We start from the raw sequence: 57,671 nt of genomic DNA on the forward strand, positions 1-57,671 counted from the left end.
TTCGCTTTGAGCAGTGATTTTTCACTTAGCCTCTTGGCATACTCATCCCTCGTTATCGCGTAGGCCCATAGTAGCTCAGATTGACTTGCTCGTTCCATTCTTCATCGTCCTCCACATTCCGATTGGGATTTCTACACCGACTTGATTTCATTTCCTCCACAGCAAAGTATGTGGCGTGGTCAATAATGCCAAACGTGTACTTATAGTTGTTTAACAGCTTATTCAGCACATCACGGCTCCACACAGTCCTCCCGGATGGAGAAGGAATCCCTTGCTTGCGCAAGTGCTCTTGAAATTTTCTCCAAACTGTTTCCTGACAGGCAAAGGGCAAATATCTCACGCACAATTTCGGCCTCCGGCTGAACTGTTTCTACTCTCTTGTTCTTGTCGCGTCAAAAGCCATAGCACACCTTGCCAAAGATTTTTGATTCCAACGGGGATAGCTTCACGGTTATCTTCCTTTCCTACATTATAATGGGTCGCTCAAGCATTTTCAAGTAGAACCTACAAATTAGTGGAATTGATTTCGCTTTTTCTTCTGTTGAACATGATTAGTGGATTATTCGGTGTTTCTTGTATATAAGAACAAAAAAGTGTTGATTGCGATGTTATTCTACGCTTTTTGTTTCATCAACAGAATTTTGGAGTATAAAAAAGGAGACAAAAGCCTCTAAAATGCTTTTGTCTCCTTTTGTGAACCCACGACCAAAAAGATATTTTTACAAAATTGATGGGTGTATCTGAACTCTCAAACTGCACACAATCCGCTTAACAAAAGTAATGTGTCAAGATATATTGTAGCTGCTCTCTATCGCGTGCCTCTACCTGAATCTCATTCAATGTTTCCGTAATTGATAAACGGATTCTTTCTTTTACTATTGTATCTTTTGCAATTTCTTCTAGAACATGTCGACGCAGATTTAACAGCCAGGCTGATTGAAACTTATGAAAGTTAAACTCTCGATAGAGGTAATAAAAATCAAAGGAGTCCACATACCCCAGAAATTCAGAAATTTTTTCTGGAAGAACCTTTATGAAACACCAATATCCAACTTGGTTCAGTTCATCAAAAGGATCTCTTTGGGGATACATCACAAAGCCTAAATCTTCTACCTCTTTCAGATTCTTTATCTAAAGTTGCTGCCAGATACTCTTTTAACAACTGAATAGTATTTGAACTTATCTTTGCTTGTTTTCCTAATATAATATATAACGCCCATCAGCTGAACACGCCTTAACGCGGAGAAAAGTTAATCAGAAAAAAACTTCCCGCAATAGACGCTGCCAAAACATCAGCATCTTGAAAACCATCCCCAAAAATGTTATAATTCATTCCAGCAGAAATAATAGGGGGACCGTCCTATATGAAAAAGAAACTCGCCTTTTGGGCGCTGTGCGCCTGGGCTCTGGCCATGCTGGCCGCCTGCACTGGCCAGCAGACACCTTCTTCCAGCAGTCAACCAGCAAAGGAGACCATAGAGCTGACCGTATGGGGAGCGGAAGAGGACGAGGAACTGCTTCAGGGTATCCTGGATTCTTTTCAAAGCCATTATGCCGGAGAAGCGGACTTCCTCATCACCTATCAGCCCCAAAGCGAATCCCACTGTAAGGACGCGCTTCTAGGAGATCTGGAAAACGGCGCCGACGTGTTCACCTTCGCGGACGACCAGGTGGCCGCCCTGGCCGCCGCCGGGGGCCTGGATCCTCTCGCAGATGAGAGCGTGGTCCGCAGCTCTTCTCTGCCGGCCGCTGTAGAAGCAGCCAGTGTGGGAGACACCCTCTATGCCTATCCGTTAACAGCGGACAATGGGTATTTTCTCTATTATAACAAGGCCTATTTTTCCGAGGAGGACGTCCAGCAGCTGGACAGGATACTGGAGGTTGCCGCTCAGGCCGGACGGCTGATGGCCATGGACTGGTCCTCTGCCTGGTATGTTTACGCCTTCTTTGGAAATACCGGGCTAGAGGTTGGACTGAATGCGGACGGCCTGACCAACTATTGTACCTGGAACAGCGCCGAAGGGCCTATTCAAGGAGTGGATGTGGCTGAGGCTATGCTGTCCATTGCGGCCAGCCCAGGCTTTGCCAGCTGCACGGACGAAGAATTTTTGCTGGGCGTTCAGGACGGTTCCATCATCGCCGGAGTCAGCGGTGTCTGGAATGATGTGGCTATCCAAGAGGCCTGGGGAGAAAACACCGGCGCGGCCAAACTGCCTACATACACCTGCGCGGGACAGCAGCTGCAAATGGCCTCTTTCTCCGGCTGCAAGCTCATCGGCGTGAATGCCTATTCCCAACACCCGGAATGGGCGGCGCGCCTGGCGGAATGGATCACAAGCGAGCCCAACCAACGGCTGCGCTTTCAGATGAGAGGCCAAGGGCCCGCCAATGCCAATGCCGCCAGCTCTTCCGAGGTTCAGTCCTCGCCCGCCATCGCGGCTCTGCTGGCCCAGTCGAATTTTTCCCAGCTCCAGCGGGTAGGCGGCAAATTCTGGGACCCTGTCGCTGAATTTGCCGGTAATATGGCCCAGGGAAACCCTGCGGACGACCCCCTTCAGGCCCAGCTAGACCGGTTGGTGGAAGGCGTCACAGCACGGTAAAGTAGGAAAACGATACTATTTCCAATTCAGAAGGAGCTGGCATATGAAAGGCAATCTGACATTACAGCAGCGCTTGATTCTGCCCATCGTTTTGCTGGGGATGGTGACGCTGCTGTCAAATATTCTTGCGGTTTTCAGCATTAACAACGTCCACGGCAACGCCGGAACCATTGTAGACGAGTATATGGCCTGCGAAGAGGATCTGGAGGACATCCGGCGTTCCCTGATGGACATCCACCGGCTGGCCCTGTCCCATATCGTGGCGGCGGACCACCTCACCATGATCCAGTTGGTTCAGGAAATCAAGGAAGAGGAGGCTGTCCTGGACGAAAAACTGAATTCCTACGAGGCCTCTGTTCCTGACAGCGATAAGGAAACCTACCGTTCCCTGCTAAGCAATTACGCCGCCTTTAAACAGGCTCTGGTCCATTTGGTCTGCGCCAGCGCGGACAGCAAAACCCAGGAAGCCTATGCCATGGCGAACGACGACGTGGCTCTTTGGAGCGGGGCGGCGGAGGAGAATATTGACGCCCTTTCCTCCTCTGTCGGCGCCCTGGCGGATAAGGCCCGAGACCGCCTTTCCGTGGTTTATCTCATCTCCCTGGTCACCAGCACGATCACTCTGGCCATTGGCATCCTGCTGGTAGCCGCCGCGTTCCGGATTGTCCGAAAGCACGTTATCGCCCCCATCCGGGACGCGATGGGGATGCTGCAGAACAGCTCTGAACGCATCACCGAAGTGGTGGGCGAGGTCCGCCGCCGGGTGGGAACCTCCAGCGGCAATGTCCGCAGCCTTTCCGCCCTCACCGAGCGCCTCTCCGCCGCCTTGGAGGGCACTGCGGGAAGCTCCGCCGCCATTACCGTCAGCGCCTCCGATATGCGGGGCGACGCCAAAAACATGGCGGAGGAATGCGCTGCCATCACGGCCTATTCGGCAGAAATGCGGGGCCGCGCCGAGGAGATGGAACGGTCCGCCCGCAATGAGATGGAAACGGTTCGGGCAAAAACGGCGGAGATCATGTCAACGCTGGATCAGGCCATTGAGAAGAGCCGCAGCGTCAGCCAGATCGGCATTCTGACAAAGGACATCCTCTCCATCTCCTCTTCCACCGATCTGATCGCCGTCAACGCCTCCATCGAAGCCTCCCGGGCCGGAGAGGCCGGAAAGGGCTTTGCCATTGTCGCCCGGGAAGTCCGTCAGCTGGCCGACTCCTGCGCGGAAACCGCAAACCATATCCAAGAGGTCAGTATGGTGGTGACGAGCGCTGTGGACTACCTTTCCAGCAGCGCCCAGGAGCTGGCCGGTTATCTTGGAAAAACGCTTCTCTCCCAGCTGGAGCTGTCTGTCCATGCCGGGCAGCAGTACCGGGTGGATTCAGACTATATCAAGCAGGCTATGGAGGCCTTCCATGACCGGACAGTCCGGCTGAGAACCGCCATGGATGAAATTGCCAGCTCCATTTCCGAGATTTCGGGCGCTATTGACGACGCGGTTTCAGGCGTCAACGGCGCCGCCGGTAGCACCCGCGGCCTGGTAGACGACATGGCCGGCATTACAGACCGTATGGACGCAAATCAGGCCATTGTAGGCGAGCTGAAACGGCAGATGGATGTATTCGCTAATCTATGACTCCCGTCTGTCCGGCGTATCATCCAGGCGGGATTTGGGTTGATTTTTCCGCCTGGCAGTAGTATAATGAAAATACAAAATTTCCATTTTTTAGGAGGATATCCCAATGAAAGTCATGGTTGAAACTTCCGCTCACCACGTTCATGTGTCCCAGGCGGATCTGGCCACCCTGTTCGGCCCCGAAGCCGTCCTTACCAACAAAAAGGACCTGTCCCAGCCCGGCCAGTTTGCCTGTGCTGAGAAGGTGGAGGTCATTGGCCCCAAGGGCTCCATGTCCATGTCCATTCTGGGTCCCACCCGTCCCGAAACCCAGGTGGAAGTCTCCCTCACCGATGCCAGAAAGCTGGGCGTCACTGCCCCCATCCGGGAGTCCGGAGACTTAGAGGGGACCCCTGGCTGCACCCTGAAGGGGCCCGCCGGAGAGGTTGTCATTGAGAAGGGCGTGATTGCCGCGAAACGCCATATTCACTTTAACCCCGACGAGGCTAAGGAGGCCGGCGTAGAGGATAAGCAGATCGTATCTGTAAAAGTCGACTATAATGGCCGTGCCCTGGTTTTTGGAGACGTGGTCTGCCGGGTGAGCCCCAAATACGCTTTGGCCATGCATGTAGACACTGACGAATCCAACGCCGCCGCCCTGCCGGGCACTGTCGACGGCGAGATCATCCTGTAAGCTATGGCGGATATCCGCGTATTTACCTATAATCTGCGGGTGGACGTGCCCGGGGACGGAAAAAATTCCTTTACCAGCCGCCGCGCATATATTCGGGATCGTTTTCCCGGCTTCCAGGCGGATATTGTGGGATTTCAGGAAACTATCCCCCATATGCGCCAGTGGCTGGCAGAGAATTTTCCGGAATACGAGGTCTGCGGGCTTGGGCGGGAGTCTGACCTGCAGGGAGAAAGCAATCCCATCCTGTTCCGCCGGGCCGCCTTTGATCTGGCAGAGCTGGATTGTTTCTGGCTCTCGGACACGCCCAGCTTGCCAGGTAGCCGGTTTGCCACAGATCAAAGCGGTTGTCCCCGAATCTGCACCTGCGCTACAGTCCGTCATCGGGACACCGGCCGGCTGCTGCGGTTTTACAACACCCACCTGGATCACGAGGGCCCCACCGCCCAGGCTCAGGGCCTGACCCTTATTCTCTCCCGCATGGCTGCGGACTATGCCAAGCGTCCCCTCCCGGTGGTCCTTACCGGGGACTTTAACGCTTTTCCGGACAGTTTGGTATATCAAAGCGCCAATGGCTTCAGCGGCTGCGGTGGGATTCTGGCGGACGCGACCCAAGCCCTGGGCGGGACTTACCACAATTTCGGCCGGCTGGACGAGCCTCAGAAAATCGATTACATTTTCACCACATTACCCTATAAAGACGCTTTCCTGGTAAAAGACAGCCAGGACGGGATCTATCTATCAGATCATTATCCGGCCGGCGCGGTGGTTGCTCTATAGCAAAGGGCGATAGGTCCAAGGTGTTTTCCGCCTCGAAGTACTCTAAGAAGCCTCTGGCGCCGCTTTTTTTCTCTATTCGGAACTTGTAAAGAATCAAAATAATTTTTAGAAAAAAGTAGTATAGCCTTTTGAGACTATACTGCTTTTTTTCTATCTATGTATAAAAATCCTCTCTCTTCCCCCGTACGGCCCGGCTATTCTTTCGGATCCGCTGTACAACGGCCGCTTTCGCAAAAAAAATTTGTTTTCCGGCTGATACGCAGCGATACTGACATTTTTGGGAAAGTATCTTCCTGGTTCGGCAATTCATTTCCTCTTATGCTATATGTGTATAGGAAGGGGGTGATTGCATGGAAATCGAGAGCGTCAAATTGCTCAGCGCGCAAAAACTTCGTTCCCTTATCTGCTCCAGCGGGAAAAGTCAGGAGCAAATTGCGGCAGACTGTAAATGCTCTGACCGTCAGATCCGCAACTGGACTAAAAGGGATACTGATGTGCATGTGTCTCATCTCTTCGCTCTTGCGGACGAATTTGAAGTCGCTGTGGATGACCTGCTTATATCTCTGCCACTTCCAGACAAGCGAGAATAGTCCCCCTGTTCCCCATCCACAGCAAAACCATGCTGCCGCCGGTCGGGTCCACGACTCTGCCGGCGGCAGCGCTTGGCATTTCTGAACGATGAAAACTTTTCCCGTTCAGCTTGTGTGCGTTTGGAAGAAGTGATATACTATAAGAAGCCATACCAATTCTTTCGGTATAAATATCAGGAGCTGAAAGGGGCTGCATTATGTATCAATCCTGGGAAGAGCTGGAATCCGCCTGCCGAAACTGCCAAAAATGCGGGCTCTGCCAAGACCGTCATCATGTGGTATTTGGTGTAGGAAATCGGAAAGCCAAAGTGATGTTCGTGGGCGAGGGCCCCGGAGAAAACGAGGACCTACAAGGAGAGCCTTTTGTGGGCCGGGGCGGGCAGCTGCTGGATAAGTTTTTGGCTGCCGTGGACTTAGACAGGAAAACCAATGTCTATATTGCCAATATCGTAAAATGCCGTCCTCCTCAAAACCGCGATCCTTCACCTGACGAACAGGAGGCTTGCATTCCCTGGCTGCGCAATCAATTTGCCCTGATCCGGCCTAGAATTGTAGTATGCTTAGGACGGGTAGCCGCTATACGGATCATGAAACCGGATATCAAGATCACCAAGGAGCACGGGATTTTCTTGGAGAAAACCGGCACCCTGATGATGGCAACCCTCCACCCCGCCGCTCTGTTGCGCAATCCCGGCCAAAAGCCCGCTGCCTTTGAGGACTTCCTCCAGCTACGGGAGAAGATTGACGAGCTGGGCTGTGATATCGCCCAAGAGAAATAGTCCACCTTCCACCACCCCAGGGAGGCATGGCATATCCATCCTATGCCGTTCCGTGTCACTCCTAGTTTCCCTGGGACAATTCCTCCTCAGAAGTCCCCGCTTTTTTCCGCCCATAGAGGAACTGGTCCACCACCACCAGGATAGCCCCGGCAATCACCACCAGGTAATAGGTGAAAAAGCGCCAGACCATTACCGCCGCATAGAGGTCGTTGTTCACAAAATAGGGGCGCAAAAAATTGGAGAAGCCGATTTCCTGGGCTCCCGAAGCCCCAGGCATTGGCATGAAGGATACCGAAACCTGCAGCAGACTCTGCATGGCAAAGATTTCGAAAAATCCGGCCTGATGATATCCAAAAGATCGGAACACAAAATAGAGCACGCTCATTTGAAGCACAAACTGGGGCACAGAGAGAAGTATCCCCCAAAGGACGCTTTTTTTCTTCTCCTTGAAATCATCGGTGTAGCTGTCGAAATCCGCCTCAAACTTATCAACCGTTTCCCTCACATGGAACCGCTGGGAGAGCTTGGGAAACCGTCCGGCCAGCCACTTGGCAAAACGGCACACCGCCCCCAGCACCGGCCGGAAAAACATGGACCCGAAAAACAGAATGGAGGCTCCGTTGATGATCAGCCCTACCGCGATAAACGGCAGGATCCCCGGGTTTTCCCGGGCGATCTTTTCACGCATAAAAAGAATGGAAATCAGAGAGCAGAACACAAAGGCGCACTGAAAGCAGAAAAATTTCATAATCAGCACCGCCGTGGAGAGCCCAACAGGGATCTTGTCCCGGCGGAGATAAGCTGCCTGCATGGGCTGGCCTCCGGTAGAGCTAGGGGTAATGTAGGAATAGTAGATGCCAATGAGGCCGATCTTCATGCTGGACCAGAGGCTCATGGCAATATTCTGACTATTCATCAGCAGGCGGATAATCCCCCCTTCAAAAAAGAAGTAAGCCACTGTAATCGCCACGGCTGCGGTCAGAAATCCAGGCGTCAAGTGCGTAATCGTGTAAAACACGTTGCCAAACTCCCGGTTGAACAGGCCAAACAGCAACACTGCAACGATAGTGGCCCCAATGTACAGCATTCCCCAGGGAATCTTTCGCTTCTTCCCCTCTGCTCTCTCCATACAACACGCCATCCTTTCTCCGGCAGAAATTCCAAAGACCGACTAATTATAGGGCATAAGGGGATTAATTTTCCCATGCTCTCCCCGATCCAATTTGTCTATGTACTTAATTGCTTTTCCAGCGCCGATCACCACGCAGTTCTCCGGGCAGTCGAAGGTCTGCACCGGAATCTTCGTCTTTTTATAGAGCAAGGTGGAGAGGCCATATAAGTTCGCCGACCCCCCTGTCAAGTAAATGCCGTCAGTGAAGATGTCCGCCAGAAGCTCCGGCGGGGTCTGCTCCAGGGTGGACTGCACGGTACGCACAATGGCAATCGCCGGCTCGATTAGCGCCTCGATCATGTCATCGGAAGTAATGACCGTGGTACGGGGCAGGCCGCTGCCCGCGTCCAAGCCTTTGAGGGTAAAGGAGATCAGCTTCCGGCGGGGATAGGCGCAGCCCACGGCGATCTTTGCCGCCTCCGCCATACGGTCGCCGATGATCAGATTAAACCGTCGCCGCACATACTTGACGATGGCCTCGTTGAAATCCATCCCAGCCACATGGGTGGAGTTGGCAATCGCGATACCGTTGAGAGAGATCACAGCCATATCCGTGGCCCCCTCCCCCACATCCACAATCATACACCCGTGCGGCGCGGAAATATCCACGCCTGCTCCAATAGCGGCCGCCACAGGCTCTTCAATTAAGCAGACCTTTCGTACCCCCGCCGCGCCGATGGCGTCCACCACCGCCCTCTTCTCCACCTCTGTCACCCCACATGGAATACTCACCACAACCCGCGGGGCAAAAACCCGGCTGCGTCCCACCACGCGAAGGTAATAGGCAATCAGGTGCTCTGCCAAAGACAGGTCCGAGATTACGCCGTTACTTAAGGGCCTTGCCACAGTAACCCGGTCAGAGGTGCGGCCCAACATGCCATAAGCCTCTGTGCCGATGGCAATGATCTCGTCGGTCATATTATCCACAGCCACAATGGCGGGCTCGTTGAGCACAATGCCCTTGCCGTCCTGGTAGACTTTGAACCTGGCGGTGCCCAAGTCAATGGCGATATCATTTCCCATGTCACAACCTCTTTTTCCGGGGATTCCAGCTATATCTATGGATAAATCTCATATTCTCTACAGTATAGCATATCCAAAGCTGTTTTTCAACTGGTAAACTTATAGAAGCGGCGTCTGCTTCCGATTCCTCTTCAAAACAAAAAGGCCCTCAGGCATTTCCCTGAGGACCTTCTATTATTCGATGAAGTTAGACCTTTCCGTGATTTTTTATAAAATCATTTTAAGAGCCCATGGGCGTAATTTCCTTTCTAGTACATCCATACCGTCCTGCAAATCTCGCATCCAAACATCTGAATACGCTTTACCAAGCTACGCAAATTGCGATATCAGGACAGATCCGTACTCGCTGAGAAAGATCCAATACGGTTTACAGAAACGCTAATTTCTTAAAACCCGCCCTTCTATGTTGATTTTCCTTCATCTATATTCAGCTGCGGACCTCGGGCCCGCCTGACTGTTGTTCTTCGATGATCGTGTCCATTGGACCCACCCGCCTTTCCGTCTCAGATTCAGCAACTCTGCATCGTCTGCCGCTTGGCTCCCGCCAGAAGTCCTTTTTCTTCGGATCAAGCTCCTCTTCCCTCCGGATCGCTTTGACTCAAGATTCTTTTCTCTCCGGATTTCTCTGGCTCAGGACCCTCTTCTGTCTGGATTGCTTCGACGCCTGTTTCAACGTCTGCGGCTCTGCCTCTCCCCACCGTTTTCGCTTGGAACGCCTCCGCGATCCTCCTACTTCCGGCCTCTGCAGTGTTTGCTTTGGACTGCTTTTCTTTTAGAATCCACTGTTTCGTTTCATCTGCCTACATTATAGCGGGTCCGTTCCCGTTTGTCAATAGCTTTTTTCAAATTTTTTAAAAAAATTTCGCAAATTTTTACAACGCTCCCCCGCCCCGCTGAAAAATCCTCTGTCAGGCCCATTTTGCCGGATTTTTGGGGCAGAGTAAGAATTGCGGAAAAATTTCAATGATTTTCATCTTGACTTTGCCGCCGGTTTTCGGTACAATAATCCTAACAGAAAGGAGCCGAGGACTATGGATACCGGATTTGAGGCCGATCTGATCACTCTGATTGACGACGACGGCCAGGAGCACGAATTTGAGATCATCGACGAGCTGGAAAACGACGAGGGGCATTTCATGGCCCTGGTGCCCACCCAGCAGGATCCGGAGGATATGGCCTCCGACGCGGAGACCTACTATATCTTCGAGGTTGTCGAAGAGGATGGCGAGGAACAGCTTCAAGAGGTGGAGGACGACGCCCTGCTGGATAAGCTGGCTGATATCTTTGAAACCCGTTTCAACGAGGCCTATTACGACACGCCGGACGACTGATTCACCATGCTGTCTGCCCGATTCGCGGACTGCGCACATATAACCCTACACTCAAATCATAGGGAGCCCCCCTCCGCCTGCGGATTGCAGACCTCCCGGCCCAGCTAGACTGTGGTTGGACGAAGGGAGCGTGAACCACGCGGGAGGGCACCCACCTGTTTCTCTTTGTAGGCAGGTTATTGAGATGCGCATTACGGTCGGGCGGGCTATCTTGCAGATTCGCCGCAGGGGATTTCCTCTGCGGCTTTTGTTTTTGGAAAACGCGTCCGGGCCCGGAGCGGACTTCGGGCACGGCGCTCGCGGTCCATGGCAGAGCCGTGGGCATCCGCGCGTTCAGATGATCACGCACTCAGCTGACCTCCACGCACTCAGCTAACCAGGGAAAAAGTTTTGCTCGAGCTTTTTCAAAAGCTCGCGGTGGTTTGGAGGCAGAGCCTCCAAGGTCTTGCCCTTGGCCTTAAAACGCCTGAGAAAACAACGCGGGAAGATAGGGAAACAGTCCGGTGGACTGTTTCCCGCAAGAAACCCACGTATGGGGGCGCTGGTCTCCACCGGAGACCAGCGCCGACCGAGCCGGCAGGCGAGACCCCCTATTTCGCTTTGCATTTGCAAAGCGAACGAAAGGCCTGCCCACTTCACCAAGCTGACTTTCTCCGCATCCGCCCCCCGCTCGCATTTTGCGGCTCGCCGCAAAATGGCCGTAGGCAAACGGGCTTTGCCCGTTTGTCCGGCGGTTCGTCCGAAGGACGAACCCGAGCGGGGCGGGGCCAGCTCCGCGGGCAGAGAGCCCGCCCAACGCACCGTGCCCGGTGCGCGCCAATTCACCACCAAAAAGCTGCCAAGTTTTAACCAGCTGGACCGGTCACTGTTGTTGCCATAAAATTTTTCGGATTTCGTGCTCTAAAGCCTTGGAAAGATTTTCTTGACAAACCTCACCTGACGAGGTACAATGGGTTTGGTTCTATATTCTGCACGCGAGGAGGTACTGTTGTGTTTTCTTCTTTCGATTCCATCAAACCCGCTTTGAAAAAGCTGGTTTCCGCCCTCTCGGAGGAGTATCCCTACGCCTCTCTGCTGGCTGTGGAGGACGACTGGCGGCGCTGGGGCGTCACCCAGGGCGGCGTGGTCCTAAACGCCTCCGGCTTCGGCGGCGGCACCGGCTTTGTGGTCCGGGTCTTTGATTCCACCGGCTGCGCCGAATACTCCTTCAACCAGTTCTCCGAGGAGCAAATCCCCGAGATCCGCGCCCTGCTGGCCCGCCGGCTGGCAGAGCAGAATCAGGCCCTGGGGGGATTTCAACCCCTGCCCACCCCCATCCCTGCCGATGATCCCGCTCAGCTGAAGAAAGGGGCGCGGTTCCAGGTTGACCCCCGGGCGATGGGCGACGAGGCCATTCTCTCCAAGCTGAAAGCCATCCGGGAAAAGGCCCTAAAAACCGATGAACGCATTCTGGACGCCAGCCTGGGCATGGCTTACCGCTGCTGCCGCAAGCTGTTCCTCAGCAAGAACCGGGACCTGGACCAGACCCTCATGTGGACCACCTGCGGCCTCTCCATGCTGGCCGCCCGGGGCCAGGAGCTGAAAAACAGCTACAAGGGCTTCTCCAACCTGGGTGGCGTGGAGGTTCTGGATCAGGTGGAAAGCGCCGTGGAGCAGGTCTCCCGGGAGACCATCGAGATGCTGGACTCAGAGCCTATCCCGCCCGGAGAGTACGACTGCGTCTGCGACCCGGACACCACCGGCATGATCGTCCACGAGGCTTTTGGCCATGGCGTGGAGATGGATATGTTTGTGAAGGACCGGGCCCTGGGCAAAAATTACATCAATGAATATGTTGCCAGCAAGCTGGTCACCATGCACGACGGCAGCACCGTGGACGAGGCGGCCACCATGTATTTTGACGATGAAGGCACCCTCACTGGAGACACGATGGTGATCGACAAGGGCGTGCTGAAAACCGGTATGTGCGACGCCCTCAGCGCGGCCCGGCTAGGGGTGAAGCCCACGGGCAACGGCCGCCGGGAGAGCTACGAGCGCAAGGCCTATACCCGCATGACCAACACCTATTTCGAGGCGGGGTCCCATACCCCCCAGGAAATGATTGCCTCCATCGACTACGGCTTTTTGCTGGAGCGGCCCAGCTCTGGCATGGAGGACCCGAAAAACTGGGGCATCCAGTGCATGGTCAGCGTAGCCCGGGAGATCAAGGACGGCAAACTCACCGGGAAAATCTTCTCCCCCATCGTTCTCACAGGCTATGTGCCCGACCTGCTGAAATCCGTCACCATGATGGGCTCCGATCTGGAGCTGGCCGGCGGTGGCTTCTGCGGCAAGGGCTATAAGGAGTGGGTCAAGGTCTCCGACGGCGGCCCCTATATGAAAGCCAGAATCCGACTGGGTTAAGGAGGTAACAAGATGATTGAGAGAATCAAGCAAGCGCTGAAGGACTGCGGCGTGTCCCTGTGGATTCTGGAGGACTTCACCGAGGAGACCGCCGAGCTCTTTTTCGTGAAGAAGCAGCTGGACACCCGGCGCTTCAAGGACGTGCGCAAGTTCAAAATCACGGTGTTCCGGGACGTGGAGGGCCAGGAGGACAAGCCCGCCCGTGGCTCCACCCAGATCACCCTGCTGGAGTCCATGAGCGACGGGCAGCTGCGCCAGGAGCTGGAATCCGCCTACTACGCCGCCCAGTTCGCCGCCAACCCCTATTTCGACCTGCCAGACCCCGTAGAGGCCCCCATCATGGAAAAGACCGGGGAGCTCGCGGAGGCCCTCCTGGCGGAGAGCGCCGGAAAGGCCGCCCGGGCCATCTTCACCCCGGACGTGCACGAGGACGCCTTCGTCAACTCCGCCGAAATCTTCGTCTCCCGCAGCCGCCGCCACATCCTCTCCTCCCAGGGCACGGACGCCGCCTACACCGACGCCCGGCTCAACGGGGAGTTCGTGGTCCAGTGCAGGGAGCCGGAGGACGTGGAGATCCACAATATCTACTCCTACGACGCCCTGAACACGGACGCCCTCTCCAAGAAGGTGGAGGAGGCCCTCACCTTTGTCCGGGACCGGGCCCGGGCCCAGCGGATCCTGAAGAGCGGCCAGTACGACGTGGTGCTCAGCGGCGAGAGCGTGCGCACGGTGCTCTCCTACTACGAGGACCGCGCCGCCGCCCACATGATCTACCCCGGCTACTCCACCTGGAAGCTGGGGGAGCACGTGCAGGGGGAGGAGATCTCCGGCGCGAAACTGGACATCGACCTGTGCGCCACCCAGCCCTACAGCGAGGAGGGCATCCCCATGGAGGACCTGCCCCTTGTGCGGGGCGGGGAGCTGAAGTCCATCTACGGCGCGAACCGCTTCTGCCGCTACCTGGGGGTCAATCCCACCGGCGTGTATCGGAAGCTCCGCTGCCTGAACACCGGCGTGCCCTTTGAGGAGCTGAAGGCCGGGCCCTGCCTGTGGGCGGTCACCTTCTCCGACTTCCAGATGGACTCCATGAGCGGGCATTTCGGCGGGGAAATCCGTTTGGCCTATCTAATCGAAAATGGCAAGGTTACTCCGGTGACCGGAGGCTCTATCAATGGCAGTCTGTTTGAGTGCCAGGGCGAAATGGCCTTCTCCAGCGATCGTTATGAATCCGCTGGCTACTCCGGACCCTATGGCCTAAGGCTCAAAAACATTAACGTGGCGGGAGCCGGCGGGGAATATAATTAACGCAGTTCACACGAGGTAGAATCACCTCTTGTGAACCAGGCGGGGAGGTCACAACTTCCTGAGCCGCCCAGCTTGAAAATCGTATTTACCGAGTTTCAAGTGCGTTTACTATAGGCCCTCTTCCCGGGAGCCAGAGACGCTTATAGGCCGAAGGAAGATTGCGCCTCTCTGGAACGAGCTTTGAAAAAGAATAGAGAAAAGCCGGGCCAGTTTACTATAAAACTGGTCCGGCCTTTTTAGGTATCCCGGGAAACCCCCTCTTTGCTCCGGGCCTCGTTCAAATCAGGCAGGGGGGCTAAGAAGCTGTACCAAGAGAACATTTGTCAAGGGGGATTTCACCCAAAAGATGAAATCCCCCTCATAAATGGAAATTTACTAAAAAACAATCCGTTATCTTGCTTTCAAGCGTTCCAAAACCCAGAAAGTGATCGGCTTAAAAATAACATAAAGGCCATAGCCAAGCACTCCGCCGATCACATTCGTAATCAGATCCGTGATGTCCGAGGAGCGATCGAAGAACGGCTGTAAGAGCTCGATACCCAAGCTCATCAAGAAGCAGAAAAACACTGTCGCGCCAAATTTGGCTTTTTTGTCCCGAGTCAGAGGAAATAGAAAGCCGAAGGGGAGTGTCATGATAACGTTCAAGACTACTTGCCTGAAAAAATCCCCTCTCCCCAAAAAAACGTCAATAAACGGCGCCAGATTCATGGGCTTATAGGGATGATCCAGTATAGATGGGATGGATGCGATCACCGGCATCATGGTAAACAAGAGCACGAACGAGAGATAGGCGTACATGAGCGTGTTGACAAGCAGGATATCTTTGCCCTGGAGCCTCCACTTCCTAAAAAAGACGAAAGCATACAGGAACACCAACACTGTAAAATCTATGCTATATTTTATCAAGTATTTCATTGCGGCACTTCTTTCCACTTATAGCCCTATCCGAATTTTCATTTGTCGAATTGGCATGAGCAAAGTATACCATTGCAGACAGCTTTCAACCCTCTTTTATAGGCGTTTGTATTCCCCTTTCCGGCATATCCTATCGGTACAGTTTCTAAGAAAAATCGGTATCTACTGATTTTCAAGCGCGTTTACGATAGGTGTAATCCCGAAGTAGTCCAGCGCCCGCTGAATGGTCAGGTCCCAATACCTCCATTCATGGGTATAGCCAGGATCCCGGTCAAACCGGGCGGGCAGGCCGATTTCTTCCGCGTAGGCCTGGAACTTCTGGAATTTTTCCCAGATCAGGGGATCCTCCTCCCCGCAACAGAAGTAGAGCTTGGGCAGAGTTCCCGCCTTCATCAGCTCCGGCAGTTTGTCCCATACGTTTACAGGGGAATTCACATACCCTTCCAGCCCGCCGAAATTATCGATCACATTCTGCACCCGGCGGTTAAAGGCAGCCAAATCCCCACCCTGGGCATTCCCCTCATATTTGGGTTCCTTGATCTCCCGCAGATTGCTGGGGGCGTTGGATAGACTGGCGGCTCCGGCAAAGAGCTCCGGATGGCCGGCGGCGTACTGCATGGCCCCGTTTCCGCCCATGGAGAGCCCGGCGATAAAATTGTCCTCCCGCTTTTTGGAGGCGGGGAACCAGTTCTGCACTAGGGGCATCAGCTCTTCGGTGAGGTAATCCCAGGCGTGATATCCGGTGGCAAAGCCCGGCCAGTTTACATAATTCGCATTGGCGGCGCTGGGCATCACAACGATCAGATTTCGCTGGCTGGCATACGGTTCGATGTTAGATTTGCGGATCCAGTCGGTGTAGTCGCCGAAGGTGCCGTGGAGCAGCCAGAGCACCTTGTACGTTTCCCCGCTGCCAAAGAATTCCTTGGCCGGTATGTCCTTGGGCCGGTCCGGCAGGATGATGTTCACATCGGTATTGTTGCCCAGATAGGCGCTTTCAAAATTCAAATGGACTAGAGACATGGTTTTCCTCCCTTTTCAGATAGAGGCAAGAGCCTCCTCCAGATCTTCCAAAATATCCTCTATATTTTCCAGGCCCACAGAGAACCGGATCATTCCGCCGTCAATACCGGCGGCGGCCAGCTGCTCGTCTGTCAGCTGCCGGTGGGTTTCGCTGGCTGGGTGCAAGACGCAGGTGCGAATATCGGCTACATGCACCTCGTTGGAGGCCAGGCGCAGGGCGTCCATGAACCTGGCAGCGGCGGGCCGTCCGCCTTTTATAATGAAGGAGACCACCCCGCTGCATCCCTTGAGATATTTCTGGGCCAGGGCGTAGTCCGGGCTGAAGGGCAGGCCGGGATAGTTCACGCTCTCTACCGCCGGAGACCTCTCCAGATACTCCGCCACAGCCAAGGCATTCTCACAATACTGCTTCATCCGCACAGACAGCGTTTCCAGGCCTAGGTTCAAGAGGAAAGCCGAATGGGCCGCAGGATACACGCCGAAATCCCGCATCAGCTGCATCCGGGCCTTGATGATATAGGCCATCTTCCCATACTGCCGGGTGTAGGAGATGCCATGGTAGGACTCATCCGGCTCCGTGAGCTCCGGGAACTTGCCATTGGTCCAGTCAAAGTTTCCGCTGTCCACGATCACGCCACCCACCTGCACCGCGTGGCCGTCCATATATTTGGTAGTGGAGTGGATGACGATGTCCGCGCCAAACTGGAACGGTTTACATAAAACAGGCGTGGCGAAAGTGTTGTCCACGATCATGGGCACGCCCATCTCGTGGGCGATGTTGGCAAAGCGGGCGATGTCCAGCACCTTCAGGGCCGGGTTGGCGATGGTCTCGCCGAAAACCAGCTTGGTGTTGGGCTGGAATGCCGCCTTGATCTCCTCGTCGGTGGAATCGCCGTCCACATAGATGCACTCGATCCCCAGCTTCTTCAGGGTGAAGCTGAACAGGTTGATGGTGCCCCCATATATGGTGGGCAGACTGACAATGCTGTCCCCCGCCTGACAGATATTGAGGATGGAGAGGAGGGTCGCCGCCTGCCCGGAGGTGGTACACATAGCCCCCACGCCCCCCTCCAGCTGGGCAATCTTCTCCTCCACCGCCATCACGGTGGGGTTGCCGAAGCGGGAGTAGCACAGGCCCTTGGTAGGGTCATCAAAAATGGCGGCTACCTCCGCGGCGGAATCATATACATAAGTAGTGCTCTGCACGATGGGCAACACCCTGGGTTCGCCATTTTTCGGCGTATACCCGGCGTGCAGGCATTTTGTCTCGTCTCTCATGAAGCGGACCTCACTTTACATAATTTTTACTTTTTTGAACTCTTTGCCACCTTTCAGGCTCTCATGACCGTTGCTTCCCTGAAACCCTTTGGCCTGCCTGCAGCCACACCTCGATCCCTCACAGAAACCGGTTTTGCTTTCAGATGCCGTCAAATTCATCCTCCAGTACCGCCATAAAAATTTTGTCCACATATCTGCCGTCTACAAAAAGTGCCTCGGGCAATCTCCCAACCTCCCGAAATCCCACTTTTTTATAACAGGAAATGCCCGCAGGGTTGTTCGCGTTGACAGAAAGGTTTATGCTATGGAGATTCATTGTGTGAAATCCATATTTGAGAATCAAGCGAATCGCTTCTGCGCCATACCCCTGTCCCCTGTACCCCTCTCCGCCGATAAAAATTCCTATAAAAGCATTGCGGTTCAGGTGGTCGATATTGTGAAGGCTTATACTTCCTATCAAGCCATCGTTTTCAAGAAGCACAATCGCAAAACGATGCATGTCCTTTGGCGGTTCGTATAACCATCGCAAATCGTTTTTTGACGAAACCATCTGACTGAATTGATGAAAATTCACCGCGAGCGTCCGATCCTCATTCATCCATTTTAGATAGAGCTCTACCTCGTTGGGATCAACGGGTGAAAGATAGACTCGTTCCCCTACAATTTTTTTATAATAGCTCATCGGTTCTTACCTCAAAAAAGCATATGTATCAATTGGAGGTTCCAGCAGTACAAATTCTCCTCCATTGTCCCACTACTCTGTCCGTGGCGGCAGACCGTGGTGGAGGGACTTCGCCCGCTCCGTTTTGAGCCCCCTGCAGAAAAGTCCATATTTGCGAAGGGGTTCAAACGGCCCCTGGGATTTCATAGCTTCCGGAATTTACTCAGTCACATGGCCGGAGCTCACTCCCTGGGAGACGCCCTCCAGAGGAAGCCACTCCATCACCTTGAGGATATAGGTGTCCCAGAACTGCCAGTCGTGGCCGCCGGGGCCCTCCTGCCAGGTCACGTCATAGCCCAGCTCCTGGAGCTTGTCCCGGAAAACATAGTTGGGCGCGATGAGCCCATCCTCGGTGCCGCAGGCCAGATAGATCCTGGGCCTGTCCTCCCGGCCGGCCTGCTTCTCCGCCAGAGCGGTGTAATCGTTCTCGCCGCCCAGCACCTTCGTGAGGTCGCCGAACACAGACTCGTAATAGCCCCGATTGGTCATGAGGAAATCCGTGTACTCCGAGTTCAGATTCTGCTCGTTGAGCACCAGCGCGGCGGAAAGTCCGCAGATGGCGCCGAAGGTCTCCGGGTGCTGGAGGCCGTTGACAATGGCCCCGAAGCCGCCCATAGAGAGCCCGCCGATGAAGGTATCCTCCCGCTTGCGGGACAGGGGGAAGCTCTTGCGGGTGAACTCCACCAGATCCTTGCTGATAAAGGAGCCGTAGAGGGCGCTGGTTTTCCGGTTGTCCACATAGAAGCTGTTGTCGCCGCTGGGCATCACCACGCAGAGGTTCCGGTCCTGGGCCCAGGCCTGCACCCGGGTGCCGGAGACCCAGTCGGTGTAGTTGCCGAAGATGCCGTGGAGCAGATAGAGGGTCTTGAAGGGCTTCTCCTCGGGCTCGGGCTGGCCGGGGAACACCATTTTGTCCGTGGGTAGAACCACCTGGATGGGCACCGTGCGCATCAGGGACTTGGAAAAGAAATTGCATTGAATGAGAGCCATGATTTTTCCTCCTTGGATGTTTTTTGAGTATATTGGGGAATTGTAAGAGTTTGTTTTTTTATGGGCGCGTGAGTGTGCGCGCTGGCTGATTGCGGGGCACAGGGCCAGCGCGGGCGAATTGGCTATGTGCCTCCGCCCGGCGATGGCATTCTCCGGAACTAGGAAACTTTTTTCTCTTGCAAAAAGTTTCCTCTTGGCGCTTTGCGCCAATTCACCCCGCAAAAATTGCGCTTCTCAGGTGTTAAGGTCAAGGGCAAGACCTTGAGGGCGTTGCCCTCAAACTCCCACGAGCTTTTGAAAAAGCTCGAGCAAAACTTTTACGTTGGTTAGTTGAGTGCGATAAAACTAACCAGGGAAAAAGTTTCGTCCACCTTTTCAAAGGTGGTGGGGTTCTTAGGGGCAGAGTTCGTAAGACGAAGTCTAACGAACTTTTAGGCCCAAGAGTTGACCAAATCTTTGATTTGGATCAACTCTAAGCTGCCAGAGGCCATCATCACTTTCAAAAGCCATAGTTTACAACGCGGCCAGGGCCTCCTGGATCCGCCGGACCTGCTCCTCCAGCTTCTCGCCGTTCTGGCGCACGCCCGCGATCACCTTTTCCGGGGCCTTGCTCATGAAGGTCTCGTTGCCCAGCTTGGACTTCACCGTATCCAGCTGCTTCTGGGCGGAGGCCAGCTCCTTTTCCAGCCGGGCCCGCTCCGCCGCCCGGTCGATAAGGTCGTCCATGGGCAGATAGGCGCGGCAGCCGGAGGTCACCACCGTCACGGCGCCGGGCAGGTCGAAGCTCTCCCCCACCTCCACGCCGGCACAGTAGGCCAGCCGGGCAATGGCGCCGGCCTCCTCCAGGAAGGCCTTGGGCGCGCCGGTCTCCACGTACAGATGGGCCTTCCGGGCGGGGGGCACGTTCATCTCGGCGCGCCGGGTGCGCACGGCGGTGATCAGCTCCATGACCTTCTCCAGCTCCGCCTCCTCCATGGGGAAGTCCAGGGCCGGGTCGAACTCCGGCCAGGGCGCGATCATCAGGGCCTCGCCCTCGTGGGGCAGGCTCTGCCAGATCTCCTCGGTGATGAAGGGCATGAAGGGGTGCAGCAGCTTCAGGGTGCTGCTCATCACCCACACCAGCACCTGCCGGACCCCCTGGGCGGAGGCCTCGTCCCCGCCGGTCAGGCGCAGCTTCGCCAGCTCGATGTACCAGTCGCAGAAATCCCCCCAGAGGAAGTCGTACACCTTCTGCACCGCCACGCCCAGCTCGAATTTCTCCAGGTTCTCCGTCATGTCCCGGGCCACCCGGTTAAACTTGCTGACGATCCATTTGTCCTCCAGGGTCAGGGTCTTCGGCAGGCGGCAGGGCACGTCCTTGCCGTCAATGTTCATATGGAGGAAGCGGGCCGCGTTCCAGATCTTGTTGGCGAAGTTCCGGCTGGCCGCCACCTTTTCATCGGAGTACCGGGTGTCGTTGCCCGGGCTGGTGCCGGTGATGATGGTCAGGCGCAGGGCGTCGGCACCATACTTGTCGATCACCTCCACCGGGTCCACGCCGTTGCCCAGGGACTTACTCATCTTCCGGCCCTGGGCGTCCCGGACCAGGCCGTGGAACAGCACCGTGTCAAAGGGGATCTCCCCCATCTGCTCGATGCCGGAGAAAATCATCCGGGCCACCCAGAAGAAGATGATGTCGTAGGCGGTGACCAGAGTGTTGGTGGGGTAGAAATACCGCAGGTCCTCGGTGTCCTCCGGCCAGCCCAGGGTGGAGAAGGGCCACAGCGCGGAGCTGAACCAGGTGTCCAGGGTGTCCTCGTCCCGGCGCAGGGGCTTGCCGCACTTGGGACAGACGGTCAGGTCCTCCTCTGAGACGAAGGTCTCCCCGCAGCCGTCGCAGTACCACGCGGGGATCTGATGCCCCCACCAGATCTGCCGGGAGATACACCAGTCCTTGATGTTCTCCATCCAGTTATAGTAGACCTTTTCCATGCGCTCGGGGATGATCCTGATCTTCTTCTCCCGCACCGCCGCGATGGCGGGCTTTGCCATGGACTCCATCTTCACGAACCACTGAGTGGAAACCCGGGGCTCCACCACGGTATGGCAGCGCTGGCAGGCTCCCACGTTGTGCTTGATCTGCTCCACCTTGATGAGCAGTCCGGCCTCGTCCAGGTCCTGAACAATCTGCCTGCGGGCCTCCAGGCCGGGCATCCCGGCGTATTTGCCGCCGTTCTCGTTGATCACGCCCCCCTCGTCCATGACGGTGATCACGGGCAGATTGTGGCGCTGGCCCACCAGGAAGTCGTTGGGGTCGTGGGCGGGAGTGATCTTCACCACGCCGGTGCCGAAGTCCATCTCCACGTACTCATCGGCCACGATGGGGATTTCCCGGTTCACCAGGGGCAGGATCACGTTCTTGCCCACCAGATGCCGGTAGCGCTCGTCCTCCGGGTGCACGGCCACGGCGGTGTCGCCCAGCATAGTCTCCGGGCGGGTGGTGGCCAGCTCGATATAGCCGGAGCCATCCGCCAGAGGATAGCGCAGATGCCAGAAGGAGCCCTCCTTCTCCTCAAACTCCACCTCCGCGTCGGAGAGGGCGGTCCGGCAGTGGGGACACCAGTTGATCATCCGCTCTCCCCGATAGATCAGGCCCTTTTCATAGAGCTTTACAAAGACATGACGCACGGCCCGGGAGCAGCCATCGTCCAGGGTAAAGCGCTGGCGCTCCCAGTCGGCGGAGGAGCCCAGGAGCTTCAGCTGCTCGGTGATGCGCCCGCCGTATTTCTCGTTCCACTGCCAGGCGCGCTCCATATATTTTTCCCGGCCCATGCCCTCCTTGGTGAGGCCCTCTTTCCGCAGGGCCTCCACGATCTTCACCTCGGTAGCCAAGGCGGCGTGGTCCGTGCCGGGAAGCCACAGGGCGGAGTAGCCCTGCATCCGCTTCCAGCGGATGAGCACATCCTGGGTGGTCATGTTCATGGCGTGGCCCACATGGAGCTGGTCGGTGACGTTGGGCGGCGGCATCATAATGGTATAGGGCGTTTTCTTGGGATCCACCTGTGCGTGGAAGTACCTGCCCTTCAGCCAGAAATCGTAGATCCGGCCCTCCACCTCTTGGGGCTCGTAGGCCTTGGCTAAGTCTGTATTCATTGTTATCAGTCCTTTGGTTTCTTGAGTATTTGACAAGGTCGTGGGGTTTCACCCCACACCCCACAAACTTTTTGAAAAAAGTTTGATCAAAAACTTTTGCCCACTCCTCGCTTTGCTCGTCGTGAACGATTTATATGTTTTAGCTCAGCCACAACACATTGCGCGGTCAAGGGGCGTTAGGCCCCTTGTGGGGTTTGGGGCAACGCCCCAAGGTCTTGCCGTAGGCGGCGTTGCTGTGCCGCCGAAGGCCCCCTACTACTTCCAAAAAGCACGCGATCAGTCACCCTATATTTATTCTTCCGGCCTTTCCAGAGAGTCCGCGTAGCGCTGGAGCATGGTTGCGGCCTCGCTGCGCTTGGCGAAGTTTCTGGGGTTGAAGCGGCCGTTGGGGTCGCCCTTCACCAGTCCGGCCTCATAGCAGGCGTATACCTGGGGGCGAGCCCACTCCGCAATAGAAGCGCTGTCCGCAAAGCTGGGCGTCTCCTGGGCCTCTCCCAGCTCCAGGGCGTTCACCAGCACCCGGCACATCTCCTGGCGGGTGATATTGTCCTTGGGGCGGAACTTGCCCCCGCTGCCCTCCATGATCCCGTTCTCCTTGGCCCAGACGGCCACCGAAGCGTACCATGCGTCCGCCGGCACGTCCGGAAAACTGTCACCCCCTTGATATTGGGTCAGGTCCGCGTTTAGGACATTCGCCATCACCTTGGCAAACTCAGCCCGGGTAATATTTTTGTTAGGGTTGAAGCGTCCGGCGCTGTCCCCGTTGAAATATCCCAGCTCCGAAACCCGGTTCACGCTGTCGAAGAACCAGTCGTCCCGGCCTACGTCCGGATAGCGCAGGGGTTCGTAATCTTGGCCCAAATACACATAGGCGCTGGGGCATTTCGTGGGATACTTCTGCCCGCTTACCGTTACCTTATTATCTGTAAAGGGGTCCAGCTCAATATGGGAGGGCTGGTTCTGAAACGCCGCCCCTCCTACCACCGACTGAGAGCCCACCAGAAAATAGGTGGTGTCCCCGGCGCCCCGGCCGTCATCCCAGGTCAGGTCCACGTTGTACCAGCGGCCGTCATCCATCTTCACGTTGTTCCACATGTGGTCCTTGCTGCTTACCAGAATACAGGGCACCCGCAGCATATCGCAGACCAGCTTGAAAGCCTTGGAGTAGCCGTCGCAGACCGGCTCGTATTGATCTCCGGCGATGAGGGCACTGTACGCGCTGTGGGTGAGCTTCTTTGCAATTTCCGTTTCCGGCGTATAATTGTAGCGGGCCTGCGCCGCGATCAGGTTGTGGGCGGCCAGCACCTTGGAATAGGTATCCGGCTCCCGGCCCGCCTGGGCGGCAAGATCCTGGGCAGCCTCCATCATCTGGGTGCGCATGGATTTCTCCGCGCCATTATAGGGCAGGTTAAAGCGAAATCCCGCCCGGCTCACTGTGCCATAGGCGCTGCCCTGGGAGGTGGTAAACAGGAACACCGGACCCACGCCTCCCTCCAGCCACAGCATGTCCGGCCGGTCATAGCGCAGGGCAACCAGGCCCGCCAGCATATCATTCTGCAGGGCCTTATACTCCTTTTGTGTGGCGCTGTCCGCAGCCGGTCTGAAGGCTCCGCCGGAGGCCTGTCCTTTCAGCTTTGCGCCGGTAACCCCCTCGATCTCCATAATAACCCGGTGATCGGAAGAGGAAAGAATCCTGTCGATGCTGATACTTTCCAAAGCCCTGTAGCAGGCCTTCTGCCGGGTGTTCAGCCGGCTATAGAAAGAGCCGTCCAGCAGGGCGTTTTCCGGCGACCGGAAAACAGAGCCGGAATCCAGCCCCTCCTCCAAAACCTCTCCTTCGAGAATCGATTCCGTCTCTAAAATAAAAGCCTTGTCCCTGGCCTGCTCTCCAGCGGAAGCCGCTGTATATACCGGCTGAGCCAGCAGTAATGCTGCGGCAAGCAGGGCCGCCCAAAGCCGCCGGGCCAGGCTCTTACAGTTTTTCATATAACCATTCCTTTCTCTGGCGGTTATCCGCGTATATTGATATACATTTTATTATCCCCCAATTTCCTGTGCTTGTCAATGGCTATGGTAAAATTTCTTTACATCGGTCCCCAGTTCCCTGGCAATTCCCTTAGCACAAAAACTGTGAACGAATCGTTAATAAGATGTGAATTCCCAGGAAGAAGGGTTGCAAATTCCCCTAAACTGTGTTAAAATGTTACCGTTTTGTAACCATTCCCCCTTTTTACCAGACCAGTTTTCCTTTTGGGATGCAAAACCGTTTTATAGGAATTTTTCCGAGATTGAGAGGTATCCCCTTATGACACATTACAAACATTTGAAAAAGCCCAGCCGCCGGCCGGGAATCCGCGGCCTCTGCCTGCTGCTGGCCGCGCTGACTCTTTGCGTCGGCCTGCCGGTATGGCAGCTGGGGGCGAAAGCCGCCTCCACCCCTACGAACCTGGGTCTGGCCCAGCATGGCATCAACGCCTATAACGAGGGCTGGCAGTATTCTTATGGCGGCAAGGGCGAAACCGTGAACGGCGTGCGGGTTTCTGACTGCGCCGGCCTGATCTATGCCTATTTCTCTGACCTGGGCGTGGGCGGGTGCATGGGCGGCGCTACAGCCCAGGCCACCCAAAACTGTATTTTCTCCGGAAATTTAGAGGACGGCATCCCCCGGATCCACGGCCTGGCCCTCACCATTTTTGAAACCGGCGATCCTGCCGACGGCTACAGCCATATCGGCATCTACATAGGCAACAATGAGTCCTGCGAAAACTCTGACTACGGTACCAATATGGTCCGGGGCAGCATCTACAACCGCAGCTGGAACTCCTGGCATCTGTTTGACAACGGCGTACTGTATCCCCGGGAGGGCTGGTATGAGTTTGACGGTAAAATGGTCCATTACAGCAATTACGAATATGACGTGAACACGGTTGTGGACGGCTATATGATCGGTCCCGACGGCTTTGCCCAGCTGGACGACGGCACGCCTGCCCCGGTGGATCCCTTCCTTCTCAGCGACAGCTATGTCTCCGCAGAGGAAGTTCGCACCTGGCTCTCCACCAATGGCTGGAGCGGCACCGACGACCCCAATCAGACCAATTTTGACTATAACGCCACTGTCTCCCACTCCTCTGTGAACCTGCGCAGCCAACCCACCACCCAGTCCTCTGTGGTGTCCCTCCTCTCCAAGGGTGCCCGGCTGAAGCTAGGGGCGGCAATTCAGGGCAGCGCGGTTTCCATAGACGGCAGGACCTCGGACATCTGGTATCCCGCCACAACTTCCCGGGGCCAAGAGGGGTATATCTCCGCCCTGCTGGTGGAGCTGAGCGTAACGGCCCCCATCATCACCAGTGACGGGGAAAGCGTTGCCATGATGGCCGGCGATGGTTTCGATATCTATTATACCACCGATGGTACAGAGCCCACGCAGGACAGCACTCCCTATGTTTCCCCTGTGTATCAGCTGCGCTGTACATATAAGGCCATTGCTGTTCGGGACGGCGTTGCCGGTCCTGTTTCCACCGCCACCGTTATGGGCAACGGTGCTGTTTTCAACGACTTCGCCTATGACCAATGGTATGCGGAGGCCGTGGATCAGGCCGTGTGCCTAGGGCTGTTCGGCGGTACCGGAGGCGGAAAATTTTCTCCCAAGACTAAGCTCTCCCGGGCGCAATTTGTGAAGGTTTTGGCCAACCTTTCCGGAGAGGATGTAAGCGGCTATGAGTTTGCGGACAAGCTCTCCGCCTTTGAGGACGTGCCCGCCAACGCCTACTATTATCACCAGCTGGCCTGGGCTGTCAGCATCGGCGTGGTGAGCCCGAGCAAGACCTTCAATCCCAACGGAGAAATCTCCCGGGAACAGGTCTGCGCCATGCTAGACCGCTATCTGGCCTACACAGGGATCGACACCACGGATATAGGTAGTAATTTCGGGGAGCCTTTCAGCGATGACCAGGAGATCAGCTCCTGGGCCAAGGATGCCGTCTACCGGATGCGCAGCTTGGGCGTTGTCAACGGCGTGGGTGAAAACCGGTTTAATCCTAAGGGCAGCTCCGACCGGTCGGTAGCCTGCACTATGATGGTGAACTTCCGCAAATATGTGCTCTCTCTGGACAGCAGTGCCGGAGATAATCTTCCCGCCGAAAAGTAATTCTTTTGATAATATGAGCCTATAGATTCCCCCTAGAGAAACCCGCCGCACAGTATTTTCGTCTGCACGGCGGGTTTTCTTCTGTTCATTCAGACCCTGCATTATAAGTAAACGCACTTCAAGCTGGGTGGCTGAGGCGGTTGTGGCCTCCCCGCCTGGTTCAAAAGAGGTATTCTACCCCTTTTGAACTGCGTTAACTATATTTGCTCTTTTCGTTCCACCGGAACCCACACCTCATAATAGCGCTTTTTCTTCCGCTGCTCTTTGTCCGTCCACAGATGATAAACCTCTATGACCAGATCCCCTTTCTGCCGGTAGTCTGAAGCCGGAAACCAGGCCTGGAAAATCTCCTCAAAAGCCCTGGGAATCTCCTCCCAAGCCAATCCCCCGGGCTTTGTGCGGAAAGCCGCGTATGTCCCCGCCGGAATGGTCTGAATCTCCAGCATGTCAGGCGCCTTTACCCAAGACTTTTCCCGGGCAATCAGATAGCGCCCCTTCTGCCATAAGCCATACCACACGCCATCCATCGCCTGACTACCCGGCTGATTCCACTGAGCCTGGCTGATCTTCCCCGGTACGTCCTCCTCCAGCTCCGACCACATCTTATTCCGCAGCTCCTCCCGGCTCCGATATCCCCTTCCCTCAAAGGCCCGGCTGATCCCGTAAATCTTCAATTCAGGCAGTTCCGTCATCCGCATGTCCATCTCATCCGCTCCTATAATTTTTATTTGGAAGGAAGCCGGAAAACACGTTTTCAGCCAGCCGTCTCCTTTCCGGTAGGCAGTTGGCGTGAGTCCGTGCTGTCTGGCAAAGGCCCGAGAAAATGCGTCTACGCTGTCATAGCCATACTTTAGGGCTATATCAATTACCCGGGCCTCTGTCTCCCCCAGATCCATAGCAGCCAGGGTCAGCCTGCGGCAGCGGATATATTCCTTCACCGTCATGCCGGTCATATAGCTGAAAAAACGGGCAAACCCATCTGCCGAAACGCAGGCCAGCCGCGCAGCCTCTTCCAGATCCACATCGCCGGTCAGGCTGCTTTCGATATAGGCCATCGCCCTGTTAAGCCCTTTCAGCATATTCATTCGTTTCACCTCCATCTCCCGTAAACGCATTGGAAACCCTTCGGGCCTCAAGGGGGCGGCCCCGTCCGGAAAGACTTCCGCGATTCCTTCCCAGTATTTGTCATAGTCAAATATAGTTAACGCAGTTCAAAAGAGGTATCCTATCTCTTTTGAACCAGGTGGGGAGGTCACGACCTCCTCAGCCGCCCAGCTTGAAAATCGGTATATACCGATTTTCAAGTGCGTTTACTTATAGCCTCTGAAAAGGCTCTTTTCGAGTTAATTGACTATAACAATACTCATTTTATCAAGAAACTTTTCTCTCTGCCCGACTTTTTCCCGGCGGAATCCGCAATTTCAAGGAAAAGCGCCGTCAAGGATTTCCTCCCCTGACGGCGCGTCCGCGTCCAAATTATTCTTCCTTCCAGGCTTCCTCCCGGTACAGAGCCTTCTCCCCTTCACCGGTATAAAGTTCGTTCAGGGACAAATCCGGCTGGCTATGGAACACAACCCGGTCCTCAATGGTCACCACTTCCCGGTCCTCCCGGCGGAGTTTCCTCAGGAGATCCCGACTCAGAGTATCGCCAATGAATACCGGCGCGGCCTCCAGGGCCATTTCCGCACAGCTGTCCTCAGGTGAATAAACCAACAGGGTATCTACCGCGGCACGACAAAAGCCATCGGCGCCGTCAAGATAAGTATGGCGCAAAGTGCCATCCTTCAGCACGTAGCTCCGGTTTCCATCCTCTTCCTTAATGGGAAAGGTCCGGAAATTCACGAGATTCACCGGTTCGTCAAAGACAATCTGGGCCGCTGTTATCACCCCGCCATCATACCAGTCAAAAAGGCGGTATCCGAAATTCCCCACGGCCCCGCCTAAGCTCCGGGTGTACCCGTCATAGCTGGTGAGGATGCCGGAAGTAAATCCCTGCTCCATCAAGGTATCCGCCAGAAAATCTGCCACAAAGGCATTGCGCAGCCAACCAAAATCCAGATAGCTCTCCCGGCCCGCCTCCTGGGCATAGCTGCGGTACTCCTCGGAGACGTTCAGCCGCAGCCGGTTCTCTCCCAGCAGTTCCACCTGCACATGGGCGGGATCCGCCGCAAAAGCGGCCAGCTCCCGGTAAAACGCCGCTGTTTCCGGATTTTGGTAGGGATCGAAATCATAGGTTTCCCAATCCTCTTGGCAGAAAAACAGATCTTGATAGAGCGAAAAGAGCGGGCCCATATATACCACCCGGCTGTCCTGATCCCCCATAGATTGAAAGGCCTGATACAGCACCGGGTCCACCTCAATCTCTTCATTGGGATGCTGGTTGATATAGTACAGGTTCCGCAAATCCTCAAAAGATTCCGTGGTGGTGAACAGCTGGTAGGCTTTCACTGCCGCATCGCTATATGCGAACCGCACCTTTCGAAGCTCATCAGAACCTGCCATACCGCCTTTTTCCAGCAGATATTCAAAGGTAAACTCGCTGCCGCAATGAATCTGGTCGGAGACGGCCTCTACCGTCATCCATCCCGCATCTGTGCTGAGAAGAGAATAAACGCCATAGCTCAACCCGCTTACCCCTACCACCAGGCAAAGAAGGAATAGGACCATGCGCCGGCCAAAATTCTTCTCTGAAATCTGGATTCGTTCCACTGGCCTTGGTTCTGGAGGCCGCCTGTCCCTTGCCGCACGTCTCATTTATAGGAGGACGGCTGCCAGCAGAGCCAGCAAGAACACGAGAACGGCCACCCCAAGAATGCAGAAGCCAATCTTCGCCCCCTGCTTACAGGCTTTGTAGTTCTTCATGTAGTTATGCCTGCGGAAGAGCACCGCTCCGATAGCGCCAAATACCGGTAAAAGCAGGGAAAGGACCAAATACCAGATATTTCCCGTATCATGCAAGGGGGCGCTGAGAATTTTGCTGGTGTCCACAACATCCTCCGGATTTTCTTCCGGAACGGCTTCCCCGGGCTTGCGGATGGTAATGCTCTTCATCGGCACTCCCCGCTCACGAACCGCGCGGTATTCTTCCAGTTCCTTCTCGTTTCCATAGACATAGTGGTTGTGGCCAATATCTGTGAGCACCGGCTTGTTAACCGAATAGTCGTGAATCGATGGGTCATAGGTAAAGAGCACCTTGTTCTTTTCCAGCTGGGGATCGGGAATGGGAATGGCGGAAATCAAGGAGCGGGTATAGGGGTGCAGGGGGAAGTCAAACAGCTCTTCCGCATCCGCGACCTCTACAATATTTCCCTTATAAATAACGCCAATTCTGTCTGAAATGAACCGCACGATCGACAGGTCGTGGGCAATAAACAGATATGTTACATCCCGTTCCTGCTGGAACTTTTTCAACAGGTTAAGAACCTGGGCGCGGATGGACACATCCAGAGCGGAAATGGGCTCGTCTGCCACAACCAGCTCGGGTTCCATCACCATGGCCCGGGCCAGACCAATGCGCTGGCGTTGGCCGCCGGAAAACTCGTGGGGATAGCGGGTCAAATGCTCGGGCAGCAGGCCTACCTCGGTAATCATGTTACGCACCTTTGCCACACGGTCCGCCTCGTTTTCAAAGAGGTGGAAATTGTAAAGGCCCTCGGATACAATATAGTCCACGGTAGCGCGTTCATTCAAGGAAGCCGCAGGGTCCTGGAACACCATCTGAATATTCCGGATTACGTCCCTGTCCAGAGAATGGGGAATTTTTCCCGAAATAGGCACGCCCTTGTAAAGGATCTGGCCCGCGGCACAGGGATTTACCCGGATTACCGCCCGGCCAATGGTGGTCTTGCCTGAACCGGACTCGCCCACCAGGGAAAAGGTCTCCCCTTTATAAATATCAAAAGAAGCATCCTTAACGGCCCGAACCGCAGAGTCGCCTTTCCCAAAAGTAATGTCCACATTCTGAACAGAAAGTAGGATTTCACGGCCTGTTTTGGGGTCAATCGGCCCATGCTCGGGCAAATGGCGCACTTTTGTATCGGATGCAGCAGTAGTCGTTAGCATAAGCGGGCCCTCCTATATATTGAAAGCTCGCATGAGCTTCTCGTGGATATCTTGAATCATCTCAGGCTTTTCGATCTTGGGCGCACGGGGGTCCAGCAGCCAAGTTTTGGCAAAGTGAGTCTCCGTCACCGGGAACATAGGAGGCTCCATCAAAGTATCCAGCTTCAGGCAATAGGGATTCCGAGGGGCAAAGGGATCGCCAATAATCTGATTATACAGTGAGGGGGGCGTACCCGTGATGGAATAGAGTTTCGTATTTCTCTGGGCCAGCTGAGGCAGGCTGGAGAGCAGCGCCCAGGTATAAGGATGCCTGGGGTCATAGAAAACCTCGTCCACCTTGCCCAGCTCTACAATCTGGCCGGCATAGAGCACCGCTACCCGGTCCGCTACGTTGGCCACCACACCCAGGTCGTGGGTAATAAACACGATGGTATAGTTGAACTCCTTTTGCAGATCCTTCAAGAGCTTGATGATCTGGGCCTGGATGGTCACGTCCAGGGCCGTTGTTGGCTCGTCGCAAATGAGGATTTTAGGCTGGCATGAGAGGGCGATGGCGATGACGATGCGCTGGCGCATACCGCCGGAATATTGGAAGGGGTAGTCGTCAAAGCGGGCCTCCGGGTTGGGGATCCCCACCTTGTGCATCAACTCAATGGCCCGGGCCCGAGCCTCCACCTCAGAGCAATTCTGGTGCTTTAAGATAATCGAGGTAATCTGCTTGCCAATGGTGATGATGGGATTCAGAGAGGTCATGGGGTCCTGGAACACCGTGGCGATCCGCCGGCCCCGGATCTGTCCCCAGTCGCCGGCATACTTCACGTTGGCCAGGTTCAGGGTGCAGGTCCCGTGAAGGGTATCCGATGTCTCGTCCAAATAGCGCACTCGGAAAACCACCCGGTCGAAGATGGCGTCGTCCTGGGGATTCACCCCCAGTTCCATGGCTTTTTTCATCTCTTTCAGCAGCTTCTGAATCAGGCTCACCCGCTTATGGAAGGGATACCGGCCCACAGAAAGATAAATTTCCTTTGCCAGAATTTCGTTGCGCTTTTTTGCCTCTGAAGAGACGACCCCAGCGGTTTCCTTGGCATATTGGGCTTTGAGCTCCTCCATGCGCTTATTGTAGCCGGCATTATAACTGGCATCTGTTTTAACCGCAGCGGAATTTGCCTTTATCTTGCCGTCAAACTCCCCTTTGATCCGCTTGATCTCATTATCCAGGCCTGTGATTTCCCGTCCCAGCTCCTTAATACGGGCTTTGTCGGTCCGGGCATCCAGAGTCTGCTTCAGGTTGAAAGCCTCCGCTCGCTTGAACTCCAAATCCTTCACTTTTTCCTCGAACGCATTCCGGTCCTCATTGCTTACGGACATTTTCCGCCTGCGCTCGCTTTCCAGCTCCTTCATCTTCTTGAAGGTTTCCGCGCCAAGTTCCAGCTTGGCGTATTCGTCCAGCTTTTTCTCAATATTCCGAACGGTGTTCCGGGCCGTCCCTCTCAGCTTCACATGGGTATCGGCCAATTCGTCGTCATTGAAAATAATGCTGCCTTTGTCGATAAAGCCGTTGGAATCCAGCATTCCGGCAAATGTCTTGGTGAAAACCGACTTGCCGGAGCCCGATTCTCCCACAATGGCGATGGACTCATTTTCATAAATGTCCAGGGAAATTCCTCGGATCGCGGTAAGAATGCGGCCGCGCACCCGGAATTTCACTTCCAAATCTTTCACAGAAAGCAGGACCTTCTTGTCTTCCATGCGTAGCCCTCCTTACATATGGGTCCTGGGGTCAGACGCATCGCCCAGGTTCTGGCCTGCTACATACAATACGACGGTGATAATGGAGGCCACCACAACTGGGCTCCAAAACTCAAACTGCCAGCCATTGGTAAGCATGGCGGGCTCCGCCTCATAAATCAGCTTGCCCAGGGACATATCCGAAAGGCCAATGCCGATATAGCTGAGGAACACCTCATAGGAGATATAAGAGGGGATTTCCGCCGCGGCCAAGGTCACGATGAAGGAGGTCAGGAAGGGCAGAATATTCCGCAGGGCAATCCGCGTAATGGGAGTTCCCAGGCACTTTGAAGCCAGATTATACTCCCGGTCCCGGATGATGATAACCTGGACGCGGATGGAATAGGCGATTCCCAGCCAGCCTGTCACCGTCAGGGCAAAAACCATGGTCCAGAAACTGGCTGAAAGCACCAGCACCAGCACGGAAATCAGCAGAATATAGGGCACATTGGCGACGATATTGTAGATCTCCATCATAATGGCGTCCATCTTCTTGGAGAAGCCCCAGACCGCTCCCAACAGAATGCCGATGGTCATATTGATCAGCGCGCAGATCAAGGCCAGGGAAATGGAGATTCGGGAGCCAACCCAGATGGTGTCAAAGGTGGGGTCGCCAGCGGCGCCGGCACCCAGAATCCAATGGAGGTTAAACCCAAATTTCTGCATGGCGTCCAAAGGCATCAGATGCTTCGACTGGGCGTCCGCCAGATTGGCGTAACGGTCGTAGCTAATCAGAGAGGGGTACACGTAGGCGAAAAGAATAATCACTGCCAGAAGTCCCAGAATGATAATATTGATCTTTTTCTTGAAGAACACCCGGAATACGGACTGCCAGTAGGAATAGCGGGGAGCCGTAATTTTTTCACTTTCCTCGTCGCTGTGGGTGACCAGAGAGAAGAGCTCCTGCTCTGGCACGCCCAGCGAGCTTACATTTGTCAATTCGGATTTCATTATTCTACCTCCCAATTAGCGGTTCTCATCGGTAAACGAGATCCGGGGATCGACGATTGCCATCAGAATGTCGCCCAGAATGATCGCCACCACGGAGAGAAGGGCATACCACATGGTCAGGCCGACAATCACGCCGTTATCGTTGGCGTTGATAGCACGGGTCAGGAAATCACCAGTGCCGGGCACCACGTACACCCGCTCAGTAATGATCGCCCCGGTCAAAGCGCCCAGGAGTGCGCCAGGAATCCCGTGGACAATGGGAATGGCGGCGTTTTTGAAAATATGCTTGAAGAAAATCTCGTTTTCAGAAAGGCCTCCGGACCGGGCGAACTTCACATAGTCCGAATTCATCTGGTCGATCATGTACCGGCGCAGCCATTTCATCAGATTGGCTGCGGAAGGCAGTGCCAAAGAGATAATGGGCAGCAAATACATAAGCCTGCTGGTAGAGTTCATGTCAAAGGTGGTGGGTAGGCCAATAGAACCGCCAATCGCCTTAAACAGGAAGATATACGCCAGAGAGGGCACCGCCATAATAAATACAATATAGACCGTGCCAATCTTGTCCACCAGCCCCTCCTTGTGCCGGGCCATAAAGATGCCTATGGGAACCCCCAGCAGATAGGCAAGGCAGGTAGCCAGAATGCCAATGCTGAAGGAGTAGCCGATCTTGGACATTCCGTTCTTCCTTGTGGTCACATTGGTATAATCATCTTCAAAACGGTCCATCAAAACCTGGGAAACCTCCCGGGAGCCCTCCGTATAAGTAGCGGTGTGGAGATCGTCGGCGCTGTCCTCTTTCAGCCCGGTGGGGAAGGTTATGGGCCTGGTAACATAGGATCCCTGGGAATTCAGCATGGTTTCCAGAACGTCCACGCCGTTATTCAGAGAATAGGATTTGCCCAGGCTAATGGTAATCAGGTTTTGGTGGAAGAAGGGGAATTGATTGTCAAAGTACATCAGATACTTATGCCGGGTGCCGTTGCCAATAATGGCCGGCGCGAACTTCTTCCCGCCGTAAAGGGGGTCATGGGTGGTAAAGGTGAGCCCCCTCTCCCCTATGTCAGTACCCTCATCCACATAGTGGATGGTGTCGATAGTTACGATGCTGGAAAAATAGGTAATCAAACGCTGAATCAGAGGCCGGTCCCTGTGGGCGAACAAAATCTGCTGCCCGCCGCTGGCCAGCTTCTTTCGGGAGGTAACAGCGTTATACCGCTCTACCGTAAACCCCTTGCTCTCATACTCCTTTGTGAATTTCTCCACATATTCCGCCGTGATCTCGCTGTCGTTTTCCGGCTTCCGGCCAATGGAAATCGCCTCGTCCCGGGTTTCCGCATCAAGCTCGCCTTTGCGCACCAGGCCGTTCATATAGTCGGCGAAGGTGACATAATCCAGATAGCCGTACTCCTGCCATTTCCGGAAGGAATAGGAAATCTTCGCGTTATTCTGCTGCTTCTGATAGGTCATGTCATTGGAAAAAATCAGCGCGCGGTTCAAAAGAGAGTAGATCAGCACCATGACTATCGCCACCACGATGACGATGGAAACAAGTCCGTGCAAAAGCCGCTTTAATAAATATTTAGTCATATTATCATCTACTTTTTCATAGTGTCATCTGCGATTTTTCTTTCTGTGGATTTTGAATAGTTGAAGAGTGAAGAGGGCCTCCGGCATACCGCTCCAAACGAGGCGAAATAAGCAGACTGGGTTTCGCGGTGGTGTCAAAAAGATAGACGCTCGCGCGGCTCGGTCTATCTTTCCGTTTCCGCCCCAGCCGTGAGACGGCTGTCTTTTGCTACGCAAAAGTGCGGCGAAAACTCTGCCAAGCTAGGTGCGAAGCGCCCCCAGCTAGCCAGGGTAAAAGTTTTGTAGACTTCGTTTTACGAAGTCTTACCTTTCTCAAAGGTGGTGGAGGTTTTTGGAGGGCGACAATTGCCAGTGGCGATTTCCCATCGCCGACCGAAACTGCAGCTGAGACTCAACGCCTCCAAGGTCTTGCCGGAATGCGCGGCAGACTTGGCTTTGCCAAGTGTTGTGCGCATGGAGGCCACACAGTATCACTCTTAAAAAGTATAGATATAGAGATTGGGGATGAGGCCTTATGGCCCCATCGCCCATTCTCCATCAGCGGCTTTTTAGGGAATCTCCCCAGTATCCGCTATGCTCGGCCAGGCAAACCCGGCGTCTTTACAGTGTGGATTGGGCCGCGTCAGCAAAACCCAATTATGAAACACGGTGTGTTTCATATGGCATGTTTTCTACCTAGAAAACAACCATCGGTTTCAAACCTGCCCAGTCAGGGGTCAGCGTTCTTCTAATCTTCGAAATTAGTATACGCCGCAGCACTTGGTCATATAGCCGTTGTAGTCAGGCAGGAAGGTGTCGATATAGGAGCAGGGATCCATAAAGTCGGGGGACCAACCGGACAGGTCGAACATCTCATAGTTGGCCTCGTAGCCGCGCTCGGTATAGTAGCCGGTATAGTACCAGATCTCGTTGCTCTCGCACTCCACCAGGTTGATCTGAACCTTGTGGTCCAGAGTCTCCTCCATGCTCTGCTTCATCACCTGGGCCTGGTTGGTCCGGGTGGTGCTGGTGGCGGGATAGGGGAAGTCCAGCTGGATGGGATTACTTTCGTCCACGCTGACGCCGGCGGATTCCAGCTCGGCAATGGCCAGCTCCAGCTCCTTCTTGGCGTACTCGGGATTATACCAGCCGTCGAAACCGTCACCGGAGCCCTTGCCGTTCTCCGCGTTGGGATCCTTCTTGTACACAGTGACATCAAATCCGTCCGCGTCGATCTGGGCCTGCATGATCTCGCCGTAGTCAGTGCCGGCGGGGAAGGTCACGCTCTCGCCGTTGATCTCCACAGTCACGTCGTTCTGCATGGAGACGAAGGTGCCGGGAGTGTAAGTGTTGCGCAGGCACAGCTCAGCGACGTCCTCGCCCACGGTCTGTTCATTCCAGGTCTTGCGGTCCAGAGAGGTGACCACAGCCCGGCGGAAGTGCAGGTTGTTCATTGCCACATGGGTACGGGCGGCATCTTCCTCGCTCTGAGGAGAAACAGCCTCGTTCTCCGCACGGGAGTTGTTCCAAATAGCGCGATTGAAGTTCATAAAGGAGGAGTAAGAGGCGGCGCTGGAAGAAGTAACGTAAGCATACTCCTCCATGATGGTCTTGTCAGAGCCCTCCATCTTCTCTTCCTTGGCCAGCTCAATGGTAGAGGTGTTCAGGCCGCTCTGATCAATCACGCCGGCTTTCAGGTCCTGATAGGCCTTGGTGCTGTCGCTGCCGTCATTGAAGGTACGAGACAGCTCCTTCAGGGTAACGTTCGCAGCGTCCCAATACAGGGGGTTGGCCTTGTAGTTGATGGAGTTGTTCTCGGTGAAGTTGGTGATCAGGAAGGGACCGCTATAGGCGATGTGGTCGGGGTCGATGCCATACTGATAGCTCTCGTCCTCGGTATTGTAGTCCTCACCGAACTTGCCTCCCTGAGAGGTGTAGTAGCTGCGGCACAGAGGCAGGGAGATACCATAGTGGAGCATGGAGGTGAAGTAGTGGACCTTCTTCTCCAAGGTGTACTCCAGGGTGTAGTCGTCCACAGCCTTGATGCCTACCTTGGAGAAGTCGGTGTCCTCACCCTCCAGATAGGGCTGAATGTTGGCAATAACGCCGATGAACAGCTCACCCAGGCCGGAGCCGGAGTCGCACACATGCTGCAGGCCGGCCACCCAGTCGTCGGCCACGATGTCGGCGATCTCACGGCCCTGAGAGTCCGCCCACTTCATGCCCTTGCGAATGTGGAAGGTGTAGGTCAGGCCGTCCTTGGACACGTCGTAGCTCTCGGCCAGGCAGGGAACTTCGGTGTTTTCTCCGTCATAGAACAGCAGGCTGTCGATGCAGTTGATGACCGGGTCCACATCGCCCGCGCGGCTGGAAGCCATGGCGTCCCAGGTGGTGGGGTTGGTGTCAAAGGTGATGTTGTAGCTGTCCTTAAAGGTATAGCCCTTTTCAGTGAGGAACTTCTTGGCCTCTTCGTGATAAGTGCCGGTGCCGCGCAGCTCGTTGAGCATTTTCTTCAGCTCGTCCCGGTCGGCGGTCTTGATGACCTCGTTGGTGACGATGGCGTACTTGTAGCGGCCGTCGTCGGCGCCCCAGCCGTTGGTGGTGGTGGAGCCGGGAGCGATGCGGCCGAAAACGTAGCGGTTGCCGTCGTTGTAGGTGGGGAACATGACGGCGGACTCCAGCAGCTTGGCCTCGCTGAGAGCCTCCAGAGCATAGCGCTTGTCAACGTCGTCCACCTCCTGGGTGGCATCCTTGTAGAAGTCATAGAACTCGCCCAGGTTGAAGTCATAGTAATAATCGGAAAGCTCGTCGTAGTCATCGCTCTCAATGGAGGGCGCCTCCCAGGCTCCGGTTTCAGTGGGCTCCTGCCCCTCCTCCTGAGAGCTCTCTTCGGACTCGCTGCTGGACTCGCTGGAGCTGCTCTCTTCACTACTGGAGCTGCTCTCGCTGGAGCTGCCGGTATTATTGTCGCCGCAGGCGGCAAACACGGAAACCATCAGCACCAGAGCCAGCATCAGCGCCAAAACGCGCTTTACTGTCTTGTTCATGTGAATCGTCGTCCTTTCTACATAAAATATATGTTGCAAAGCGGAGGCCAAAGCCTCTCCGCGAACAACCCAGTTCCGCATATTGATCCCTATATTCCTGCATTATGAAGCGATTATGAAAAAAACATGACGAAACTGCATTTTTCTCATAGGGAACATGCACTAAATGTTGTATTTAATTATACCCTTCATCATACTCCCTGTCAAGCCCCTTCCTGGCAAATCGCCCTTTTTGAGAGATAATTCCGCAAAAAGCAGGGTCTCTCCCACAATTTTGTGCAATTTCCCGGCAATGCAGGAAGGCAAGCTCCGTCTTGCATCGCTTCAGAAAAGAATTCTTAATCTGCCGGAAGGATAGGGGATTGTAATTATCTGCCGCCAGTAGTATAATGGATTGGTATAGAATTGGTCTTTTGAAAGGATGCCTATAGCTATGGACAAACGCCAGCTGGAGATTGCCTGGGGCGAGACAAGCGTTCCTGTGATCGCTTTTGAAACGCCTTCGCTCCGCCCAGTCTATGAAAATTCCCCTGCCAGCCAGCTGATCCGGGGAAATTTGCCGGCCGCTCTGCCCGCCCAGGATGCCGGCACCCTTGCGATGGCTTTAAAAGGCCAGGAGGAGGCGCCAGTCTTTCTTCATCTGGGCAGCCGCGTCTATTCCGCCGCCATTGTGCCCCAAGGGGAGCATCTCCTCTGTATCTTAAGCGACGCCACATCCTATTATAACCGCACCCAGAGCGCTTTAGACGAAGCCATTCTGGCCAGCAAAGCCAAGACCTCCTTCCTTTCGGAAATGTCCCACGACATCCGCACCCCCATGGGCGCCATCGTGGGCCTTACGGAAATTGCCCTGAGCCAGCCCGATCCCCCTCAAAAAATCAAAGAATGTCTGGAAAAAATCCAGGTAGCTTCCGGGCATATGATGTCCCTTTTAAACGAAGTGCTGGACATGTCCCGCATTGAAAGCGGCCGAGTACAGATCCAGGTGGAACAAGCCAATATCGCTGACCTGCTCCACGAGCTGCTCATCGTCGCCAAACCCCAGGCGGATTCCAAACATCTGGATTTCCAGCTGGAAATGGGTTCGATGGTCTGCGAAAACCTCGTTCTGGACCCGGTGCGCGTAAAGCAGATCTGTCTGAATCTACTTTCCAACGCCATCAAATACACTCCTCAGGGAGGCTGGGTGGAGTTCTATTTTGCCATCTCCGCCCATGAGGATCCAGAGAAGGCTCGCATGGACCTGCGGGTAAAGGACAACGGCATCGGCATGAGCAGGGAGTTCCTTCTGAAGCTCTTCTCGCCCTTTGAGCGGGAGGAGAAGGCTTCTGTGAACAAGATTCAGGGCACCGGCCTGGGCATGGCCATCACCAAAAGCCTGATCGATTTAATGGGCGGCAAGATTGCCGTGGAGAGCGAGCCCGACAAGGGGAGCTGCTTTACGGTTAGCATCCCTTTCCCCCGGGCCGAGTGCCCCGAGGACTTTTCAAAGGATCTGGCCGGGCAAAAAATCCTTCTCCTGGACAGCGATGAAAAACAGGCGGAGCTTACCGTGCAAATGCTGAAAGACCTGGGCCTGGAGGCCGACTGGGCCCAGGACGCGGATTCCGCCGTGATGTACCTCAACGACGCGGAGCTCTCGGGAGAGGCGTATTACGCCTTTCTCACAGTGGAAAAGCTGCCGGACGCGGAGGTTACCCTTCTGCTGCCGGAGATCCGCCACCGGATGGGCAGCCGCTTGCCCATTCTGCTGCTTACCGCCAACGACTGGAGCCAGATCGAATATGTCTTCACCCGTTCCGGCGTGGACGGATTCATCCCCCTGCCCATGTTCCGAAGCCGCCTGGCCGCCGGGCTCTCCGCCTATGCCCAGGGGCCGGTCCCTCAGCAACCGGAGCCAGAGGTCCGGTGCGACCTCACCGGACGCAGGTTGCTTCTGGCCGAGGACAATGAGCTGAACCGGGAAATCGCCCAGGAGCTGATTGGAGAGGCGGGGGCGGAAATCGACTGCGCTGAGGACGGGAAACAGGCGGTAGAGGCCTTTCAGGCCTCCGCTCCCGGCTGGTATGACGCCATTCTCATGGATATCCAGATGCCGGTGATGAACGGTCTGGACGCCGCCAGGGAGATCCGGCGGCTGGACCGTCCCGATGCCCGAAGCGTTCCCATTATTGCCATGACAGCCAACGCCTTTGTGGAGGATGTCAAGAATTCCCTGGAAGCGGGCATGAACGCCCATATTTCCAAGCCTCTGGATATGGACCGGGTTTTCTCCACCATAGAAGGCCTGCTGAGGGGGCGGCAGCCATGAGGGAGTATCAGGAAAAGTACATCGAAAACCTGCGGCGGGTCCTGCTGCTGAACGCCCCGCCGGGGGAGATTCCGGCGGACCCCGCCGCCTATGTGAAACAGCGGGATGAAAACGTGGCGGAGATCCGAAGAATCTCAGAGGAGAACACCGCCATGCTCCGGCAGGAGCTCTTCCCTCTGCTGGACAATATCGTCTCCGCCGGAGAAGAGGATATCTCTAACCTGGAGGATTTCGCCGCCCAGCTTCTCCAGCGGGGGACATACCTGGATCTGGTGCTGTGCTACTCCCTGCACAACGCCCTGATTACCTATGCCCGGCACTGGGAATACCAGGACCTGCTGATCCGGGAGCTCTACCACTGCGCCATGGCCCTCTTCTATATGCAAGAGATCGTCCGCCGGGCCGGTCAAAGCCCCTATCGCTGGAAGATGAGCATGATGTTTGGGGAGGCCGCCTCCTATATTAAGCAGTACGACGACATTTACGATGAGGAAACGCGGGGATACATCCACCGGGCCATGGGTAATCTGGCCCTGGTCTACTCCGAGCTCAACGCCCAGGACGGCCGCCGGAAAATGAACGCTATCCGCCGCTCTCTGCAAATCCTGGAGGACCCCGTCTATCATGAAAAATCCCCTGGCCTCCCCTGGGATCTGTATCTCTACAAGTCCCATCAAGAGCGCACCACCGGCCTGGGCCTGCTGCGGGCGGGGATTGTGGACCCCCAGGTTCAGCGGGAAGTGATGGAATCCGCCGAGTATGTATTCGACCGACTGATGGAGAGCTGTCAGACCCAAAGCGCCAAGCCCGCCATGCGCTGGCGCTATGCCTACGAGGCCGCCCACTATCACTGCGGCGTCCGCCCTCTCTCCTATTTTTTAGGCTGGATGGAACAGGAATATATGGAACGGGACGAGCAGGACTACAGCTCTGAAGGAATTTACTGCAACATGTTCCTGCCGGCTCTGTATGCCGCCTACATCGAGGACCACGGGGAATACCGCCACAAGAAAAAGGAGGTCCTCAGCCTGATGTATCGGAGGCTGGCTGTATACGTGCGGAAAATGCCCGACAACCAGATCAGCGAAACCACCATCAACCACCTGCTGGCCTGCCTGCAGACCTTTGTGGAATATCCTGACGGCATCCAGGAGAAGGACTTCATCATCAATCTGGTGGTCTGCCGCAATCCCGACGCCTTCGTCACATCCCGCATGTCGGCGGAGGTGGCCCGGATGCTGGTGGACCGGGCCGTAGACTCGCGCCCGGAGGCTCTGGCCGGCGCCCTGGGCTGCGCCTCTCCCGAAGAGGTCTCCGCCCACAGGGAGGAATTCCGGCGCTTCGCCTATGAAGGATGTCTGCTGCACAACGTGGGCCTGCTGGCCTTCACAAATTTTGTGCGCCGCATCGGCCGCAGCTGGCTGGAAGAAGAGGAATCCATGTACCGCTGCCATGTGGAGGCCACGGCTTCCCTTCTGGAGCGCAGCGAGTCCACCCGGCCCTATGTCCAGGCGGCCCTGGGCCATCACCGGTATTATAACGGTCAGGGGGGATATCCCCAGCGGTATAGCCGGGAAGAGGACCCCAACGCCTCCATGACCGACCTGGTCAGCGCCGCTATTCATCTTGTCCGCCTGATTGACAATCCGGTATTCCTCTCCTCTCCCCCTATGACGCTGGACCAGGCCATGGTACAGATTGAAAAAGACGCGGGCGTCCGCCTCTCGCCGGTGTGGGCCCATATGCTGATTGCGCTGGAACCGGAAATCCGGAAATACCTGAAAGAGGGCCGGGTAAATGCATATGAAGAGGCCTTCGAACTCCTGCGGGGAGATATTCACAACCCGCAACCACCATCTGAGGGGAAAATTCGGTTATGAATACAGGCTCTAACGGAAAGGATTGTGACACTATGCCAACCATCCTGAATTTATCCTTTCAGATGGGAGAAGTCCTTTTGGAAAACGGAGCGGAAATCTCCCGCGTACAGGAGACCATGGAGCGGGTTGCCTGTGCCTATCGAATTGACAGCTTCCAGGTGTATGTGCTTACCAACGCCATCTTTGCCACCGGCGTGGAACAGGGGGTGGAGCGCACCGCCATGCTCAAGCATATCCCCAGCACCGCCACCCATCTGGGCCGGATCTGCGCCGTGAACCAGCTTTCCCGGGAAATCGTCCAGGGCGCCCACACGGTGGAAGAGGCCTCCGCCCGGCTGGAGGAGATCCGCGCTCTGCCCTACTCTCCCCTGCCCCTGGCTGTACTGGCCTGCGCCGTGGGCAGCGCCTCTTTCAGCTATCTTTTCGGAGGAAGCTGGCGGGACGCCGCCGTGGCTTTCGTCTGCGGTGTGGCCCTGGAGCTGTTTCTCAGCTTTGTAGGCCGGAAAGGGATGTCCAAATTTCTCACCAACCTTTCCGCCAGCGCGTTGGTCACCTTGTGCGGTGGGGTGTTTTTTCTGCTGGGACTGGGAGACAACATGGATAAGATCATCATCGGATCCATTATCCGCCTGGTTCCCGGCGTGGCCCTCACCAATTCCATCCGGGATTTCTTTCACGGGGACTACCTGAGCGGGGCCATCCGGATGCTGGACGCCTTCCTCATCGGCGGCTGTATCGCCGTGGGCGTGGGCTTTGTCGTGCGGGGCCTTTCTATGCTGACAGGAGGTGCTTTGCTGTGATGAATTTTCTCACCCTAGGAAGCTGGGCTCTCCAGACCGCCGTGGCCTTCGCGGCTACCATCGCCTTTGCGATCATCTTCCACGCTCCCCGCAGGGAGCTGTTGTACACCGGTTTTACCGGCGGCGCGGGCTGGCTGGTCTATGTAATCGCTACTGCGTCCGGCAGCGGAGTGGTGGCCGCTTCCTTCCTGGCCACCCTGGCTCTGGCCTGGCTCTCCCGGGTGTTTTCCTTTGCCCGCAAAGCCCCGGTGACGGTGTTTCTGATCTGCGGGATCTTCCCCTTGGTGCCTGGCGCGGGGATCTACTATACCGGCTACCATTTCTTCATGGGGCAGGATGCTCTGGCTTTAGACAAGGGGCTGGAAACCATCAAAATTGCCATTGCCATTGCCCTGGGCACCGGCATTGTGCTGTCTCTGCCTTCGTTTCTGTTCACAGCCCGGCGCAAAGCCAAATAGAAGCCAGGACCGCTTGACAAAAATCCCACAAGAAAAAACGGAGAGTTCATCTCGAGAGGCGAGATGAACTCTCTTTTGGAATTGAAAAAAGGTTTCCTAGTCTTGGTGTATCGTAAACACACATAAAGCCGGCAGATACCGCTTTTTAAGCTGGGCGGCTGAGGAGGTCGCGACCTCCCCGCCGGGTTCCAAAAAGGCGCTCTACCTCTTTGGAGCTGTGTGAACTATTGAAAAACGCATCGGACTTAGCGACACGCTGGTCTCCGCGCGAACGGAACCCGCCCTCCAAACGGTTTGCCCAATTTGCACGCACCGCTCCCGGCTCCTGGGAATAAGGGCTCAGCTCTCGCTAAACTCTGAGAGCATCAGCCCCTCGTTGCGCTCCAGGGCCCAGTTGATGCTCCACTGGTTGGAAAAGAGCAGCAGATAGCGGCCCTTCAGGTCCTGGACCTTTTTGGTGTCCGAGGTGAGGTTCAGCTTCTTTAGGGCGGCCTCGTCCATGTCCTCATTGTCGATCCAGCGGATGAAGGAGTAGGGCAAAGTCTGCATGTGGACCTCTACATTATACTCGTTCTCCATGCGGTACTGGAACACATCGAATTGTAGGCTACCCACCACTCCTACAATAACCTCCTCCATGCCGGAGTTGATCTCCTGGAAGATCTGGATAGCGCCCTCCTGGGCGATCTGGTTGGCCCCTTTCACAAACTGCTTGCGCTTCATGGTGTCCTTCTGGCGCACCAGGCTGAACAGCTCCGGGGCGAAGGTGGGGATGCCCTGAAACCGGATTTTCTTTCCCGGGGCACAGAGGGTGTCCCCGATGGAGAAGATTCCCGGGTCGAACACGCCGATGATATCCCCGGCGTAGGCCTCCTCGATGATCTCCCGGCTCTGGGCCATGAGCTGCTGGGGCTGGCTGAGCTTGATCCGCCGCTTGCCCTGGACATGGTCCACCTCCATGCCCTTCTCAAATTTCCCGCTGCAAATGCGGATGAAAGCAATCCGGTCCCGGTGGGCCTTGTTCATGTTGGCCTGGATCTTGAACACAAAGGCGGAGAAATCCGGGTCAAAGGGATCTACCTGGCTCTCCGAGGCGGACCGGGGCAGTGGCGGGGGCGTGAGGCGCAGAAAGTCCTCCAGGAAGGGCTCCACGCCGAAATTGGTGAGGGCCGAGCCGAAGAACACCGGGGACAGCTTGCCGTGGCGAACCTTGTCGATGTCGAACTCGTAGCCCGCGCCGTCCAGAAGCTCCACGTCGTCTCTCAAAGTATCATATAAATATTCGCCGATGGTCTCCCGGAGGGCCGGGTCGTCCAGGGAGAAGGTCTGCTCCTCCACCTCCCGGCGGCCCGCGCCGCTCTCCTCCGGCACAAAGCGGAGCACCTGGTTTTTCTCCCGGTGGTACACACCCTTAAAGTCCACGCCGGAGCCGATAGGCCAGTTCATAGGGTAGGTGCCGATGCCCAGCTCCTTCTCGATCTCGTCCAACAGGTCATAGGGACTGCGGGAATCCCGATCCATTTTATTGATGAAGGTGAAGATGGGGATGTCCCGCATGACGCACACCTTGAAGAGTTTGCGGGTCTGGGCCTCCACGCCCTTGGAGGCGTCGATAACCATGACGGCGGAATCCGCCGCCATCAGGGTGCGGTAGGTGTCCTCGGAGAAGTCCTGGTGGCCGGGGGTGTCCAGAATATTGATGCAAAAATCATTGTACTGGAACTGCATGACAGAGGAGGTGACGGAGATGCCCCGCTGCTTTTCGATTTCCATCCAGTCAGAGACAGCATGACGGGAGTTCCGTTTGCCCTTCACCATCCCCGCCAGGGCAATGGCCCCGCCGTAGAGGAGAAATTTTTCCGTAAGGGTGGTCTTGCCCGCGTCCGGGTGGGAGATGATGGCAAAGGTCCGGCGGCGGGTAATTTCGGTTTTTAAATCAGGCATAAGAGCCATCCTTTCATATTGGAGTAACATGAGGCAGACGGGCAATCGCTACATGGGAGACACCCTTTCTCGTGGCGCGCTATCTATGTTTTTTCAAAACTACCCTTTACAACGGCTTCAAGCCATCGTAGAGTTCATTAAATGACTTCATCCCGTGGCAGCGGCCATAGGAGAGCTCCTTGTTGTCTCCAAAGGCCTCCAGCCAGCATTTTGCCAGCTCTTCCACGGTAATCTCCAAATTCACCATGAACTGGGTATACATGGCGCTATATTCCGGCGAGCCCTCGGAATAGTGGGCGTCAATGAGCCCTTCGGTAAGCTGGTCCAGAGGATAGAGCTTTAGATGAAGCAGCTCGTGGCAGATGACCTCCTCCAGGTTCCCCCCTTTGGGATTGCGCCGGTTCAGCAGCAAAACCGCCTTTCGGTCCGTGGGATCTATCTTGAAATCCCCAGTCTTGGTGAAGCCCTCGTCGTCCACCATCTCCAGGCGCACGTCCCAACTTTCCTTCAACCGCAGCAGCCCCCGCCACTTCTCAAAGACGGGCAGCAGCGCCTCCTGGGTGCAGGGTTCCGAAACAGAATGCATATCCATCGTCTCATCCTTTCTATATTTTTGAGCGTTTTTATGGGGGAAACGGCACACCGCACCAAGCAAAGCGAAATGCGTGGCTGGGCTTCGCCGTCGTGACAAAAAGATAAACACTCGCGCAGCTCGGTTTATCTTTCCGTTTTCCTACGGAAAACTCTGCCAAGTTGAGTGCTGGATGCCCAGAGCTGGCTGGTTCCGGAGCCCAGGGGATGCTTCTTTTCTTGCAAAAAAGAGCCTCTTAAGAGTTTTGCTTCGCAAAACTCGGATAGTTAACCGAGCACAGCGAGTGTTAACTATGATTCACCACTTCAAAAAATGCGCTTCTCAGGTGTTAAGATCAAGGGCAAGACCGTGGGACTCCGTCCCACACCCTGCGAGCTTTTGAAAAAGCTCGACCAAAACTTTTAACCTGGTTAGCTGAGTGCGCAAAAGTCAACCAGCGTAAAATGTTTCGTAGACTTCGTTTCACGAAGTCTTGCCTTTCTCAAAGGCTGCGGGGTTTTTTAGGGGGCGACAATCGCCAGTGGCGATTTCCCGTCGCCGACCGAACCGGCAGGTGAGAAGAACCCCTAAACCGCCGGAGGCCTGCGCAGCGAAGCGAGCACCACTCTCAAAAACTATGGTTTTCCCTTCGGAAGTTCTCCACCCGGGCGGCCAGCTCCGGCAGATGGACCTCGAACTTGGGCCCGAAGCGGATGTCTTTGCTCTTTTCCCGAGTGGTCACGATTACCTGATGGGTGAACTCCGTAGCCAGACGGCAGGCCTTTCCCAGGGTCATGCCATTGAGCAGCCCGCCCACCAAAGTAGACGCGAACAGATCCCCGGTGCCATGATAAGAGCCAGGGATCTCCTCCAGCAGGCACATCTCCATTTTGCCGGCGGCATCCATAGAGGCCGAACCCAGCTTTCCTCCGCAACGCACGCCTGTAAGCACGGCCAGCTTGGGGCCTCGGGCCCGAAGGGCCCCCAAAAGAGCCCCCACTTCTTCCGGCGTCATCTCTCCCTCCTGATAAGGAGTTCCCAGCAAGTAGGATGTCTCGGTCAAGTTGGGAATCACCAGATCGGCCTTTTGGCAGAGCTCCGCCATGCCTGCAGCCAGCTCTTCGGTAATGGTGGCATATAGCCGCCCGCCGTCTCCCAGCACCGGGTCCACCACCAGCAGAGAGCCCTCCCCCAGCATCCGGAAAATCTCCGCCACAGTCTTAGTCTGCCCGGCGGAGCCCAGAAACCCACTGTACAGGGCGGAAAACCGGCACCCCACCTGCTTCCAGTGAGCGGCGATGGGCAGCAGATCTTCCGACAGATCCCGGAAGGTATAGCCGGTGAATCCACCTGTGTGGGTGGACAGCACCGCCGTGGGCAGAACGGCAGTCTCCACCCCGCAGGCAGAGAGCACCGGCAGGGCCACGGTCAGAGAGCATTTTCCCACCCCGGACAGGTCGTGGATGGCCGCGCAGGACACATCTTTATATATCAAAAGGAAACACCTCGCAAATAAAAGATTTTTTTATTATAGCTCCCGTCCGGAGATTTGTCAATCATGGCGGGACTTAGAAGGGCACTCGTTTTCCCGGTTAGGATGACAATGCCCCGCCTCTGAAGCAAAGCTCACTCACACCCTCCGCAGCCCTTCCCGGGTCATCTCATAGATACTATCTCCCACTTGACCGATATATTTTCTGTCGTGGGAAACGCTGATGATGCAGCCGCCAAAGCCCTGGAGTATTTCCCGGATTACCGGCCCGGAAAGGGGGCTGAAATTCCGGGTGGGCTCGTCCAGAATCAGCACATTGCTGCCGGAGAGGATCATCTTCAGCAGGAAGAGCTTGGCCTTCTGCCCGCCGGAGAGCTGGGCGATGCTGTGTCCGCATTCCTCCGGGGTGTATTTCATACTGCCCAAAAACGTCTTGGCCTGGGTGAGCTTCCCCTTCTCCCCGCTGCCGCCGGTGAGAAATTCCACAGGCGTCTGGCTCTGGTCCACGGCCTCCCCGTAGTCCTGGGGCATATAAGCCGCGCGCAGGTCCTGGCGACCCAGAAGTTCTCCTGCAATTTTTCGCAGCAGAGTGGTTTTTCCCACGCCGTTTTTGCCGGTAATGCAGATATGTTCCGGCCCACGGATGCAGAGCTCCAGGTTTTCCGCCAGCAAGGTTCCATCCCCGGCGGTAAGGGCGGGAAGCCGCAGGTCCAGCACCGGTTTCCCCGCGGGCAAAACGATGTCCTCCTGGAATCCTGCCAGAATGGCCTCCTCTGTGTCCGGAAACTCCGTCATATCCTCCCGCTCCCGGTCAAACCGGTGCTCCATGGATTTCACAGACTTCATTTTCTTCTTCAACAGGCGGCCTCCACCGGGGTTGGCCCGGGAGATGGTATCCAGTTCGTGCTGCACCCGCTGTTCTATTCTCCGGAGCTTCTCCTGGCGCTTACGGTCCTCATCCCGCTCCTTTTTTGCCAGCTGCTCCTGTTTTTGAAACCGGTTTAGCCGCTCCTCCACATACTGGCGGTAGCTCATGCGGGCAAAAGTCCAGCGGGGCAGGGTTTTCCGGCGGAGTTGTTCCAGATGCAGAATACAGTTGGCGGTGTTTTCCAGAAGCGTCTCATCGTGGGAGATGTATAGCACCGGCCTACCGCAACCGTTGATGAATTTTTCCAGCCATTCCAGCGTCTCTACGTCCAAGTCGTTGCTGGGTTCGTCCAGCAGATAGACATCCGGACGACCCAGGGTGAGCAGCGCCATGCGCAGCTTGACCTTTTCCCCACCGGAAAGAGTTCCCAGCCTCCGGTCCGTATAGAAAAGCTCCACAGGAAACCGCAGGCTGGCCGCAGCAGCAGCCAATTCTCCGGGGCCACTCTCTAAAAAGGCAGGGTTTTCACAGCAAAATTCATATCCGGTGAGCGCCGCCTCCCTGGGCCCCACCTCTTGGGAAAGGTATCCCAGCAGCATCCCATCCCGCTGGACCATGCCCTGCCATTCGGCATATTCCTCCACCAGCGCCTCGTTATAAAGAAGTTTGAGCAGGGTGGACTTACCATCGCCCTCCTCCCCGATGAGGGCGATTTTGTCTCCAGGATTCAGAGAGAAAGAAAAGTTCTGAAGCAGGGTCCGCAGGTCCTTCTTCATGGTAATTGTAAGCTCTTTTATTTGTAGCAATGCGCATACCTCCCATCCTTGGCCGGGCGGGGATATGCGCACAGAAAGGCCCCATATTTATGGGGAAAAGCAAAAGAAAAAGACATGCGCAAAAGCCCAAAACCCGACACACAACAAGCCCTGAGGAAACTCCCCAGAAGCAACCCTATGCCTGATTTTTCATGAGCTTATGCGAACATCTTTTCACTCCGTTTCGTCTATATGATAGAAGTATCATAGCACGAAGCCGAGAGAAAGTCAAGAAAAAATCTGTGACTTGAAAAGCAGGCCAGACCGCAAGTTTATTTTACACCAAAAGGAGTTTTCCTTTCTACATCATCGCCATAAGCCTTCTTTTGAACCACTCGCCCAGCGAGTGGTTTTCGATAGACAAGGAAAGGGAACAGGCATTCACCTGTTCCCTTGTTAGGATGGGCTTTGGCGGGCGTCGCATCTCCCGCATCTCTCAGGGTTCCCCCTTGTCATACCATCGGCGCGTGGTCGCAACGAAGTTTACCACCTCAAAGCCCAACCTTACCCTATGATAATTATAGCAAATTTATTCCCGTTTGTAAAACACTTTTTTGTTGCGAACCAAACGGCAAATCAAGGACAATAGCGTTCGGGAACCGAACGCATAGCCAGCCCCGGCACCGGGGCTGTTCAAGGGGTTTGGGGTAGCACCCCCGTAAAATCTCCTCCCGTTACATCTTCGTCTCTGTCCTTGTGAGCGGCGGTATGCCGAGCGAGACGAGGAATCGGTTCACGGATGGATACTACGATTGACCATGTGACGGACTTCACGCAAATCGCCGCCTACGGGGTCATGACTACTCCGGTGCTGGTGGTAGATAGGAAAGTGGTGTCGTATGGCAAGATGTTGAAGAAGGAAGAAGCCAAAGCGTTGATTCAGAAAGTACGGACATAATACCTGCTGGGAGGGTGCAGGGATAGCCGCAAAGCGCACGATACATGGTCGCAGACCATATATCGAAGTGCGCCATTCGGATTTTTGCCTCTTTTTTGTCACAGCATCTTGACAAGCTACATATACTGCGGTATAATCTGATAACTCTTTGCACTGCATTACATTCTGTGTGGAATGCGAGATCAACAGTACAAACTGAGCGGCCGGGTCGCTGAAAGGCGGCAGCAGATAGCGCATGATGCATCTGTGGGACAGTTGTATGTTCCATGGGTGTGTTTTTTTACACTTTTTTGGATAGTTTTATCTCAAGCTGGTGCCAATGAGAGTAATCATCACTGCTGCCATCGCGGCAGAACAGGAGGATTATTTTAAGACAACCAACAAAGAGAATCGAACCGAAATCGTCCCGTCCAAAGTGGGCATCAATGAAAATGCCATTATACGGCGCATCTCACTGGTAGGGATTGTGGGAAATGTGGTTTTGTCCGCCTTCAAGCTGTTTGCCGGGATTGCTGGCAACTCCGGGGCTATGGTATCCGATGCAGTTCACTCCCTTTCTGACGTTTTTGCAACATTTATTGCGTTCCTCGGCGTCCGATTGTCCAAAAAAGCGGCGGACAAAGAGCATCCTTATGGGCATGAGCGCTTTGAGTGCGTTGCTTCGCTGCTACTGGGCGTGATCCTTCTAATCACCGGGCTTGGAATTGGTAAGGCGGGACTTGAAAAAATTTTTGTGGGCAGCTACGGGGCCCTGGCCATTCCCAGCATGATTGCGCTGGTGGCTGCAATCGTTTCTATCGTATCGAAAGAGGCGATGTATTGGTACACCCGGCACTATGCCAAAGTATTAAACTCCCCGGCGTTTATGGTGGACGCATGGCATCATAGGTCGGACGCTTTTTCTTCCGTCGGTTCGCTGATCGGCATTGCAGGCGCTATGTTGGGATTCCCCGTTATGGACAGCATTGTCAGTGTTGTGATTTGTCTGTTTATCTTGAAGGTTTCTTATGACATTTTGAAGGACGCCATTGTAAAAATGATGGATACCTCGTGCGGAGAAGACTATGAAAAAAACTTGACAGCTTATATTGCCGCACAGGAAAATGTGGTACAGGTGGATTTGCTCCATTCCAGAATGTTTGGAAATAAAATATATATCGAGTTGGAGCTTCAGGTTGATGGCAATTTGCCGCTCCGGGAAGCGCACGCCATTGCGGAACGTATTCACGACAGCGTGGAAGCACATTTTTCCGACATCAAGCATATTACCATCCATCTAAATCCCGCAATGCTTTGAATCTGCAAATCGGAGATGTTAAGCAGCTCGGCAGGCTTCAGGCGGTCAGTCGAAGCCTGATTGAGCATGATGATAAACTCGGAGTTTGCAAGCACTGTCCTTGCGGTATGGCTCTGTAAAAGATCATCAAGGAACGCTCCGATGGATGGAGGCCGTCCCTCTACGTGTGCGCCCGGCGCAGGCGGTTCAACGACTGCACCAACACAAGCGTCTCTGACAGGACACTTTGGCCCCTTTGCTCTGAACTTCGTCGCCAACCTCATCCAGGCCTCCAACTCCTTCGGTAAAAGTACTTTCATCGAGACGCTGGAGAAAAATCTTCTGCGGGGAGATATGCTCTCTCAGGTGGACCACATCGAACGCCCCGGCCTCGAAGAGCTAGAAGCCGAGGTTGCCTCCTCCATCACCATGTCCGATGAGGAGTTCATAGCGAAGGCCAGCTACTTCATCCTGAGCCAACAGCTTCAGGACAAACGCTTCGTGGACTACGAGAAATTCATCCGCAAAATCGTCAAGGATTTCATGGGTTCCGTCGTCACAAACTTTTGTATAAAAATGGGCTTACCACCTCGATTCTCTTCAAAAACGGCGTTGAGGTCCGATTTTCTTACAAGGCTCAGGAATAAGAAAAAAGCCCGGAAACCGCATGGCTTCTGGGCTTTTCAGCGTCTCACTGACAGTATTCATTTCAGGTCTCCGATAAACATCGCATCCCCAAAGCTAAAAAAGCGATAACGCTCTTTCACAGCTTCCTGGTAGGCGCGCAGCACGTTCTCCCGCCCGGCCAGGGCGGAGACCAGCATAATCAGTGTGCTCTCCGGCAGGTGGAAGTTGGTGATGAGCCCGTCCACCCCCTGGAACGTGTAGCCGGGGTAGATGAAAATGTCCGTCCAGCCGGCGCATTCCCGGAATTTTCCCCCCGGGCAGGGGGCGGACTCGATGGTCCGGCAGCTGGTGGTCCCCACCGCGATAACCCGCCCGCCTCTGGCCCTGGTGCGGTTGATGAGCTCCGCCGTCTCCGTCGGCATGTAGTAGTGCTCCGCGTGCATCTTGTGGTCGGCGATTCTCTCGGCGCTCACCGGCCGGAAGGTGCCCAAGCCCACATGCAGGGTGACAAAGCCCGTCTCAATCCCCTTTTCCCTCAACCGGTCCAAGAGCTGAGGCGTAAAGTGAAGCCCCGCGGTAGGTGCGGCGGCGGAGCCCGTCTCCCGGGAATAGATCGTCTGATAGCGCTCCTTGTCCTCCAGCTTCGCCTTGATGTAGGGCGGCAGGGGCATCTGCCCGATCCGGTCCAGAAGGGAGAAGAACACCCCCTCGTACTGGAATCGCACCAGCCGGTTTCCGTCCTCTTTGACCCCGATGATTTCTCCCTTCATCAGTCCTTCGCCAAAGTCAAACCTGGCCCCCTCCCTGGCCCGCTTGCCTGGCTTGCAGAGGGCCTCCCAGGTGTCGCCGCCCTTGTTCTCCAAAAGCAGAAACTCCACATGGGCGCCGGTGCCCTCCTTCACCCCGTAGATCCTGGCGGGCATGACCCGGGAGTCGTTGAGGATCAGGCAGTCCTCCGGACGGAGCAGGTCCACAATATCGGTAAAGCGCCGGTGGGAAATTCTGCCGCTGGACTTGTCCAGAACCATCAGCCGGGAAGCGTCTCTGGGCTCTATGGGCGTTTGGGCAATCAGTTCCTGGGGCAGGTCATAATAAAAATCGCTGGTTTTCATCGAAGTTGGCCCCATGAAATTCACTCTCCTTCTGAAAAAATCATAGTATATGCAGGCCGAAAAAATTGACAAGCGGCGTAGACTAGGGTATAATAAACGAAATCAAACTGGTTCTTATTATAGTGGAAAACAAGACTGTTTTCAACCGTTTTCTGCTGGAAGTCTCTTTTGGAAAGGATTTTGAACATGCAAAAATATCGTGTAGGGATTATCGGATGCACCGGCATGGTGGGCCAGCGTTTTGCCACTTTGCTGGAGGAGCACCCTTGGTTCGAGGTCAAAGCCCTGGCTGCCAGCGCTAGGTCAGCGGGAAGGACTTATATAGAAGCCGTGGCGGGCCGCTGGGCCATGCCCACCCCCGTCCCGGCCAACATGGCGGAGCTCCCGGTTTATGACGCCCAAGCCGATATGGAAAAGATCGTCTCCCTGGTGGACTTTGTGTTCTGCGCCGTCAATATGAAGTCCGAGGAGATCACCGCCCTGGAGGAGGCCTACGCCAAGCGGGAGTGCCCCGTGATCTCCAACAACAAGCAGCACCGGGGGGATCCCGACGTGCCCATGATCGTGCCGGAGCTGAACGCGGACCATCACCAGGTCATCGCCCACCAGCGGCAGCGCCTGGGCACCAAGAAAGGCTTTATCGCGGTAAAATCCAACTGCTCCTTACAGAGCTACGTGCCCGCCCTGCATCCCCTGCTGGACCTGGGCGTGACCAAGGTGCTGGCCTGCACCTATCAGGCCATTTCTGGCGCGAGCAAGACCTTCGAGACCATGCCGGAGATCGTGGACAATGTGATCCCCTACATCGGCGGCGAGGAGGAGAAGTCCGAGCAGGAGCCCATGAAGATCTGGGGCCATGTGGAAAACGGCGTGATCGTCAACGCCACCGCCCCCTCCATCACCTCTCAGTGCCTGCGGGTGCCTGTTTCCGACGGCCATATGGCGGCGGTGTTCTTCTCTTTGGAAAACAAGGTGGGCGTGGAGGAGATCATCCGGCGCTGGAAAGAATTTAAGGGGCCTGCCCAAGATCTGGACCTGCCCAGCGCACCCAAGCAGTTCATCCACTATTTCCAGGAGGATAACCGGCCCCAGCCCAAGCTGGACCGGGACCTGGAGGGCGGTATGGCTATTTCTGCGGGCAGGCTTCGTCCCGATACCCAGTATGACTATAAATTCGTGTGTCTGTCCCACAATACCCTGCGGGGCGCGGCCGGCGGCGGGGTTCTGATGGCGGAGCTTCTGTGCAAGCTTGGCTATTTTGACTGAGGCCGGCCAAACTCTTTCACTCTGATTTCGGGAGGAATTTCTTGATGAAGAATACCATTTTTACCGGCGTAGGCACCGCGCTTGCCACCCCTTTTGACCAGCGGGGCGAAATTGCCTGGGATGAACTGGAAAAGTTGGTCGAAATGCAGGTTTCCGGCGGCGCCGACGCGGTTATAGCCTGCGGCACCACCGGTGAGGCCGCCACCATGAGCAGCGAGGAGCATCTGAAAACCATCGCCTTTATTGTGGAAAAGGTCAAAGGCCGCATTCCTATTATTGCCGGAACCGGCAGCAACGACACCCGCTTCTGTGTGGACCTCTCTCTGGAAGCCAAGGCCTTGGGCGTGGAAGGGCTGCTCTTGGTGACGCCCTACTACAACAAAACCTCCCAGAAAGGCCTGATCGAGAGCTTTGACTACATTGCAGACTGTGTAGAGATGCCCTGTATTCTCTATAACGTACCCAGCCGCACGGGCTGCAATATTCTGCCGGCCACCTATCGGGAACTTGCCAAAAACCCCTATATCGTGGCGACCAAGGAGGCTAACGGAGACACTGCCTCTGTGGCCCGCACCATTGCCCTCTGCGGGGACGATCTGGCAGTATATTCCGGAGAGGATAATCAAGTGCTGCCAATCACCGCTCTGGGTGGCAAAGGCGTGATCTCCGTGTTCTCCAACGTGCTGCCCAGTATCATGCACGATCTGGCGGTTTCCACCCTGGAAGGCCGTCTGGACGAGGCCCGGACTCTGAACAACCAGTATATCGACCTGATGGACGGCTTCTTCATGGACGTAAACCCCATCCCGGTAAAAGAGGCTCTATGGCAGATGGGCATTATCTCTACCAACCTGTGCCGGATGCCCCTGACCACCATGCCGGAGGAAAAGCGCGCCGCCATGACAGCTCTGTTGAAAAAGCACGAGCTGCTTGCGGAGAAATAGAAGCAGAGGATTCTCAATGTGTACCGATAGGATTTGACCCAAGTTTTTCGGGGGAATTGGGCTGACGGCAAAATTTTATGACGCGGTCAGCCCAATTTGCCGATAATAGAGATGGGGCCGCCCTTGGTGCATGTTCTCAATCAAAGGAAAGCGTGAGGAATGTGAAATGGTAAGACTGTTGCTCTGCGGCTGTGCCGGAAAAATGGGCGCGGCTGTCCGCAGCTTTGTGAATGAACGGGAAGATTGCCAGATCACGGCCGGAGTTGATATCTTTGGCGGCGACCTGGAATTTCCTGTATACAAAAATATTGCCGAAGTGACGGAGTCCGTGGACGTTGTGGTGGATTTTTCCCACCCCAGCGCCCTCTTTCCCATTCTGGACTATTGCCGGGCCCATCCCGGCACCGCCGCCGTGCTGTGCACAACGGGATATACCCCTGAGCAAACCGAGGAAGTGAAATCCGCCGCCCAGGAATTGCCGGTGTTCTACTCCCGGAATATGTCTTTGGGAATCAATCTGCTGATGGAGCTGGCGAAAAAGGCGGAAGCCGTGCTGGGGGTGGATTTTGACGTGGAAATCGTTGAGGCCCACCACAACCAGAAAATCGACGCCCCCAGCGGCACTGCTCTCATGCTGGCCGACGCGGTCAATGAGGTTCGGGGCAACAATATGAAATATACCTATGACCGGCATTCTCAGCGAAAGAAACGAGAGCGCTCGCAGCTGGGAATCCATTCCATACGGGGGGGAACCATCGTAGGGGAGCATCAGGTAATTTTTGCCGGCCGCCATGAGGTAATCAGCCTCTCCCACTCTGCCCAGTCCAAAGAACTGTTCGCCGCCGGAGCCGTGAACGCCGCTGTATTTATGGCCGGACGCAAGGCCGGCCTATACGATATGTCCCATCTGATTGAGGACAAAAAGGACTAGCCGGACGGGTTTGCTTATCTGAAAGAAAGGAAGGTGCCCGCAATGAGCACAAGCACTGTCATCAGCACCGTGGACAATATCACCCTGGTAACCTTGGTTGGCTTTCCGGCCCAGGTAGATTCCATCGCGAAGATTTTCGATTCTATTGCTCAGTACCACATCAATATTGATATGATCTCCATGGCGCCCACCCATGGCGCGTTTACCGGCCTGTCCTTTACCATCTCGGATAACGACCTGGTGGACGTATTGGCGTTTACCACCCAGTTAAAAAAGGAAACTGACGTAAACGTAATCGTCAGTTCCGTAAACCACAAAATCTCCATTTATGATCCGGCCATGAAGAACACGCCAGGGATTGCGGCAAAGGTTTTCAGCGCGATCGCCGGAACCAAAGCGGACCTGCGGCTGATCACTACCTCGGAGGTGGAAATTTCCCTGCTGGTAACCGAAGCGGATTTTGACACGGTGCTTTCCGCAATTGAACAGGCAATGGCCGGTTAGCCAAAACACTTCCTAGAGAACAGGATAAAAAAGAGGGCCGCCCCTGGGGGAGGCCCTCTGGCTATTTCTTCCCGCCGACGGTACGATTCAAAAGCTCTGTCATCGCCAGCATCAGCCCGGCAAAAATCATCAAATAAAACGGGTACAGTCCCACGCTTATATGCTGGGCGATAACCCCAAACAATGGCGGCATCAGGGTCGTGCCCATGTAGGCGCTGGCCATCTGTATTCCCACCAGTGCCTGAGAATTTTCCTTGCCGAAATTGCTGGGAGTCGCGTAAATAATGCAGGGATATACCGGCGCGGCCCCCAGGCCCACCACTACCAGCCCCGCCAGAGCCACCGCGTTGATTGGCGCCAGCACCATCGCTATGCCCGCAAACATAAGGGCTATGCCAACGCGGATCATGTTCCTGTCCCCAAAGCGGTCGGCAATGAATCCATTTGCAACACGCCCCACTGTCTCGCCGATATAAAAGAGCGCGGTAAACTGAGCGGCAGTTTCAGCGTCTACCCAGCATCACAAAGGGCACGCCGGGAATTTTCACAGCCTTTGGCAGAGGTACGTCGGAGGCCTCTTCCCCGGAATCGTCGGCGGAGCGCTTCCAGAGGGGCAGTGCCGCAAACAGGATGACTGTCAGAACAACCTGCATGATGGACACGCTGCGGTACCCGGCCTGCCAGCCCAGCCCGCCGGTGAGACAAGCGCTCATGATGTATGGACTGATGGTGACGCCCACGCCCCAAAAAGCGTGGAGCCAACTCATATGCCGGGAGGAATAATGGATGGCCACATAGTTATTCAGAGCCGCGTCCACCGCCCCGGCCCCCAGGCCATAGGGCACAGCCCAGAAACAGAGCGGCACAAAGCTGTTTGACACGGAAAACCCAAAGAGTGCCGCCGCAGTCATCCCCACGCTGACTGCCGTGACCAGGCCGGGGCCGAGTCTATGGATCAGGCGGTTGGAGAGCAGGCTGGAAATAATGGTTCCAATTGCGATAATCATGGAGATAATGCCTGCGTAAGAAATTGGCGCGCCCAACTCCAGGCGCATGACGGGCCATGCGGAGC

43 protein-coding genes, 1 other RNA gene, 2 pseudogenes and 1 riboswitch (1 of these 47 running past the window's edge) are annotated in these 57,671 nt (G+C 55.4%); of the genes and pseudogenes, 22 read left to right on the forward strand and 24 right to left on the reverse strand.

Going from position 1 to position 57,671, the window contains the following annotated elements:
• Nucleotides 1–52: 52 nt before the first annotated feature.
• Together D7X94_RS18360 and D7X94_RS05500 are read right to left on the reverse strand one after the other, a co-directional pair.
• Nucleotides 53–229 (reverse strand): hypothetical protein, encoded by a 177-nt coding sequence (locus D7X94_RS18360; RefSeq protein WP_158590907.1) that lies wholly within the window; start codon nucleotides 227–229, stop codon nucleotides 53–55.
• Nucleotides 230–768: 539 nt separating this feature from the next.
• Nucleotides 769–1,095 (reverse strand): hypothetical protein, encoded by a 327-nt coding sequence (locus tag D7X94_RS05500; protein ID WP_147401669.1) that lies wholly within the window; start codon nucleotides 1,093–1,095, stop codon nucleotides 769–771.
• A 269-nt stretch (nucleotides 1,096–1,364) separates the two neighbouring features.
• On the opposite strand from D7X94_RS05500, the gene D7X94_RS05505 reads away from it, so the two are divergent.
• The 6 genes from D7X94_RS05505 (at nucleotide 1,365) to D7X94_RS05530 (ending at nucleotide 7,049) form a co-directional block, all read left to right on the forward strand.
• The gene (locus D7X94_RS05505; RefSeq protein WP_120426735.1) at nucleotides 1,365–2,600 is read left to right on the forward strand and encodes an extracellular solute-binding protein; all 1,236 of its coding nucleotides are present in this window, start codon (nucleotides 1,365–1,367) and stop codon (nucleotides 2,598–2,600) included.
• A 43-nt stretch (nucleotides 2,601–2,643) separates the two neighbouring features.
• On the forward strand, nucleotides 2,644–4,230 hold the full coding sequence (locus tag D7X94_RS05510; RefSeq protein ID WP_120426736.1) for a methyl-accepting chemotaxis protein: 1,587 nt from the start codon (nucleotides 2,644–2,646) through the stop codon (nucleotides 4,228–4,230).
• Nucleotides 4,231–4,336: 106 nt separating this feature from the next.
• Nucleotides 4,337–4,903, forward strand: coding sequence for a PduL/EutD family phosphate acyltransferase (locus D7X94_RS05515; RefSeq protein ID WP_199715023.1), 567 nt, complete (start codon nucleotides 4,337–4,339; stop codon nucleotides 4,901–4,903).
• 3 nt (nucleotides 4,904–4,906) lie between these two features.
• Entirely contained in the window at nucleotides 4,907–5,680 is a 774-nt protein-coding gene (locus D7X94_RS05520) for an endonuclease/exonuclease/phosphatase family protein (protein WP_120426738.1), read from the forward strand.
• A gap of 350 nt (nucleotides 5,681–6,030) precedes the next feature.
• On the forward strand, nucleotides 6,031–6,270 hold the full coding sequence (locus D7X94_RS05525) for a helix-turn-helix domain-containing protein (protein ID WP_120426739.1): 240 nt from the start codon (nucleotides 6,031–6,033) through the stop codon (nucleotides 6,268–6,270).
• 197 nt (nucleotides 6,271–6,467) lie between these two features.
• On the forward strand, nucleotides 6,468–7,049 hold the full coding sequence (locus D7X94_RS05530; RefSeq protein WP_120426740.1) for a uracil-DNA glycosylase: 582 nt from the start codon (nucleotides 6,468–6,470) through the stop codon (nucleotides 7,047–7,049).
• A 61-nt stretch (nucleotides 7,050–7,110) separates the two neighbouring features.
• Here the strand turns inward: D7X94_RS05530 and D7X94_RS05535 are convergent, their stop codons facing one another.
• Together D7X94_RS05535 and D7X94_RS05540 are read right to left on the reverse strand one after the other, a co-directional pair.
• Nucleotides 7,111–8,178: a lysylphosphatidylglycerol synthase transmembrane domain-containing protein gene (locus D7X94_RS05535; protein ID WP_158590908.1), complete on the reverse strand. Its 1,068-nt coding sequence runs from the start codon at nucleotides 8,176–8,178 to the stop codon at nucleotides 7,111–7,113.
• A 42-nt stretch (nucleotides 8,179–8,220) separates the two neighbouring features.
• A complete protein-coding gene (locus tag D7X94_RS05540) occupies nucleotides 8,221–9,243 on the reverse strand; it encodes a rod shape-determining protein (RefSeq protein ID WP_120426742.1) in 1,023 nt (340 codons plus the stop codon).
• Nucleotides 9,244–10,274: 1,031 nt separating this feature from the next.
• Here D7X94_RS05540 and D7X94_RS05545 point away from each other — a divergent pair.
• From D7X94_RS05545 to D7X94_RS05565, 4 genes are all read left to right on the forward strand, one after another.
• Nucleotides 10,275–10,574, forward strand: coding sequence for a DUF1292 domain-containing protein (locus D7X94_RS05545; protein ID WP_120426743.1), 300 nt, complete (start codon nucleotides 10,275–10,277; stop codon nucleotides 10,572–10,574).
• A 7-nt stretch (nucleotides 10,575–10,581) separates the two neighbouring features.
• Nucleotides 10,582–10,786: non-coding RNA, 6S RNA (gene ssrS, locus D7X94_RS05550), on the forward strand.
• A gap of 778 nt (nucleotides 10,787–11,564) precedes the next feature.
• Nucleotides 11,565–12,977: a TldD/PmbA family protein gene (locus tag D7X94_RS05560; RefSeq protein ID WP_243111200.1), complete on the forward strand. Its 1,413-nt coding sequence runs from the start codon at nucleotides 11,565–11,567 to the stop codon at nucleotides 12,975–12,977.
• A 12-nt stretch (nucleotides 12,978–12,989) separates the two neighbouring features.
• Nucleotides 12,990–14,282, forward strand: coding sequence for a metallopeptidase TldD-related protein (locus D7X94_RS05565; RefSeq protein ID WP_120426746.1), 1,293 nt, complete (start codon nucleotides 12,990–12,992; stop codon nucleotides 14,280–14,282).
• A gap of 390 nt (nucleotides 14,283–14,672) precedes the next feature.
• Here D7X94_RS05565 and D7X94_RS05570 read toward each other — a convergent pair whose 3' ends face one another.
• The 7 genes from D7X94_RS05570 to D7X94_RS05600 all read right to left on the reverse strand — a co-directional run bounded on the left by D7X94_RS05570 (nucleotide 14,673) and on the right by D7X94_RS05600 (nucleotide 24,324).
• Nucleotides 14,673–15,197, reverse strand: coding sequence for a VanZ family protein (locus tag D7X94_RS05570; protein WP_120426747.1), 525 nt, complete (start codon nucleotides 15,195–15,197; stop codon nucleotides 14,673–14,675).
• Nucleotides 15,198–15,359: 162 nt separating this feature from the next.
• Nucleotides 15,360–16,217: an alpha/beta hydrolase gene (locus D7X94_RS05575; RefSeq protein ID WP_120426748.1), complete on the reverse strand. Its 858-nt coding sequence runs from the start codon at nucleotides 16,215–16,217 to the stop codon at nucleotides 15,360–15,362.
• Between the two features lie 15 nt (nucleotides 16,218–16,232).
• Nucleotides 16,233–17,495 (reverse strand): O-acetylhomoserine aminocarboxypropyltransferase/cysteine synthase family protein, encoded by a 1,263-nt coding sequence (locus D7X94_RS05580; protein WP_120426749.1) that lies wholly within the window; start codon nucleotides 17,493–17,495, stop codon nucleotides 16,233–16,235.
• A 139-nt stretch (nucleotides 17,496–17,634) separates the two neighbouring features.
• Nucleotides 17,635–18,177 carry a GNAT family N-acetyltransferase gene (locus D7X94_RS05585; RefSeq protein ID WP_120426750.1) on the reverse strand — a complete coding sequence of 181 codons (543 nt, stop codon included), beginning with the start codon at nucleotides 18,175–18,177 and terminating at the stop codon, nucleotides 17,635–17,637.
• Nucleotides 18,178–18,375: 198 nt separating this feature from the next.
• Nucleotides 18,376–19,206, reverse strand: coding sequence for an alpha/beta hydrolase (locus D7X94_RS05590; protein ID WP_120426751.1), 831 nt, complete (start codon nucleotides 19,204–19,206; stop codon nucleotides 18,376–18,378).
• Nucleotides 19,207–19,719: 513 nt separating this feature from the next.
• Nucleotides 19,720–22,338 carry a valine--tRNA ligase gene (locus tag D7X94_RS05595; protein ID WP_120426752.1) on the reverse strand — a complete coding sequence of 873 codons (2,619 nt, stop codon included), beginning with the start codon at nucleotides 22,336–22,338 and terminating at the stop codon, nucleotides 19,720–19,722.
• 291 nt (nucleotides 22,339–22,629) lie between these two features.
• Nucleotides 22,630–24,324: an S-layer homology domain-containing protein gene (locus D7X94_RS05600; protein ID WP_120426753.1), complete on the reverse strand. Its 1,695-nt coding sequence runs from the start codon at nucleotides 24,322–24,324 to the stop codon at nucleotides 22,630–22,632.
• Nucleotides 24,325–24,643: 319 nt separating this feature from the next.
• On the opposite strand from D7X94_RS05600, the gene D7X94_RS05605 reads away from it, so the two are divergent.
• Nucleotides 24,644–26,485 (forward strand): S-layer homology domain-containing protein, encoded by a 1,842-nt coding sequence (locus D7X94_RS05605; protein WP_158590909.1) that lies wholly within the window; start codon nucleotides 24,644–24,646, stop codon nucleotides 26,483–26,485.
• A 197-nt stretch (nucleotides 26,486–26,682) separates the two neighbouring features.
• On the opposite strand, the gene D7X94_RS05610 is transcribed toward D7X94_RS05605, so the two are convergent.
• The 7 genes from D7X94_RS05610 to D7X94_RS05640 form a co-directional block, all read right to left on the reverse strand.
• A complete protein-coding gene (locus tag D7X94_RS05610) occupies nucleotides 26,683–27,570 on the reverse strand; it encodes an AraC family transcriptional regulator (RefSeq protein WP_158590910.1) in 888 nt (295 codons plus the stop codon).
• 391 nt (nucleotides 27,571–27,961) lie between these two features.
• Nucleotides 27,962–29,110, reverse strand: coding sequence for a hypothetical protein (locus tag D7X94_RS05615; RefSeq protein WP_147401670.1), 1,149 nt, complete (start codon nucleotides 29,108–29,110; stop codon nucleotides 27,962–27,964).
• Between the two features lie 129 nt (nucleotides 29,111–29,239).
• Complete coding sequence (locus D7X94_RS05620; protein WP_120426757.1) at nucleotides 29,240–30,547, reverse strand: ATP-binding cassette domain-containing protein; 1,308 nt, start codon at nucleotides 30,545–30,547, stop codon at nucleotides 29,240–29,242.
• Nucleotides 30,548–30,559: 12 nt separating this feature from the next.
• On the reverse strand, nucleotides 30,560–32,296 hold the full coding sequence (locus D7X94_RS19640; RefSeq protein WP_120426758.1) for an oligopeptide/dipeptide ABC transporter ATP-binding protein: 1,737 nt from the start codon (nucleotides 32,294–32,296) through the stop codon (nucleotides 30,560–30,562).
• Nucleotides 32,297–32,308: 12 nt separating this feature from the next.
• Nucleotides 32,309–33,286, reverse strand: a complete 978-nt coding sequence (locus D7X94_RS05630) for an ABC transporter permease (RefSeq protein WP_120426759.1) — start codon at nucleotides 33,284–33,286, stop codon at nucleotides 32,309–32,311.
• Nucleotides 33,287–33,301: 15 nt separating this feature from the next.
• Nucleotides 33,302–34,876 carry an ABC transporter permease gene (locus D7X94_RS05635; RefSeq protein WP_120426760.1) on the reverse strand — a complete coding sequence of 525 codons (1,575 nt, stop codon included), beginning with the start codon at nucleotides 34,874–34,876 and terminating at the stop codon, nucleotides 33,302–33,304.
• Between the two features lie 740 nt (nucleotides 34,877–35,616).
• On the reverse strand, nucleotides 35,617–37,902 hold the full coding sequence (locus D7X94_RS05640; protein ID WP_158590911.1) for an ABC transporter substrate-binding protein: 2,286 nt from the start codon (nucleotides 37,900–37,902) through the stop codon (nucleotides 35,617–35,619).
• Between the two features lie 433 nt (nucleotides 37,903–38,335).
• On the opposite strand from D7X94_RS05640, the gene D7X94_RS05645 reads away from it, so the two are divergent.
• The 4 genes from D7X94_RS05645 to D7X94_RS05660 are packed head-to-tail and all read left to right on the forward strand — an operon-like array spanning nucleotide 38,336 to nucleotide 43,351.
• Nucleotides 38,336–40,213, forward strand: coding sequence for a hybrid sensor histidine kinase/response regulator (locus tag D7X94_RS05645; protein ID WP_158590912.1), 1,878 nt, complete (start codon nucleotides 38,336–38,338; stop codon nucleotides 40,211–40,213).
• Complete coding sequence (locus D7X94_RS05650; RefSeq protein ID WP_120426763.1) at nucleotides 40,210–42,093, forward strand: HD domain-containing phosphohydrolase; 1,884 nt, start codon at nucleotides 40,210–40,212, stop codon at nucleotides 42,091–42,093. The genes D7X94_RS05645 and D7X94_RS05650 overlap by 4 nt, the downstream gene beginning before the upstream one ends.
• 32 nt (nucleotides 42,094–42,125) lie before the next feature.
• Nucleotides 42,126–42,893 carry a threonine/serine exporter family protein gene (locus D7X94_RS05655; RefSeq protein WP_243111201.1) on the forward strand — a complete coding sequence of 256 codons (768 nt, stop codon included), beginning with the start codon at nucleotides 42,126–42,128 and terminating at the stop codon, nucleotides 42,891–42,893.
• Complete coding sequence (locus tag D7X94_RS05660) at nucleotides 42,893–43,351, forward strand: threonine/serine exporter family protein (RefSeq protein WP_120426765.1); 459 nt, start codon at nucleotides 42,893–42,895, stop codon at nucleotides 43,349–43,351. Before D7X94_RS05655 ends, D7X94_RS05660 begins: the two co-directional genes overlap by 1 nt.
• A 339-nt stretch (nucleotides 43,352–43,690) precedes the next feature.
• Here the strand turns inward: D7X94_RS05660 and D7X94_RS05665 are convergent, their stop codons facing one another.
• The 4 genes from D7X94_RS05665 to D7X94_RS05680 all read right to left on the reverse strand — a co-directional run bounded on the left by D7X94_RS05665 (nucleotide 43,691) and on the right by D7X94_RS05680 (nucleotide 49,032).
• Nucleotides 43,691–45,295: a peptide chain release factor 3 gene (locus tag D7X94_RS05665; protein WP_120426766.1), complete on the reverse strand. Its 1,605-nt coding sequence runs from the start codon at nucleotides 45,293–45,295 to the stop codon at nucleotides 43,691–43,693.
• Between the two features lie 106 nt (nucleotides 45,296–45,401).
• Nucleotides 45,402–45,887 carry a hypothetical protein gene (locus tag D7X94_RS05670; protein ID WP_243111202.1) on the reverse strand — a complete coding sequence of 162 codons (486 nt, stop codon included), beginning with the start codon at nucleotides 45,885–45,887 and terminating at the stop codon, nucleotides 45,402–45,404.
• 607 nt (nucleotides 45,888–46,494) lie between these two features.
• Nucleotides 46,495–47,361, reverse strand: coding sequence for a pyridoxamine kinase (locus D7X94_RS05675; RefSeq protein ID WP_243111203.1), 867 nt, complete (start codon nucleotides 47,359–47,361; stop codon nucleotides 46,495–46,497).
• A gap of 135 nt (nucleotides 47,362–47,496) precedes the next feature.
• The gene (locus tag D7X94_RS05680; RefSeq protein WP_120426767.1) at nucleotides 47,497–49,032 is read right to left on the reverse strand and encodes an ATP-binding cassette domain-containing protein; all 1,536 of its coding nucleotides are present in this window, start codon (nucleotides 49,030–49,032) and stop codon (nucleotides 47,497–47,499) included.
• A 748-nt stretch (nucleotides 49,033–49,780) separates the two neighbouring features.
• Between D7X94_RS05680 and D7X94_RS05685 the strand changes: the two are divergent.
• The 3 genes and pseudogenes from D7X94_RS05685 to D7X94_RS19820 form a co-directional block, all read left to right on the forward strand.
• Nucleotides 49,781–49,939: pseudogene (locus tag D7X94_RS05685) on the forward strand (thioredoxin family protein); the annotation flags it as partial.
• A 185-nt stretch (nucleotides 49,940–50,124) separates the two neighbouring features.
• A riboswitch (NiCo riboswitch) is annotated at nucleotides 50,125–50,196 on the forward strand.
• Between the two features lie 62 nt (nucleotides 50,197–50,258).
• The gene (locus D7X94_RS05690) at nucleotides 50,259–51,236 is read left to right on the forward strand and encodes a cation diffusion facilitator family transporter (protein ID WP_120426768.1); all 978 of its coding nucleotides are present in this window, start codon (nucleotides 50,259–50,261) and stop codon (nucleotides 51,234–51,236) included.
• 60 nt (nucleotides 51,237–51,296) lie between these two features.
• Nucleotides 51,297–51,971, forward strand: coding sequence for a hypothetical protein (locus D7X94_RS19820; RefSeq protein ID WP_442857885.1), 675 nt, complete (start codon nucleotides 51,297–51,299; stop codon nucleotides 51,969–51,971).
• Here D7X94_RS19820 and queA read toward each other — a convergent pair.
• Nucleotides 51,920–52,954 carry a tRNA preQ1(34) S-adenosylmethionine ribosyltransferase-isomerase QueA gene (gene queA / locus D7X94_RS05705; RefSeq protein WP_120426770.1) on the reverse strand — a complete coding sequence of 345 codons (1,035 nt, stop codon included), beginning with the start codon at nucleotides 52,952–52,954 and terminating at the stop codon, nucleotides 51,920–51,922. The genes D7X94_RS19820 and queA overlap by 52 nt on opposite strands.
• A 186-nt stretch (nucleotides 52,955–53,140) precedes the next feature.
• Here queA and asd point away from each other — a divergent pair, with 186 nt between their 5' ends.
• From asd to D7X94_RS05725, 4 genes are all read left to right on the forward strand, one after another.
• On the forward strand, nucleotides 53,141–54,220 hold the full coding sequence (asd, locus tag D7X94_RS05710) for an aspartate-semialdehyde dehydrogenase (RefSeq protein ID WP_120426771.1): 1,080 nt from the start codon (nucleotides 53,141–53,143) through the stop codon (nucleotides 54,218–54,220).
• A gap of 44 nt (nucleotides 54,221–54,264) precedes the next feature.
• A complete protein-coding gene (dapA, locus tag D7X94_RS05715) occupies nucleotides 54,265–55,164 on the forward strand; it encodes a 4-hydroxy-tetrahydrodipicolinate synthase (RefSeq protein ID WP_120426772.1) in 900 nt (299 codons plus the stop codon).
• A 166-nt stretch (nucleotides 55,165–55,330) separates the two neighbouring features.
• Complete coding sequence (gene dapB / locus D7X94_RS05720; RefSeq protein ID WP_120426773.1) at nucleotides 55,331–56,095, forward strand: 4-hydroxy-tetrahydrodipicolinate reductase; 765 nt, start codon at nucleotides 55,331–55,333, stop codon at nucleotides 56,093–56,095.
• 42 nt (nucleotides 56,096–56,137) lie between these two features.
• On the forward strand, nucleotides 56,138–56,599 hold the full coding sequence (locus tag D7X94_RS05725; protein WP_120426774.1) for an ACT domain-containing protein: 462 nt from the start codon (nucleotides 56,138–56,140) through the stop codon (nucleotides 56,597–56,599).
• Nucleotides 56,600–56,660: 61 nt separating this feature from the next.
• Here the strand turns inward: D7X94_RS05725 and D7X94_RS05730 are convergent.
• Nucleotides 56,661–57,671: pseudogene (locus D7X94_RS05730) on the reverse strand (MFS transporter) (it continues 70 nt past the right edge of the window).

It is taken from the genome of Acutalibacter sp. 1XD8-33, assembly GCF_003612555.1.
Lineage (GTDB): Bacteria > Bacillota > Clostridia > Oscillospirales > Acutalibacteraceae > Acutalibacter.

Excerpts from the sequence above, each read along its gene's own strand:
- D7X94_RS05525 (WP_120426739.1), top strand. The coding sequence starts at position 6,031 with ATGGAAATCGAGAGCGTCAAATTGCTCAGCGCGCAAAAACTTCGTTCC.
- D7X94_RS19640 (WP_120426758.1), bottom strand. The coding sequence starts at position 32,296 with ATGGAAGACAAGAAGGTCCTGCTTTCTGTGAAAGATTTGGAAGTGAAA.
- dapA (WP_120426772.1), top strand. The coding sequence starts at position 54,265 with ATGAAGAATACCATTTTTACCGGCGTAGGCACCGCGCTTGCCACCCCT.
- D7X94_RS05520 (WP_120426738.1), top strand. The coding sequence starts at position 4,907 with ATGGCGGATATCCGCGTATTTACCTATAATCTGCGGGTGGACGTGCCC.
- D7X94_RS05565 (WP_120426746.1), top strand. The coding sequence starts at position 12,990 with ATGATTGAGAGAATCAAGCAAGCGCTGAAGGACTGCGGCGTGTCCCTG.
- queA (WP_120426770.1), bottom strand. The coding sequence starts at position 52,954 with ATGAAAACCAGCGATTTTTATTATGACCTGCCCCAGGAACTGATTGCC.
- D7X94_RS05660 (WP_120426765.1), top strand. The coding sequence starts at position 42,893 with ATGAATTTTCTCACCCTAGGAAGCTGGGCTCTCCAGACCGCCGTGGCC.
- D7X94_RS05590 (WP_120426751.1), bottom strand. The coding sequence starts at position 19,206 with ATGGCTCTCATTCAATGCAATTTCTTTTCCAAGTCCCTGATGCGCACG.
- D7X94_RS05725 (WP_120426774.1), top strand. The coding sequence starts at position 56,138 with ATGAGCACAAGCACTGTCATCAGCACCGTGGACAATATCACCCTGGTA.
- D7X94_RS05650 (WP_120426763.1), top strand. The coding sequence starts at position 40,210 with ATGAGGGAGTATCAGGAAAAGTACATCGAAAACCTGCGGCGGGTCCTG.
- D7X94_RS05580 (WP_120426749.1), bottom strand. The coding sequence starts at position 17,495 with ATGAGAGACGAGACAAAATGCCTGCACGCCGGGTATACGCCGAAAAAT.
- D7X94_RS05595 (WP_120426752.1), bottom strand. The coding sequence starts at position 22,338 with ATGAATACAGACTTAGCCAAGGCCTACGAGCCCCAAGAGGTGGAGGGC.
- D7X94_RS05510 (WP_120426736.1), top strand. The coding sequence starts at position 2,644 with ATGAAAGGCAATCTGACATTACAGCAGCGCTTGATTCTGCCCATCGTT.
- D7X94_RS05585 (WP_120426750.1), bottom strand. The coding sequence starts at position 18,177 with ATGAGCTATTATAAAAAAATTGTAGGGGAACGAGTCTATCTTTCACCC.
- D7X94_RS05575 (WP_120426748.1), bottom strand. The coding sequence starts at position 16,217 with ATGTCTCTAGTCCATTTGAATTTTGAAAGCGCCTATCTGGGCAACAAT.
- D7X94_RS05535 (WP_158590908.1), bottom strand. The coding sequence starts at position 8,178 with ATGGAGAGAGCAGAGGGGAAGAAGCGAAAGATTCCCTGGGGAATGCTG.
- D7X94_RS05620 (WP_120426757.1), bottom strand. The coding sequence starts at position 30,547 with ATGCTAACGACTACTGCTGCATCCGATACAAAAGTGCGCCATTTGCCC.
- D7X94_RS05505 (WP_120426735.1), top strand. The coding sequence starts at position 1,365 with ATGAAAAAGAAACTCGCCTTTTGGGCGCTGTGCGCCTGGGCTCTGGCC.
- D7X94_RS05635 (WP_120426760.1), bottom strand. The coding sequence starts at position 34,876 with ATGACTAAATATTTATTAAAGCGGCTTTTGCACGGACTTGTTTCCATC.
- D7X94_RS05655 (WP_243111201.1), top strand. The coding sequence starts at position 42,126 with ATGCCAACCATCCTGAATTTATCCTTTCAGATGGGAGAAGTCCTTTTG.
- D7X94_RS05530 (WP_120426740.1), top strand. The coding sequence starts at position 6,468 with ATGTATCAATCCTGGGAAGAGCTGGAATCCGCCTGCCGAAACTGCCAA.
- D7X94_RS05515 (WP_199715023.1), top strand. The coding sequence starts at position 4,337 with ATGAAAGTCATGGTTGAAACTTCCGCTCACCACGTTCATGTGTCCCAG.
- D7X94_RS05570 (WP_120426747.1), bottom strand. The coding sequence starts at position 15,197 with ATGAAATACTTGATAAAATATAGCATAGATTTTACAGTGTTGGTGTTC.
- D7X94_RS05605 (WP_158590909.1), top strand. The coding sequence starts at position 24,644 with ATGACACATTACAAACATTTGAAAAAGCCCAGCCGCCGGCCGGGAATC.
- asd (WP_120426771.1), top strand. The coding sequence starts at position 53,141 with ATGCAAAAATATCGTGTAGGGATTATCGGATGCACCGGCATGGTGGGC.
- D7X94_RS05610 (WP_158590910.1), bottom strand. The coding sequence starts at position 27,570 with ATGAATATGCTGAAAGGGCTTAACAGGGCGATGGCCTATATCGAAAGC.
- D7X94_RS05665 (WP_120426766.1), bottom strand. The coding sequence starts at position 45,295 with ATGCCTGATTTAAAAACCGAAATTACCCGCCGCCGGACCTTTGCCATC.
- D7X94_RS05540 (WP_120426742.1), bottom strand. The coding sequence starts at position 9,243 with ATGGGAAATGATATCGCCATTGACTTGGGCACCGCCAGGTTCAAAGTC.
- dapB (WP_120426773.1), top strand. The coding sequence starts at position 55,331 with ATGGTAAGACTGTTGCTCTGCGGCTGTGCCGGAAAAATGGGCGCGGCT.
- D7X94_RS05640 (WP_158590911.1), bottom strand. The coding sequence starts at position 37,902 with ATGAACAAGACAGTAAAGCGCGTTTTGGCGCTGATGCTGGCTCTGGTG.
- D7X94_RS05690 (WP_120426768.1), top strand. The coding sequence starts at position 50,259 with ATGAGAGTAATCATCACTGCTGCCATCGCGGCAGAACAGGAGGATTAT.
- D7X94_RS05645 (WP_158590912.1), top strand. The coding sequence starts at position 38,336 with ATGGACAAACGCCAGCTGGAGATTGCCTGGGGCGAGACAAGCGTTCCT.
- D7X94_RS05600 (WP_120426753.1), bottom strand. The coding sequence starts at position 24,324 with ATGAAAAACTGTAAGAGCCTGGCCCGGCGGCTTTGGGCGGCCCTGCTT.
- D7X94_RS05670 (WP_243111202.1), bottom strand. The coding sequence starts at position 45,887 with ATGGATATGCATTCTGTTTCGGAACCCTGCACCCAGGAGGCGCTGCTG.
- D7X94_RS05545 (WP_120426743.1), top strand. The coding sequence starts at position 10,275 with ATGGATACCGGATTTGAGGCCGATCTGATCACTCTGATTGACGACGAC.
- D7X94_RS05630 (WP_120426759.1), bottom strand. The coding sequence starts at position 33,286 with ATGAAATCCGAATTGACAAATGTAAGCTCGCTGGGCGTGCCAGAGCAG.